This window comes from Collinsella sp. An2, assembly GCF_002160065.1.
Taxonomy (GTDB): Bacteria; Actinomycetota; Coriobacteriia; order Coriobacteriales; family Coriobacteriaceae; genus Limicola.
In genome coordinates, this window is the sequence record NZ_NFJW01000002.1 from 1 (window position 1) to 57,671 (window position 57,671).

General features: G+C 63.7%; 45 protein-coding genes (1 of these 45 running past the window's edge). 9 read left to right on the forward strand and 36 right to left on the reverse strand.

What is annotated here, in order from left to right:
• Positions 1-452 precede the first annotated feature (452 nt).
• Together B5F33_RS01960 and B5F33_RS01965 are read right to left on the reverse strand one after the other, a co-directional pair.
• The gene (locus B5F33_RS01960) at positions 453-1,529 is read right to left on the reverse strand and encodes a tyrosine-type recombinase/integrase (RefSeq protein WP_158095281.1); all 1,077 of its coding nucleotides are present in this window, start codon (positions 1,527-1,529) and stop codon (positions 453-455) included.
• A 234-nt stretch (positions 1,530-1,763) separates the two neighbouring features.
• A complete protein-coding gene (locus tag B5F33_RS01965; RefSeq protein ID WP_087410126.1) occupies positions 1,764-2,522 on the reverse strand; it encodes an NAD-dependent protein deacylase in 759 nt (252 codons plus the stop codon).
• A gap of 120 nt (positions 2,523-2,642) precedes the next feature.
• On the opposite strand from B5F33_RS01965, the gene B5F33_RS01970 reads away from it, so the two are divergent.
• The gene (locus B5F33_RS01970; protein ID WP_087410127.1) at positions 2,643-3,470 is read left to right on the forward strand and encodes an exodeoxyribonuclease III; all 828 of its coding nucleotides are present in this window, start codon (positions 2,643-2,645) and stop codon (positions 3,468-3,470) included.
• A 111-nt stretch (positions 3,471-3,581) separates the two neighbouring features.
• Here the strand turns inward: B5F33_RS01970 and B5F33_RS01975 are convergent, their stop codons facing one another.
• Together B5F33_RS01975 and B5F33_RS01980 are read right to left on the reverse strand one after the other, a co-directional pair.
• Positions 3,582-5,588, reverse strand: a complete 2,007-nt coding sequence (locus B5F33_RS01975) for a cation:proton antiporter (protein WP_087410128.1) — start codon at positions 5,586-5,588, stop codon at positions 3,582-3,584.
• Positions 5,589-5,880: 292 nt separating this feature from the next.
• Positions 5,881-8,052 (reverse strand): hypothetical protein, encoded by a 2,172-nt coding sequence (locus B5F33_RS01980; RefSeq protein ID WP_087410129.1) that lies wholly within the window; start codon positions 8,050-8,052, stop codon positions 5,881-5,883.
• 412 nt (positions 8,053-8,464) lie between these two features.
• On the opposite strand from B5F33_RS01980, the gene glmU reads away from it, so the two are divergent.
• Both glmU and B5F33_RS01990 read left to right on the forward strand, forming a co-directional pair.
• The gene (gene glmU, locus B5F33_RS01985; protein ID WP_087410130.1) at positions 8,465-9,862 is read left to right on the forward strand and encodes a bifunctional UDP-N-acetylglucosamine diphosphorylase/glucosamine-1-phosphate N-acetyltransferase GlmU; all 1,398 of its coding nucleotides are present in this window, start codon (positions 8,465-8,467) and stop codon (positions 9,860-9,862) included.
• A gap of 48 nt (positions 9,863-9,910) precedes the next feature.
• Positions 9,911-10,897, forward strand: coding sequence for a ribose-phosphate pyrophosphokinase (locus B5F33_RS01990; protein WP_087410131.1), 987 nt, complete (start codon positions 9,911-9,913; stop codon positions 10,895-10,897).
• Between the two features lie 381 nt (positions 10,898-11,278).
• On the opposite strand, the gene B5F33_RS01995 is transcribed toward B5F33_RS01990, so the two are convergent.
• Positions 11,279-12,382 (reverse strand): hypothetical protein, encoded by a 1,104-nt coding sequence (locus tag B5F33_RS01995; protein WP_143757920.1) that lies wholly within the window; start codon positions 12,380-12,382, stop codon positions 11,279-11,281.
• A 294-nt stretch (positions 12,383-12,676) separates the two neighbouring features.
• Here B5F33_RS01995 and pth point away from each other — a divergent pair, with 294 nt between their 5' ends.
• Complete coding sequence (pth, locus tag B5F33_RS02000; RefSeq protein WP_204214349.1) at positions 12,677-13,306, forward strand: aminoacyl-tRNA hydrolase; 630 nt, start codon at positions 12,677-12,679, stop codon at positions 13,304-13,306.
• Between the two features lie 645 nt (positions 13,307-13,951).
• On the opposite strand, the gene B5F33_RS02005 is transcribed toward pth, so the two are convergent.
• The gene (locus tag B5F33_RS02005; RefSeq protein ID WP_087410133.1) at positions 13,952-15,238 is read right to left on the reverse strand and encodes an IS30 family transposase; all 1,287 of its coding nucleotides are present in this window, start codon (positions 15,236-15,238) and stop codon (positions 13,952-13,954) included.
• A 375-nt stretch (positions 15,239-15,613) separates the two neighbouring features.
• Here B5F33_RS02005 and B5F33_RS02010 point away from each other — a divergent pair, with 375 nt between their 5' ends.
• Positions 15,614-16,453: a sulfide/dihydroorotate dehydrogenase-like FAD/NAD-binding protein gene (locus tag B5F33_RS02010; RefSeq protein ID WP_087410134.1), complete on the forward strand. Its 840-nt coding sequence runs from the start codon at positions 15,614-15,616 to the stop codon at positions 16,451-16,453.
• The gene (gltA, locus tag B5F33_RS02015) at positions 16,438-17,877 is read left to right on the forward strand and encodes an NADPH-dependent glutamate synthase (protein WP_087410135.1); all 1,440 of its coding nucleotides are present in this window, start codon (positions 16,438-16,440) and stop codon (positions 17,875-17,877) included. Before B5F33_RS02010 ends, gltA begins: the two co-directional genes overlap by 16 nt.
• 477 nt (positions 17,878-18,354) lie before the next feature.
• Here the strand turns inward: gltA and B5F33_RS02020 are convergent, their stop codons facing one another.
• The 19 genes from B5F33_RS02020 to B5F33_RS02110 form a co-directional block, all read right to left on the reverse strand.
• Positions 18,355-19,692: a lipase family protein gene (locus B5F33_RS02020; protein ID WP_087410136.1), complete on the reverse strand. Its 1,338-nt coding sequence runs from the start codon at positions 19,690-19,692 to the stop codon at positions 18,355-18,357.
• 284 nt (positions 19,693-19,976) lie between these two features.
• Positions 19,977-20,729 carry a cytidylate kinase-like family protein gene (locus B5F33_RS02025; RefSeq protein ID WP_087410137.1) on the reverse strand — a complete coding sequence of 251 codons (753 nt, stop codon included), beginning with the start codon at positions 20,727-20,729 and terminating at the stop codon, positions 19,977-19,979.
• Positions 20,730-20,741: 12 nt separating this feature from the next.
• Positions 20,742-21,389: an amino acid ABC transporter permease gene (locus B5F33_RS02030; protein ID WP_087410138.1), complete on the reverse strand. Its 648-nt coding sequence runs from the start codon at positions 21,387-21,389 to the stop codon at positions 20,742-20,744.
• 3 nt (positions 21,390-21,392) lie between these two features.
• Positions 21,393-22,139, reverse strand: coding sequence for an amino acid ABC transporter permease (locus B5F33_RS02035; RefSeq protein ID WP_087410139.1), 747 nt, complete (start codon positions 22,137-22,139; stop codon positions 21,393-21,395).
• A gap of 155 nt (positions 22,140-22,294) precedes the next feature.
• Entirely contained in the window at positions 22,295-23,164 is an 870-nt protein-coding gene (locus B5F33_RS02040; protein ID WP_087410140.1) for a transporter substrate-binding domain-containing protein, read from the reverse strand.
• Between the two features lie 117 nt (positions 23,165-23,281).
• The gene (locus B5F33_RS02045; RefSeq protein WP_204214365.1) at positions 23,282-24,004 is read right to left on the reverse strand and encodes an amino acid ABC transporter ATP-binding protein; all 723 of its coding nucleotides are present in this window, start codon (positions 24,002-24,004) and stop codon (positions 23,282-23,284) included.
• 357 nt (positions 24,005-24,361) lie between these two features.
• Positions 24,362-24,805, reverse strand: coding sequence for a GatB/YqeY domain-containing protein (locus B5F33_RS02050; RefSeq protein WP_087410142.1), 444 nt, complete (start codon positions 24,803-24,805; stop codon positions 24,362-24,364).
• A gap of 81 nt (positions 24,806-24,886) precedes the next feature.
• Positions 24,887-26,104, reverse strand: a complete 1,218-nt coding sequence (locus B5F33_RS02055) for a peptidylprolyl isomerase (protein ID WP_087410143.1) — start codon at positions 26,102-26,104, stop codon at positions 24,887-24,889.
• A gap of 287 nt (positions 26,105-26,391) precedes the next feature.
• On the reverse strand, positions 26,392-27,051 hold the full coding sequence (purN, locus tag B5F33_RS02060) for a phosphoribosylglycinamide formyltransferase (RefSeq protein WP_239284691.1): 660 nt from the start codon (positions 27,049-27,051) through the stop codon (positions 26,392-26,394).
• 211 nt (positions 27,052-27,262) lie between these two features.
• A complete protein-coding gene (gene purM / locus B5F33_RS02065) occupies positions 27,263-28,369 on the reverse strand; it encodes a phosphoribosylformylglycinamidine cyclo-ligase (protein ID WP_087410145.1) in 1,107 nt (368 codons plus the stop codon).
• A gap of 322 nt (positions 28,370-28,691) precedes the next feature.
• Entirely contained in the window at positions 28,692-30,404 is a 1,713-nt protein-coding gene (locus B5F33_RS02070) for an ATP-binding protein (protein ID WP_087410146.1), read from the reverse strand.
• A 220-nt stretch (positions 30,405-30,624) separates the two neighbouring features.
• The gene (gene purF / locus B5F33_RS02075; RefSeq protein WP_087410147.1) at positions 30,625-32,274 is read right to left on the reverse strand and encodes an amidophosphoribosyltransferase; all 1,650 of its coding nucleotides are present in this window, start codon (positions 32,272-32,274) and stop codon (positions 30,625-30,627) included.
• A 188-nt stretch (positions 32,275-32,462) separates the two neighbouring features.
• Positions 32,463-32,936 carry a PTS sugar transporter subunit IIA gene (locus tag B5F33_RS02080; RefSeq protein WP_087410148.1) on the reverse strand — a complete coding sequence of 158 codons (474 nt, stop codon included), beginning with the start codon at positions 32,934-32,936 and terminating at the stop codon, positions 32,463-32,465.
• 71 nt (positions 32,937-33,007) lie between these two features.
• Entirely contained in the window at positions 33,008-33,889 is an 882-nt protein-coding gene (locus tag B5F33_RS02085; protein WP_087410149.1) for a class II fructose-bisphosphate aldolase, read from the reverse strand.
• Between the two features lie 57 nt (positions 33,890-33,946).
• On the reverse strand, positions 33,947-34,582 hold the full coding sequence (locus tag B5F33_RS02090; RefSeq protein WP_143757921.1) for a hypothetical protein: 636 nt from the start codon (positions 34,580-34,582) through the stop codon (positions 33,947-33,949).
• Positions 34,583-34,731: 149 nt separating this feature from the next.
• Entirely contained in the window at positions 34,732-36,141 is a 1,410-nt protein-coding gene (locus tag B5F33_RS02095) for a PTS transporter subunit IIC (RefSeq protein ID WP_087410151.1), read from the reverse strand.
• A gap of 90 nt (positions 36,142-36,231) precedes the next feature.
• The gene (locus tag B5F33_RS02100) at positions 36,232-36,516 is read right to left on the reverse strand and encodes a PTS sugar transporter subunit IIB (protein ID WP_087410152.1); all 285 of its coding nucleotides are present in this window, start codon (positions 36,514-36,516) and stop codon (positions 36,232-36,234) included.
• 79 nt (positions 36,517-36,595) lie between these two features.
• Positions 36,596-37,117: a YjbQ family protein gene (locus B5F33_RS02105; protein ID WP_087410153.1), complete on the reverse strand. Its 522-nt coding sequence runs from the start codon at positions 37,115-37,117 to the stop codon at positions 36,596-36,598.
• A 3-nt stretch (positions 37,118-37,120) separates the two neighbouring features.
• Positions 37,121-37,825: a triose-phosphate isomerase gene (locus tag B5F33_RS02110; RefSeq protein ID WP_087410154.1), complete on the reverse strand. Its 705-nt coding sequence runs from the start codon at positions 37,823-37,825 to the stop codon at positions 37,121-37,123.
• Between the two features lie 356 nt (positions 37,826-38,181).
• Between B5F33_RS02110 and B5F33_RS02115 the strand changes: the two genes are divergently transcribed.
• Positions 38,182-38,589 (forward strand): molybdenum cofactor biosynthesis protein MoaE, encoded by a 408-nt coding sequence (locus tag B5F33_RS02115; protein ID WP_087410155.1) that lies wholly within the window; start codon positions 38,182-38,184, stop codon positions 38,587-38,589.
• 330 nt (positions 38,590-38,919) lie between these two features.
• On the opposite strand, the gene B5F33_RS02120 is transcribed toward B5F33_RS02115, so the two are convergent.
• Complete coding sequence (locus B5F33_RS02120) at positions 38,920-40,239, reverse strand: putative ABC transporter permease (protein WP_087410156.1); 1,320 nt, start codon at positions 40,237-40,239, stop codon at positions 38,920-38,922.
• 431 nt (positions 40,240-40,670) lie between these two features.
• Between B5F33_RS02120 and B5F33_RS02125 the strand changes: the two genes are divergently transcribed.
• Complete coding sequence (locus B5F33_RS02125; RefSeq protein ID WP_087410157.1) at positions 40,671-41,495, forward strand: GntR family transcriptional regulator; 825 nt, start codon at positions 40,671-40,673, stop codon at positions 41,493-41,495.
• 112 nt (positions 41,496-41,607) lie between these two features.
• On the opposite strand, the gene srtB is transcribed toward B5F33_RS02125, so the two are convergent.
• The 8 genes from srtB to B5F33_RS02165 all read right to left on the reverse strand — a co-directional run bounded on the left by srtB (position 41,608) and on the right by B5F33_RS02165 (position 53,808).
• The gene (gene srtB / locus B5F33_RS10900) at positions 41,608-42,414 is read right to left on the reverse strand and encodes a class B sortase (RefSeq protein WP_158095282.1); all 807 of its coding nucleotides are present in this window, start codon (positions 42,412-42,414) and stop codon (positions 41,608-41,610) included.
• Positions 42,415-42,961: 547 nt separating this feature from the next.
• Positions 42,962-43,435, reverse strand: a complete 474-nt coding sequence (gene purE / locus B5F33_RS02135) for a 5-(carboxyamino)imidazole ribonucleotide mutase (RefSeq protein WP_087410159.1) — start codon at positions 43,433-43,435, stop codon at positions 42,962-42,964.
• Between the two features lie 393 nt (positions 43,436-43,828).
• A complete protein-coding gene (locus tag B5F33_RS02140) occupies positions 43,829-44,812 on the reverse strand; it encodes a hypothetical protein (protein WP_158095283.1) in 984 nt (327 codons plus the stop codon).
• 272 nt (positions 44,813-45,084) lie between these two features.
• Positions 45,085-46,554: a YfcC family protein gene (locus tag B5F33_RS02145; RefSeq protein ID WP_087410161.1), complete on the reverse strand. Its 1,470-nt coding sequence runs from the start codon at positions 46,552-46,554 to the stop codon at positions 45,085-45,087.
• A 15-nt stretch (positions 46,555-46,569) separates the two neighbouring features.
• A complete protein-coding gene (locus B5F33_RS02150) occupies positions 46,570-47,763 on the reverse strand; it encodes a M20 family metallopeptidase (protein WP_087410296.1) in 1,194 nt (397 codons plus the stop codon).
• A gap of 130 nt (positions 47,764-47,893) precedes the next feature.
• Positions 47,894-51,187 carry a carbamoyl-phosphate synthase large subunit gene (gene carB, locus B5F33_RS02155; RefSeq protein WP_087410162.1) on the reverse strand — a complete coding sequence of 1,098 codons (3,294 nt, stop codon included), beginning with the start codon at positions 51,185-51,187 and terminating at the stop codon, positions 47,894-47,896.
• A 207-nt stretch (positions 51,188-51,394) separates the two neighbouring features.
• Entirely contained in the window at positions 51,395-52,777 is a 1,383-nt protein-coding gene (gene carA, locus B5F33_RS02160; RefSeq protein ID WP_204214373.1) for a glutamine-hydrolyzing carbamoyl-phosphate synthase small subunit, read from the reverse strand.
• 362 nt (positions 52,778-53,139) lie between these two features.
• Positions 53,140-53,808, reverse strand: a complete 669-nt coding sequence (locus B5F33_RS02165) for a GDSL-type esterase/lipase family protein (protein ID WP_087410164.1) — start codon at positions 53,806-53,808, stop codon at positions 53,140-53,142.
• Between the two features lie 257 nt (positions 53,809-54,065).
• Here B5F33_RS02165 and B5F33_RS02170 point away from each other — a divergent pair, with 257 nt between their 5' ends.
• Positions 54,066-54,965 carry a PfkB family carbohydrate kinase gene (locus B5F33_RS02170; RefSeq protein ID WP_087410165.1) on the forward strand — a complete coding sequence of 300 codons (900 nt, stop codon included), beginning with the start codon at positions 54,066-54,068 and terminating at the stop codon, positions 54,963-54,965.
• A gap of 410 nt (positions 54,966-55,375) precedes the next feature.
• Here B5F33_RS02170 and B5F33_RS02175 read toward each other — a convergent pair whose 3' ends face one another.
• Together B5F33_RS02175 and B5F33_RS02180 are read right to left on the reverse strand one after the other, a co-directional pair.
• The gene (locus B5F33_RS02175) at positions 55,376-56,377 is read right to left on the reverse strand and encodes a hypothetical protein (RefSeq protein ID WP_239284668.1); all 1,002 of its coding nucleotides are present in this window, start codon (positions 56,375-56,377) and stop codon (positions 55,376-55,378) included.
• Positions 56,378-56,401: 24 nt separating this feature from the next.
• A protein-coding gene (locus B5F33_RS02180; RefSeq protein ID WP_087410297.1) for an ABC transporter ATP-binding protein crosses the window boundary here: on the reverse strand, positions 56,402-57,671 show its 3' portion. It continues 536 nt past the right edge of the window; 1,270 of the gene's 1,806 nt are visible here — the last part of the coding sequence; its start codon lies off the right edge, out of view — the gene reads right to left on this strand; its stop codon occupies positions 56,402-56,404.

The window sequence follows — 57,671 nt, forward strand, 5'->3', positions numbered from 1 at the left end:
CTCAGGGCCCCCACGAGCGAGGCGGAGATGGCGAGCGCGACCCTCCTCGTGTGCTTCTTGTTGACGCAAGCTGTCATACGTCTTTCTCCTTCCATAAGGAACAGATAATCGCCAGTTATAGAGTTTAGTCCTTTTATCGCGGTTCTTCTAGCCATACGGCAAAAATGGCCACGACGGCAGACTAAGCTCCACCGGTGTAAGTTAGTCTAACACCGTTTTGCTCTTTGTCCACTTCTTTTTGATTTCATGGCCCAGTTTTATCGCCCCTCTTCACATATGTAGCTGCGATTTTGATGCTGAGAGGCCCGCTGGTACGCCCTTCGGCATACCTCTTTGCGCGGTTGGACCTTGTGCATAATAGCCCATTTTTCTCCCTGCAAACACAACATGTTGATTTATTTTTCGCTTTCTGACCATCATCTTTGTGTTTTGCACACTAACTGGCCCCGCGCCTAGCGCATTCCGACCTCTTCTTCCAACACATCGCGCGGATTGTGTTGTTCCATGATCTCGCGCAGCTTTGCCGATGAAACATATGTGTAACGTTCCGTCGTCTTCACCGAGCTGTGTCCCAGCAGCTTCTGTATGTATCGGATGTCCACGTCCTCCTCGAGCAGCGCCGTCGCAAACGAGTGGCGAAACATGTGCGGGGTGATATGCGTGGGCACGCCCGCCTCCTTGGTCCGCTTGAATATGATCCTGCGCACCGCCTGATCGGTTATCCGCCTTCTCGCCCTATTTAAAAAGAGTGCGTTCGTCTTTGGAACGCACCATGGGCTCAGCTCGTCCTGCCGGTCCTCCAGATAGCTCTCGAGCACCTCCCGCGTGGTCTTTGACCCCAGGATCATCACGCGCTCCTTTGAGCCTTTGCCGAAGATGCGCAGCTGCTGCGACGACATGTCCACGCTGTCCATATTGAGCGCGCAGAGCTCCGACACGCGAATGCCCGTCGCCACCAAGAGCTCTAGGATCGCCTGGTCCCGCAGGGCGAGGTCGGCCTCGTGCACGGTATGGTCCCCTTTGCGCTTCCTGCGCGCCAGCATGAGACGTCTCGAGTCCACGTCCAGGATGCGCTTGAGCTCTGCGGGCCGAATGATGCGCGGCAGCAGCAACGGCTGGCGAATGTTGACCTCGAGCTCCTCGAACGGGCTCATCTCTATATATTGCTCGCGCTTGAGCCAGCGGGTCCAAGCGCGAATCGACGCGAGCTTGCGCCTTACCGTGCTCGCGGCGTGGTTGGCATTCAGATGCGCCATGTATGCCCGCAGCCCTTCGCGGTCTATGGCCCCGCCCATGTCGGCAAGCCACTCGATGCATTGGCTAATGTCGCAGCTGTACGCCTTGATGGTTTTGTCGTCGAGCCTTCGCTCGTTACGGCATCGCGCTAGATAGGTGTCCAGGTAGGAGCCCTGCTCGACGCGCGAGAGCTCCGAAGAGGGCCTGGGTTTGCGCCGTGAGCCCTTCTGCCGCAGCCCCGACACCTCCGCGCCTGTCCGCCAATCGATACGCGGCTCTCGCTGTTGTGCCATGTTGCCTCCCATTCACGCAGGTGACCTGCGGCGCTATCGGGGCGCCGCGCCCGTCATGCAGAGCATGGGGCAACTATCGCGGCATTGGTCACGCTGCGGCGGCAGGAGGACAAAATTATCGCTCCTTGGTAGGAATATGCAGGATAGACGGCAAACCGCTATGGCATCGGGGCAGATATGGCCCCTGCCGAGAACGCGATGCGAACACGGCCCGGCGAGAACCTCGCTACCCCGCTAGAAGTCGAACGCCTGGGCGATGTCGCAGGAGATCACAACGTCCGCGAGCGCGCCTTGCGGCGTGGGGTCCCGGTTCACGATGACGAGGGCGTCGCCGCCGAAATAGCGGATGAGCCCCGCCGCCGGATACACAACGAGCGACGTTCCGCCCACGACCAGCAGATCCGCCGATGCAATGGCATCGACCGCACCCATCAGGACGTTCTCGCTCAGCGGCTCCTCATACAGCACCACGTCGGGCTTGATGTGCCCGCCGCACGCAGGGCACACCGGCACGCCGCCCGCGTCCTCGTGCTCTCGCGCCACGACCCACTCCGCGCCATAGACCGCCCCGCACGACTGGCATACGTTGCGATGCACCGAGCCGTGCAGCTCGTACACCCGCTTTGAGCCCGCCGCCTGGTGCAGGCCGTCGATGTTCTGGGTAACCACCGCGTCCAGCACGCCGTCGCTCTCAAGCTGCGCAAGCTTTCTGTGAGCCTGGTTGGGCTGCGCCCCAAGCGCGATCATGCGCTCGCGATAGAAGTCGAAGAACTCCGCTGGATGCGTCTCGTAAAACGAATGCGAGAGCATGGTCTCGGGAGGATACGCGAAGTGCTGGTGGTAGAGACCGTCCACGCTGCGGAAGTCCGGGATGCCGCTTGCCGTGGACACGCCCGCGCCGCCAAAGAACACGGCGTGCTTATGGTTCGCAAACAGGCGCCGAAGCGTCTCCTGGGCCTCATGGACATCGATGATTGCTGCTGGTTTCGACATAGAGCCGCCCCTTTCCCTGTGGGATGCCGGCAAACGCCCCGCTTCTCGTAGACGGATGCAGAGCGTCGGGGTACCATCCTTCCACAAGCACGATACACCCTCCCGACGAAGGAGTTATCCATGTCCGACGCATCCTCCCCCGCCCGCACCTACACGTTCGCCTCGTGGAACGTGAACGGCCTGCGCGCGGTCCTGAAAAAGGACCCCGGCTTTATCGAAATCGCGGAGTCGCTTGACGTCGACATCCTCGCGCTGCAGGAAACCAAGCTGCAGGAGGGCCAGGTCGAGGTCGACCTGCCTGGCTATCACCAGATCTGGAGCTATGCAGAGCGCAAAGGCTACTCCGGCACGGCCGTCTTCACGCGCGAAGAGCCGCTGTCGGTGCGCCGAGCCGACAGCCTGCTGCCGTATGCCGACGGAAGCGAGCTGGTGGCCACGGCCGCTACCGAAGGCCGCGTGTGCGCCCTCGAGTTTGACCGGTTCTGGTTTGTGGACGTCTACACGCCCAACGCCCAAAACGAGCTTGCGCGCATCGACACGCGCATGGCCTGGGACGACGCCTATCGCTCCTTCCTGCGCGGCCTTGAGGACGAGACCGACAAGCCCGTGGTCACCTGTGGCGACTTCAACGTTGCCCACGAAGAGATCGACCTCAAGAATCCCCAGAGCAACCGGGGCAACGCCGGCTTTTCGGACGAGGAGCGCGGGAAGTTCACCGAGCTGCTGGACGCCGGCTTCACCGACACGTTCCGCCTGCTGCACCCGGACGAGACCGGCGCCTACAGCTGGTGGAGTTACCGCTTCAACGCCCGCAAGAACAACGCGGGATGGCGCATCGACTACTTCCTGGTAAGCGACTCCGTGCGCGACCAGGTGCGCGAGGCTGCGATTCGCAACGACGTCTACGGCAGCGACCACTGCCCGGTCACGCTCACCATCGACCTCTAACGGCGCCGACGCGAAGCGGGCGCGGCGCCAACACGCAACAGGCCCGCACCAGACATGAGAAGCCCCAGGGGACTTGCCGCACGACGGCACCTCCTGGGGGCTTACTGCGTTCTAAGCGCTGAGCAGGGCTTCCGCTGCCTCAAGGGCCTCGGCTGTGCCGATCATACCCACGCGGTCACCGGCCTCAAGCACCGTCCCGGCATCCAGAAACAGCTCGATATCGGTTCCGCGCCGCAGCGCGACGGCGTTTGCGCCGGTGCGGGCACGCAGGTCAAGCTGTGCCAGCGTGCACCCCGCAAGCGGGCAACCCTCGCCCACCGATATCCAGTGCAGGTCGACCTCGGCCAGCGACGCCACCAGGCGCTCAAACGCGTGCATGCGCTTGCCCTGGGCCCCATCGCCCAGCGCCTCGTATCCGCTTGCACGTAGATCGTTCGCATAGTCCTGAATCTGCTTGGGTCGATACCCCAGATCAAGCATCGTATGCCGCATAAGCTCGATGCCGCCTTCCAGCTCGGGGCGCACGACGTCGTCGGCCCCGGCGGCCACGAGTGCTGCCACGCCGTCCTCGGTCTCGGCGCGCGTCACGATGCGCAGGTTCGGGGCAAGCTCACGCGCCTCGCGGGCGATCTGCTCGGCCGCTCCGTCACCATTGCCGGCTATCACCAGCACGCGCGCCGTGTCCAGATGCGCATGCGAAAGAATCTCGGAGTTCGCGGCGTCGCCCACCAGCACGGAGAGGCCATCGGTCTCCGCCTCCTCGGCAACCTGCAGCTCGCGCTCGACCACCAGACAGGGGATGTCCAGGTTCTTCACGACCTCGGTCACGCAGCGTCCGGCGTGCCCATAGCCCACAACCACCACGTGGCCGCCCAGGTTGTCCGCAGGCGGCTCGAAGTGATGCACATGCCGCTCGTAGAGGCCCGACAAGCGCTTATGGCCACGCATCCAGTCCTCGATGGGTCCGATTCCCTTAAACACAAACGAGTTGAGCGCGATCGATACCACCGCGCCCCCCAGAATGAGGCTGTACTGGTCGGCCGAGAGAATGCCCAGCGACATACCCGTCTGGCCAATGATGAACGAGAACTCGCCGATCTGCGCAAGGCCTGCGGCGACGGTAAGCGAGGTGTGCAAGCCCGCCGAGAGCACCGTGCCCAGCACCATGTTGATGAGCCACTTGCCCACAATGATGAGGGCCACAAGCGCCACGAGCTCGGGCAGGTGCGCCGCCAGCGTGGCGGGATTCACCATCATGCCCACTGACGCGAAGAAGATGATGGAGAACAGGTCCTTGAAGGGGATGGCCTCGGCTGCCACGCGATGCGAAAGCTTGGAGCCACCCACCACGACGCCGGCGAGAAACGCGCCAAGGGCCACGGATAGGTCGAAGAACAGCGAGGCGGCCATGGCGGTGCCGAGGGCAATGACTACCACGGCAAGCTGGAAGAGCTCGCCGGGGCAGAAGCGCGCGATGCGCGTGAGCAACCAGGGCAGCACGCGCGAGCCCACGACCAGCATGAGGGCCACGAAGATGACCGTCTTCGCCAACGCCTCGGCAAGACCGGCCGCAAGCGCAGGGCCCGAAACCTCGCCGGGGCCAAAGAGCACCGGCAGCACCACGAGAATCACGACGGTCGCGAGATCCTCCACGATGAGCCATCCCGTGGCGACGCGGCCGCCATGGCTCTGGTAGAGCCCGGCGTCGGTAAGGTTTTTGATGAGCACCACGGTCGAGGCGATGCTCACCGACAGGCCGAGCATGATGCCCGCCTCGGCCGACCAGCCAAACGCCATGGCCAGCGCATAGCCGGCAAGCGTTCCCGCCACGATCTGCAGAATGGCGCCCGGTATGGCGATGCCTTTGACTTCGAACAGGTCTTTGAGCGAGAAGTGCAAGCCCGTGCTGAACATCATGAACATGACGCCAACCTCGGAAAGCTGGTTCATGGCGTCGGAATCTCCGATGAAGCCGGGCGTAAAGGGGCTGACCACCATGCCGCCGACCAGATAGCCGACGATGGGTGGGAGCCGCAGGGCTCGTGCCACGATTCCGCCGACAAACGCGGCGACAAGCGCGAACACGAACGTCATGAGAAGGATGGTATCTCCGTGCATAGGACCTCCGATGGGGTCGGGGGTGGACGGCGGTTGCCGCAGGACAAGAAGCATTGCATCGTCTGAGGTACCGCCCCGAAGATATGCGAACGAAAACGCCGCAGACACCCTGGGTGCACCATTTCGACAAGGCGCGGGTCCTGTCATAAAGGCAGAGCCCGCGCCAGACGCAACAAAACGCTAATTGACATTATGTTTACCCACGTTTTGGACAGGATATTCCAAGAATCCGCAGGTATTTGGGTATACCGTGCATCTAGGTGGGCAGCAGCGACCTCAAACCATGAAAAGGCTACCGGCTTCGACCCGAGCGAGAGCGCGACGTCTTCGAGCGACCGGTCGCTTCTTCGCCCTGTCGCCAGGCGACGACCCCCTCATCGATCTTGGCACGATTGCCTCGGTTTCGAATGGCGTAGTAGGCACCAAATCCTGCAGCGAGCACCAGCACGCCGACACCGAGGCCTGCGCCGTTGGGCAGCATAAGCCCCGAACCCATAACCGTGTCGAGCCCCTCCGAGCCGCCCACCGGGGTGGCCACAGCCCGGTGGGCATCGGGCGAAAGCGCGACGATGGCGCCGCCTGCCGCACAGAACATCGAACCATCGCGATTCGCCACCGGAGCCGGGCTCGCAACAGACGACGCCTCAGAGGCGCCCTCCCCTGCAGCTGCCTGCGGGGCAAGATCGGCCCGTCGCTCGACCGTCGCTGCTGCAAGGCCCTGGTCTGCAGCAAACGTTGCGATGTAGAGGCCGCCGTCGCTGCCCACATATTGCAGCTCGATGGTCGCCTCGCGCCCGTTCTCGCCATAGACACCGGCAAACAGGCCGCCCGTCGCACAGGGCGCCGCGACCGAAGCCGTTACCTGCGGCGCCGCCGGCGCGGCAAAGCAGGCGTCCGAGCCTGTCGACGTTCCTTGCCCGACCTCGGACGCGTTGGCGTCCGCCGCCTGCGTCTCGCGCACACGCTCAACATCTTCGACGGCCTGCGAGAGGTCGAGCTCGACGAGCTTGGTCTCGGCGACGGCTGCCCCTCCGGCGGCGGTCTCTTCGGTAGCGCTCGCTGTACCGTCGCCGCCCGCAGCTTCACTGCCGCGCGCCTCGCCGGCGGCGCTCGTCGCGCCACTGTCGCCCGCGGCTTCACTGCCGCCCGTCGCATCGCCATCGCCCGACGCCTCGACGACCAGATAGGCGTCTCCGCCCACGACAACAGGCCGAATGTTGCGCGCGTCCCCATCGATGCGGCACGGCTCGCTGAAGCCCAATCCCCCGTCGGTCACGTCCACAACGCGCGCCTCCGACACCGGCGTCGAAGACGCCCCGTCCTCCGCCGACGCTCCCTCAACAGATGCGACGACCACGAAAATCGAAGGGTCGCCCGCACCCGTAGAAACGGCTCCGATGCGACCGGCCACAGGGCCCGCCTGCTCCAGTTTGGCCAGGGTCTCCCCTGCTTCGTATCCAAGCAGGTATAGCGTTGCATCTCCCCGGCAGAACAGCAGGCCGTCATCGGTCGCATAGAGCGAGAGGTCGGTAGCGCCAGACGCCGACGAGCCCGCAGTGGGAGTCGCAGAACCCTCGCCCGCAGCATTGCCCGCCGCCGATCCTGCGCCGCCTGGCGTCACCGTCCAAAGCAGGCTGCCGTCCAGAGAGGAATAGGCGGCCATCACGACATCGCCGCCCTCGCTCGACTCGGACGCGTCGGCACCCTCGGCGGCAAACGCGACGTACACGCAGCCGTCGTGCTCGGCGATATCCGAGCTTACGGCCCACGACGACCCGGCGGGCGCCGGCAGCGCCTGCGTCTCCCACGCCTTCATCAGATCCTCGTCGTATGCCACCAGCTGGCCCGACTCCGTGGGCACCACGAGCACGCCATCGACGAACGCGGCGCCAGACTCCTGCGGCATCCGGGAAGGGAGCTCGGTACGAGCGAGTTCGGAGCCGCTTGCCGCATCCAGCTTGAGAATCGTCGTGCCGTACGCCACATACATATAGGTGCTCTGACCCGCCTGCCGCAGCGCCAACATGGAGACGGCCGCCTCAGACACGGCCTGTACGGCGCCCGCGTTCTCCGACGCCGACGCATCCACGCCACCGACCTCGCCTTTCGCCGATTCCGCAGCCGAGCCTTCGATCAAAGCCGACAGCGTGACGCGCCACGCCTCGTCGCCCGAAACAGGAGCGCTTACCGGCACGGCACCCGGAGCTATGGACTCCGCCGCCGTGGTCGCATAGCCCGGCCACGCGGTATAGGAATCGGTAAAGGTCGAAGCCGCAGCGTCTCCGTCGGCCGCCGCGCTGTCGGCAAACGCGTTCGGTGTCGCAGCGGGTCCCGTCGCAAGAACCCCGGCCACAAGAGCGGCCGAAAGGGCGAAGGCGCTCGCAAGGCCCGCGGCCCTCGCCCGCGAACTGCGGGCAGTATCCGCACGCCCGGCACGACGCTTCGTCCTGTTGTCTCGGAACATCGGCTCCTCCTGTCTGCCACATCTGCGCCAACAACAAGCGCCCTGGTGACGAACTGTTTCTCCCAGTGTACCCGCGGTGTCCTGCAGTGCACGTTAAAGCGACGCTCACCATGCTTTTCGCGTGCTTATTCGCTGGACGTTTCTCAAGAGCCGCCGCATTCCCGCAGCGACAGCCGCTCGCTGCGGTATCATCTGTGGCAAAACCGGGGAGGGCAACGGTTAGGCTGGCGGTTCGCGCGCCTACGGGGACAGTCGGCCACGCATGTGGACTGGCAGCCTTTGGCTGTTGGAAGAAGCTTGCTGCCGCACGGCAGCACTGGTCAACGAGACATGACGCGCCATGCGCCAATTTCCAGCTCGACCACAAGCACGCTGACCCCCGGCGACGACAACGACATCGACTGGGGGATACATGGAGGCAACCGCCATCATCCTTGCTGCGGGCGAAGGCACCCGCATGAAGTCCAACCACGCCAAGGTCTCGCACGAGATTCTTGGCAAGCCCATGATCTGCTGGGTCGTCGACGCCGCGCTCGCCGCTGGCGTGACCCGCGTGGTCGTCGTTATCGGCAGCCACGCAGACGAGGTGCGCACGCTGCTGGAAGCCTCCTACGGCACGCGCGAAGACGCCCACATCGAGTGCGTTGAGCAGACCGAGCGCCTGGGCACCGGTCACGCCGTGCGCGTGGCGCTGGATGCCACGGGTATCGACGCCGGCCCCGTTGTGGTGCTCAATGGCGACCTCCCGCTGATTCAGCCTCAAACCGTCGAGCAGTTTGCCCAGTCGGTCGCCGACGGCTCCTGCGCGGCTTCCATCCTCACCTGCACCCCGCCCGACCCCTTTGGCTACGGGCGCCTGGAGCTCGACGAGCACGGCGACGTCGTGCGCAACATCGAGCAGAAAGATTGCACGCCCGAACAGGCCGCGACCCTGCTTGAGTGCAACATGGGCTGCTATGCGTTTGACGGGGCCCAGCTGGCGGCGCATATCGGCGAGGTCGGATGCGACAACGCCCAGGGTGAGTACTACCTGCCCGACATGATTGAGATCCTGAGGTCCGCCGGCCAGACCGTGCGCATCTGCCACCTCGATGACTATCGCGAGGCGCTTGGCGTCAACAGCCGTGCGCAGCTCGCCCAGATCACCGCCATCGCGCGCGACCGCGAGAACGAGCGCCATATGGCCGAAGGCGTCACCATCATCGACCCCACCAGCACCTGGATCGCGCCGGGGGTCACCATCGGCCGCGATACGGTTGTCTGGCCGCTTACATTCCTGCTCGGCGACACCCATGTGGGCGAGGGCTGCGTCGTCGGCCCCAACACCCGCCTCACCGACTGCCGCGTGGGCGATGGCTCATCCGTCGAGGAGACCGTGGGCATCCAGGCCGTCATCGAGCGCGAGGTCTCCGTGGGCCCGCGCGCCTACCTGCGCCCCGGCGCCCACATACTCGACCACGCCCATGTGGGCACGCACGTCGAGATCAAGAACTCCACCATCGGCGAGGGCTCCAAGGTCCCGCACCTCTCGTACATCGGCGACACGCAGATGGGTGCCGGCGTGAACATCGGCGCCGGATCCATCACCTGCAACTACGACGGCAAGCACAAAAATGCAACCGTAATCGGAGACCGTACGTTCATCGGTTCCGATACCATGATGGTTGCTCCTGTTCACATTGGCTCCGACGTCATCACGGGCGCCGGCGGCACCATCACCAAGGATGTTCCTGACGGCGCGCTCGCCCTCGAGCGTACCGAGCAGCACATCGTAGAGGGTTACACCGAGCGCAGGCGCGCTCGTCTGTAGCGAACAACGCTAGGGCAAGGCAGTCCACAACAAAAGGAGAACGGGCAGATGCCAACACAGGACCACAAATTGACCCATCAGATGTATAAGACGCTGCGTCTGTATTCGGGGTCGTGTAACCGGCCGCTTGCGCAGAAAATCGCTGACATCCTGGGTGTCGAGCTCTCGGGTCTTGCCCTTGAGAAGTTTGCGAACGGCGAGATCTACGCCCGCTTTGACGAGTCCGTTCGTGGCGCGGACGTCTTCCTGGTGCAGTCCATTGCAGGAGCCAGCGTCAACGACATGCTGATGGAGCTGCTGGTGGCCACCGACGCCGCCAAGCGCGCCTCGGCCCGCACCATCACCGCGGTCATCACCCACTATGCGTATGCGCGCCAGGACCGCAAGGCCGCCCCGCGCGAGCCCATCACCGCTCGCCTGGTGGCCAACCTGCTTGAGCGCGCCGGTGTCGACCGCATCATCACCCTCGACCTGCACCAGGGCCAGATCCAGGGCTTCTTCGATATTCCGGTGAACCAGCTGTCTGCGCTGCCGCTGTTTGGCGACTACTACAACGCCATGGGCTTCGACACCGACAACCTCGTGGTCGTCTCCCCCGACGTGGGCCGCGCCAAAGCCGCCAAGATGCTCTCCGACATGCTGGGCTGCGACCTGGCCATTGCTCACAAGGGCCGCCCGCGCCACAACGCCGCCGAGGTCATGGGCATCATCGGTGACATCGAGGGCAAGACCTGCATCATCAACGACGACATGATCGACACCGCGGGCACCCTGTGCGCCGGCGTCAAGGAGCTCAAGAAGATGGGCGCTGGCGACATCTACGTGTGCGCCACGCATGGCATTTTCTCGGGTCCGGCCATCGAGCGCCTGAACAACGCGCCCATCGTCGAGTGCCTGGTAACCGACTCCATCCCCGTTGAGGTGGGCGGCAAGATCAAGACCATCTCCGTGGCCCAGGAGTTTGCCGACGCCATCAACGCCGTGTACGAGGAGCACTCGGTTTCCAAGCTCGTCGGCGGCGATTTCGCTCTGTAGCGGAGGTTGTCGCGGGGCCTGTACGGGGCTGTCGCAGGGCTGGCGCGGGGCCGTCTCGGCACCGGCGTCTCGCGTTGCCTACGCGCCACCGTCGCGCCGCATTCCCGCCACCTTCGCGGACTTGGCCCGCCACGATGAAGGCCCTCAGGCTTGGACCGCCACGATGAGGCAATCTGTTGCTAACGAGCCTCCCGTCATTGCTTCCACGCAGCGCCGGGAGGCTTTTTCTATCGTTCTGACAGCGACGGGCATCGCGCCTACCCCACGGGCCGAGGCACGGCAACCGACGGGAAATGCGCTCTCTCCTCCAATCCAAGCGCGGCAATCAGCAGAGATTCCGCACGCAACCCTTCGCGCGAGACTGACCCTCTGCCCCCTCGATCAAGCCGGAGGCAGGCCGACGCTGCGGCGCAGGCCGTCCAGCAGCTTCGCCTGACGGGCACCCTGCTCCTGCGTTTGACGCTGAAAACGACGTCCCGCCGACCGATAGATAGACCGGACCATCGCCTCAAGCGCACCCAGATCCCTCATCTGACCTTTGTTGATAACGATCACTCGCACGCCCATGCCGCGCAGACCGTTGCTGCGTCCCTCGTCATGAATGTGCGCGTTCTCCGCCTCACGCCCAACGCCGCTGTATTCGACGTCGGTCTTGGCAGCCGGTATATAGGCGTCGCACACAGCATACGGGACGCCGGACGCCATGTTTGTCGCCTGCGTATCGAAATCGATGCGGTGGTTCAACTTCATGCCGCCCTTTGGCAGCAGGCGGCATCCAAACCCGCCGTGGCGCTGCGGCAGCCCCAGCTGACCAGCCATAATCGCCTCGGCCGGAGACGCCGCCCCGGGCATAGCGAAATTCACTACCATCTGAAACGTGACGTCCTTGCTGCCTCTGCTCAGCCGGGAAACGCGACGAAGCTCCTGAATCGTTGTCGCAGGCATGCAGACAGAGTGCTCTTGCTCGACCGGACGCACCGGCCGCGCGTGGTCGGCTTCGCGGAGCTCTCGCCGAAGGCGCTCTGGCCAGACTTCTCCCCACTCGATATCCCATGTCGCCTCGGCTGGAAGGGTATAGGTCCCTAAGAACTCCGTCACCAGCATGAACACCTCGGCAAAGCTCTTGCCTCGCGCGTATTGCATGGCCGCCAAGGCGGGAGACGCACAGTACAGGCCCGGCAAGACGCGCATGAGCATGCCCCGCTCCAGCTCGCGGCTTTGAACGCGACAGCGAATGCCCTCCCGCTTGCGTCGCGCCAAATCGTTTCCAACCAACACCTGCAGCTCTTCGCCAAGCTCATGGCCGAAGAACCCCTGGCGTTCCAGCTCGGCCCAATCGATTCGCGCCTTGTTGGGAACACAACTCTCGAGCGCGCGCTTAATCTCGATGCGCCCGACCGACGTCCACGGCAGGCTGCGGTACCGCTGCCGCGCCCATCGAATGGCTCGAATGGTAGAAATGCCTGATAAAACCAACGCCCCCACTGCCAAACGCCCCCAATCTCCCACCTGTGCCCGACTATAGACGCATCGGCTGAAACCGACGTCCGAGCGGGCTGAGCGGTCGCTCAGCGCTTGTGGGCGTACGCCGATTCTCTGTCGAGGTTTTCAACAACACCCCACGTCAGAGGGCTTGTTTTTTCGATCTTGCCGCCTGAGGACGCCTGAAATTGCCTTCGCTTGCTGCCCTCCATAGCTCATTCAAAACGGGTGAAACCGTTTGACTTTGACTGTTCCCGCCATCAGTATGAATAGGTCAAACAACGAAAGGAGGCCCGCATGGCAGCTGCGCAGCCGGGCAAGATCCGCATGGTGGCCGGCCTGGGCAACCCGGGGTCCGAATACGCCGAAACCAGACATAACGCCGGGTTTAAGACCGTTGACGAGCTGGGTCGCCGTGCCGGTGTGGGCTATTGGAAAAACCAGCTGGGCGCCGAGGTCGCCGTCGTGAAGGTAAACGACCCCGAGGAGCCCGGATGCCAGCGCGATGTGGTGCTCGTCAAGCCCCAGAGCTTCATGAATACGAGTGGTGGTCCCATCTCTAAGCTCTGCAAAGAATACGGTGTAAGCGCCACCGAGCTGCTTGTTGTACACGACGAGCTGGACATTCCCGAGGGCGATGTCCGCGTGAAGGTCGGAGGCGGACACGCTGGCCACAACGGCCTGCGCTCGATTATCGACAAACTGGGGAGCCGAGACTTCAGCCGCATTCGCGTGGGAATCGGCGATCCTCCGGGACGCATGCCCGTAGCCGATTTCGTACTCAAGCAGCTGCGCGGCAAAGAGGCCGAAGCCTTTACCGACACCACCATGCGCGCGGCCGATGCCTGCGAGCTCGCGCTGACCCGCGGCGTGGTGTTCGCGCGTGACCATGTTAACGGATCCGCAGCGAGCAACGGCAAGCACTAGCCAAGCAGCGAACGGCGAGCCTGCAGCGTTGGCGTGGTGTCGAACCGGTTGTTCTCGTCCGACGTCCCGCCAGGCTCCGCCGCCCGATGCGTCCTCGCGACCCGTTACCCCGGCGCCCGCAGCGTCCCCGCGGCCCGTTCGCCTTACACCGTTTTAGACCAGCAACTAGATTTGACTATCTTTACGCCTGTTTTGACGCGTTTTCTTTGTCAATTCTAGTTGCTGGTCTAACTTTGTATGAAGCGAGACGGCGGGGCGGCGCGTCGGCGAGACAGCGGGTCGGCGGGACGATGTGCCGGCGGCCCAACGAGTTGGCGAGACGGCGCATCAACGAGTCGACGACCACGCGCCGCCGCCTCCGCAGCACCTTGCCGTCACGTCGCCTCGTCACCGCGCCCCATCGCCGCCGCACGACCATTGGTTGATTCCCAACCTCAGCGCAACACCCCCTTGCAATAGGGTCTTTCCCGAGGCCAGCGCTACGCCCTCGGTCTCCGCGATCCGGCGGAACCGCAGGTCGCAAGGGGCCCGCGGCCGTCCCCAGCCCGTTGCGCTGGGTCCTGGAGGCATGCTCCGCCCGCCCGCCGGCCGTGGGTCCCGGACCCAGCGCAACGGGCTCGCGCTCGCCGTATCCGGCGCCCCGCCCTACCCCCTCAGGGGGCGCTCGCCCCTCTCCGCGCGGGCGCGCTCGATGCATGCCGGGGTCAGGTCGAGCTCGGACGGGTCGAGGAGCTCTATGCCGTAGGCGTCCATGATCGCCCTCGCGTCGTCGCCGAAGGCGGCCAGCAGCATCCGGGCCGGGGGCATGAACGCCAGGACGCCGCGCGGCTCGGAGTTCAGCTGGCTCATCAGCAGGGAGCAGTCGGCCGGCGCGAGCCGGTCGAACGATATGCCGCGGCCCTTGGGCAGCAGCTTCCTCACCTCGACGTGGTTCCTCTCGCACGCGCCCTTCTGGTCCGAGCGCATCGGGTCGCAGTAGAACAGCCTGGTCTCCCCGGGCCCCTCGCCGAACGCCGCGGCTATCGCGGCCTCGTCGGCGAACTCGCTGCCGTTGTCGGTGAGCACGCACCGGAAGACGCGGCGCACGCCGTCCCTCCCGAGCACCCTCCCGATCCCGAGCAGCACCCGCTTCGTCTCCTCGGACGTCTTCGCCGCCATCGGCAGCGCCAGCTGGAACCTGGCCGCCCTGTTGTGCAGCGTCAGGAGGCAGGCCGAGTCGGACTGCCTGCCCTCGACGGTGTCCATCTCCCAGCAGCCGTCCCGGGCGTCCTGCGGCAGCGCGAGGAAGGCGGCGTACGACCTGCGGTCGGAGTGGCGGGTCCCGCCGCCCCCGGGCTTCCTCTTGCGGGGCTTGTAGCCGACCTTCCTCCGCAGCTCCATGTTGCTCATGCCGCCGTAGCCCTCGTCCACCCAGCGGTAGATGGTCGACCGCGAGGCGCCGAGGGACGGGCGCGTCGCGGCGATCTGGGCGGGCGACAGCCCGCGCGCCAGGTCCGACCGTATCGTCTCGAGCTTCATGGCCATGCCCGACTCGGTCTCGTCGACCCCCTTGCGCGCCTCCCGGAGCTCCTCGTCGGCCAGCGCCTGCGCCCTCACGGCCCGGTACGCGGCCTTGGGCCTCCTGGAGCAGCCGCAGCGCCTCTTGTTGCACCCGTTGCACACGCCCGGCGGCGCCGCCAGCAGCCCGCACAGCCCGGGCTGGTCCCCCTCGGGGAACCGCTGCCCCTCCATGTCCCTGGGGCTCAGGTACACCCTGTTCCTCTTGACCTCGCGCGTGACGGTCGACGGCGCCCTGCCGAGCCTGCGCGCGATCTCGCGCATGCTCTCGCCCCTGTCGAGGCCGCGCTCTATCCCGCGGCGGTCGTCGAGGGTGAGCCTCGGGTAGGACCTCTGCTCGGCCAGCGGCCCCGCCTTACCCTTTCTCCTGGGCATATCGCCCCTCCTCTCCGGGACCGGCCGCTCCGGTCCCTCGGGGGAGAGGCTACGCGTTCCAGGACCCAGCGCAACGCGTTGCGCTGGGTCCTGGAACGCGTAGCCCTCGTTGCGCTGAGGTTGGAAATCAAACCCGCACGACCATTCAGCCATGACATCCAAGCATGCGCCGACCTCGGAAGGGGGTTTACCCCGGCGCAGGGTATACTGGAGCTTGTATGTGTACCTGGTTTGTCACACGCGACAGAGCTTGTGGGCAGGTCGCCTTCCACAAACAGCACCGTGCCGCGCGCCATGTATAAGCAGGGTACAAGTCGAGCCGTGGGCGCAGGGCATCCCCTGTGCGAACGGCTCCTCGTATCAGAGAGGGGTTTTATGTACAAGATCCTGAAGAAGACGCAGTTCTCGGAGAAGGTCTTCGAGTTCCGCGTCCATGCGCCCAGGATGGCCAAGCATGCGCACGCCGGCCAGTTCCTTATGGTGCGCATCAACGAAACGGGCGAGCGCGTGCCGTTCACCTTTGCCAACTGGAACTCTGAAGAGGGCTGGATCGAGTTCATCTTCATGGTCGTGGGCAAGACCACGGAGTGCCTCTCCAAGCTCAACGAGGGCGACGAGATCCAGGACATCACCGGGCCTTTGGGCTGCCCCACCGAGATCGATGGCGACCGCGTGGTCATTCTCGGCGGCGGCGTGGGCCTGGCCATCGCCTACCCCGTCGCGCGCACCATGTGCGAGGCCGGCAAGAAAGTCTCCGTCATCATGGGCGCCCGCACCAAGGACCTCCTTATCCTGACCGAGCAGTTCGAGGCCCTGCCGCTCGAGAACCTCTTCATTACCACCGACGATGGCTCCATGGGCGAGAAGGGCGTGGTCACCGCCCCGCTCGAGCGTCTGTGCCAGGCTGGCGAGGTCGACTCCGCCTTCGCTGTGGGCCCCGTGCCGATGATGAAGTTCTCGGCCCTTACCTGCCAGAAATATAACGTGCCCATCGTAGCGTCGCTCAACCCCATCATGGTCGACGGCACCGGCATGTGCGGCTGCTGCCGCGTCGAGGTGGGCGGCAAGACCAAGTTCGCCTGCGTCGACGGACCCGATTTTGACGCGACCCAGGTCGACTGGGACGACCTCGCCAAGCGCCAGGCCACCTACCGCACCGAAGAGGCCGCATCCATGAAGCATTACGAGGAGGAGTGCGCATGCCAGCAGAAGTAACCGGCGCCGCCGCGAACGCAGGCACCGAGCCCAAGAAGTATCGTCCGAGCCGCGGCCCGCGCGTCGCCCCCAACGAGGAGCCTGCCGCCGAACGTGCCCGCGACTTCCGCCCCGTCGACACAGGCTTTACCAAGGCCGACGCCATCGCCGAGGCCAACCGCTGCCTCGACTGCAAGAAACCGCTGTGCATGGAGGGCTGCCCGGTGGGCGTCCACATCCCGCAGTTCATCGAGAAGATTCGCGAGGAAGACTGGGCCGGCGCGCTCGAGACCATCAAGCAAGACAATCTGCTGCCTTCTGTGTGCGGCCGCGTGTGCCCACAGGAAGATCAGTGCGAGGGCAAGTGCATCCTGGGCCGCAAGGGCGAACCCGTGGCGATTGGCCAGCTTGAGCGCATGTTGGGCGACATGGCCGACGAGGTGGGCAAGGCCCCCGAGGTCAAGCCCAAGAACGGCAAGAAGGTCGCCATCGTGGGCTCCGGCCCCAGCGGCATCGCCTGCGCCGGCGAGCTCGCACGCGAAGGCTTTGACGTCACCGTGTTCGAGGCGTTCTTCACGGGCGGCGGCGTGCTGACCTACGGCATCCCCGAGTTCCGCCTGCCCAAGACCATCGTCAAGCGCGAGATCGACAGCCTGGAGCAGCTCGGCGTGCACTTTGAGTACAACTCGGTGGCCGGCCGCCTGTTCACCGCCGAGGAGCTCTTCGACGAGGACGGCTTCGATGCGCTCTACCTGGCCGTGGGCGCGGGCCTGCCACGCTTCCTCAACGTGCCCGGCGAGAACCTCCCCGGCGTGTACTGCGCCAACGAGTTCCTTACGCGCACCAACCTTATGAAGGCGTACGACTTCCCCGAGTACGACACCCCCATCAAGCACGGCAAGCAGGTCGTGGTGTTCGGCGGCGGCAACGTGGCCATGGACGCCGCGCGCACCGCGCTGCGCCTGGGTGCCGACAAGGTGACGCTCGCCTACCGCCGCACCGAGGCCGAGATGCCCGCCCGTAAGGCCGAGATTCACCACGCCAAGGAGGAAGGTATCGAGTTCCTGGAGCTCGTCGCACCCATTGAGTTCACCGCGGGCGAGGACGGCTTCGTAAACGCGATCCACCTGCAGAAGATGGAGCTCGGTGAGCCCGACGACTCCGGTCGTCGTCGCCCCGTGCCGATCGAGGGCGAGACGATCGAGATCCCATGCGACATCGCTATCACCGCTATTGGCACGAACGCCAACCCGTTTGCCGGACCGGCCTCGGGCGTCGAGCCCAACAAGTGGGGCTACATCGACACCGACGACAACGGCCGCACGTCTAACCCGCGCGTGTGGGCCGGTGGCGACATTGTGACCGGCGCTGCAACCGTTATTCTGGCCATGGGCGCCGGCAAGAAGGCCGCCGCGTCTATCAAGGAGACGCTGCTCGCCGAATAGGCATGACGAAGGGTATGACGTTCGCGATAAGCCGACCGCCAGACCCCCGCAGAAGTCGCGCGGACGTCATGTTCTGTCCGCCATATAAGCGAAGGGGCTGCCGTTGAACAACCAACGGCGGCCCCTTCTGCGTTCCACATGCCTCAACTGGACAAATTTTCGAGAAGTCTGTAATGCTTCCTGGGAAATGCTTGTGCGGTTTTCCCAACGCGCAGGTAGATGGCGGTGTGCACCCCAGTTTACCTGGGCGGAGAGCAAACCGCACCATCAAAACGTAGGAAACATTACAGACTTCTCGATTTTTTGTCCACCTAAGCGCCGTCTGTGATTCGGTTGGGCCCATCATTTGTGATCCGGTTGGGTCCATCAGGCGCCGCGAGCCTTGTCACGACATCCGCGAAAGGCCTTGTTGCCCTACGCTCGCGATGCCGCCCGCCCCATCGCATGCCCTTCTGGACGCGGCAACGTGATCTTGCCTTAATTCAAATCCTCTGCGTCGATAACCTGCATCCAAGCGATATATACATTGGGATAGTGCGCGTACAGCACCTGCATAGGGTCAAGATCGAGCGCTAAATCGGACACGAGCGAAGCAATGCCACCAGCCGACACCAAATCTTGCTGCGTGGGAATCTGCTCTCCTAGCTTCTCCACGAAAGCGTCGACGCGCTCGCGGTCTTCAGGAACGTAAGGGCAATCGACCCCAACGTTCTTCTTAAACGCCGCCTTCATTGCGTCGTAGCGTTCGTCAAACCCGTCATCGCCGTATCCGGGCAGCCACAGGTCGTGACCATAGCGTGCATAGCCCCACGATGCCAGCGGCAACCGCGGCACCAGGTCACTTGGGTTCATGATGTTGAAGATGTTGTCGTACAGCGCTTCCCCCGTGTTGCCCAGCTGCGTGACTTCTGGCGTAGCGAATGTGTAGCAGTAGATGTTCGACAGCGGGGCGAGCGGGCGCAGGCTGGTGGTCATGTCGTCCGCGTACGATGCGGCGAGGTTTGCCGTTGCAGCTCCTCGGGAATGTCCGGTAAAGAGCAGGGCTACCTCCGCGTTGGGGTTGGCGGCGTACTCATCGGTAAGCATTGTGGACAGGCTTTCCACAATCTCGTCGGCAGCGCGCATGAAGCCCTCGTGGTCGATGGCCTCCATGTCGTAATCCGACGCGTTGCCCATGTTGAAATCGCTCAGCCACTCCGCACCATAGCTGCCGCGGATCGAAACGAGATACAGGACCTTTGTGTCGCCTGACGAGCTCGTGAGATGCTTGGTCGCCACCGAGTAGGCCACCACGTCGTCAGTACCCGCAAAGAAGTCGATCACCTCGTCGAAGATCTCGCTGCGGTACTGGTAGGACGCCGTTGAAATGGTTTCGAACCCAAGCGAGGCCAGTGCGTTTTCCATGTATGCCGGTGCGTTGGACCCCTGCTGGTAGTACGCAGATTCCGAGTTAGCCGCCGCAGAGAGCACCGAGCACGTGGTAGCCAGCTCGTGGTTGTAGACCGTAGGGTCCTGGAAGAACCAGTCGTCGTCCCAGGCCACCTCGGTGGCCACACGTTGACCGTCGGTGGCCGCCATGCTTGTGAATTCGACCTCGGTGGTAAAGGCGCCCGCATGTTGGGACGCGTCCTCGAGCGGTGTCGCCGCAGTTGGCGCGGCAATCGTGGCAAGTCCCAAGCGCTCCTCTTCCAAGCGGTTGTGCACGGCAACGCCCACATAGACGCCCGCGCCCACCAGAAGCACAAGCACCACCAAGGCCACGTGCACAAACCACGGATGCCGCACGCGAAATGGCGTTCGTTTTGTTGTCCCCATAGTTCCCCCGACAGCCGGCAATAGTGCTTCGAATATAGCCTCCGCCCGACCTCCCCCGCCCAGAAGCGCCGCACTGAGGTCTTCGTTGAAGGTCTGGTGATACTCGCAGGCCTGGACCTTACAAATGGGCAACGCCGGCCGCTGCACACGCACCAGGGCAGCAGACTGACCCTACGACACACAGCGCACGTCACAAGCCGCAGACCACCAACAAGAAAAGGCGGCTTCGAGCGCTTGCCCGAAACCGCCTCATATGCCCCTATCGCACCGTGTATAACGCCGGTTTAGTCCACCTTGGCATTCACGTGCAGGGTGTCGTCGTCCTCGATGACCGTGTGCGGAACCGAGGTCTCCTTCTCGTCCAGCCCCAGCTCGTGCAGCTTGGAGCGATAGGCGGCGGCGATCACGTCCACACAGCCCTGACGTCCCAGCTTGGCGCGGTTGACCACGATGTCCTTACCCATGTCCATGCGCCACTTGCCAGCCGAGTACCGCTTGTAGAAGCTCTCACGGGCACGTTGCATCTTGCGAACAAGCTTCACGCCCTTTGCGTGGGTAAGTCCGCGCTTCTTGCTCACGATCTCGACGCGGTCCTCAAACGGCGCCGTCACAAGCACGGCGATGTGGTTCGGGTTCGAACGCAGCAGATAGTCCGACAGACGCCCCTCGATGATGCAGCTCTCGGTGGCGCCCAGGTCCACGATCACGCGCGCCATGGCCTCCCAAAGCTTGTCCGCTACGGTTCGAGCGTCAACGCGGTCGGGCATGAACGCCATGAACTCGGCGGCGAGCCGCTCGTCGTAGGCGGCCATCTTGTCCACCGACTCGCCGGCGCGCAGCGACGAACGCACCAGGATCTCGTTGTCGTACAGCGGGATGCCCAGCTCGCTCGAGAGCATCTTGCCAACCTCGTGCCCCTCGGCGCCGAAGTCGCGCGCGATGGTGATGACGACCGGCTGGCCGGCGCGATCGGCGTCCTCGCCGGTAGCCCGGGCCTCGAGCCTGCTCTTGATGGACGGTCGGGTGATGATCCTCATGGCAACTCCCTCTTACGCGGCGACCACGCGGCGCTGGTAGGCACGCACGATCAGCGAGATACCGAAGTTCAAGACGAAGTATAGCAAGAAGACGAATCCGTACAGCAGCAGCACCTGGTCGAGGTTGGACGTGTAGCCCATGACCACCTTCGCCGAGAACATGAACTCGGCGACGTTGATGCCCGCGAGGTACGAGGAGTCCTTGATGACCGTCGTGCACTGGCTGAAGAGTGCCGGGATGATCGTCTTGAACGTCTGCGGCAGGATGATAAGACGCATGCTCTGGAAGAATCCGAAGCCCTGGCTCTGCGCGGCCTCGAACTGGCTCTTGGGGATGGAGTTGAAGCCGCCGCGCACGATCTCGGCGATGACTGCCGACGTGAAGATCGTGAACGCCAGCACCGAGATGAACACGTCGTTGCCCTTCACCGTGAAGTAGATGAAGAGGATCCACAGCAGGTTCGGCGTGCAACGGAAGAGCTCGATGTAGGCCGAGACGATCCACTTGAAAATCGAGAGCTTGCCGGTGCAGTACTGCTTCACCATGGCGAGTACCGTGCCCAGGATAATCGAGAACACAATCGCCAAGGCCGAGATCTCGAGGGTCTTGAGGAAGCCGGTAAGAATGAAGGTGACGTTTGCCTGAGTAAAGATCTCCATGCTCTACGCCTCCTTCGCAGCGTCGGTGGTGATGCCCGGAATGACCTTGGCGCGCGGCTTGCGCTTGGAGCGCTTCTCCAGGTACTGCACGAGCAGCGCCAGCGGGAAGCAGATGATGAAGTACAGCACGCAGGCCATGATGTAGCCCTGCAGGTAGCCGTAGGTCGACACGAAGTTGTCCGCGTTGTACATGAGGTCGCCACCGGCGATGAGCGCAAGCACCGAGGTGTTCTTGACCAGGTTGAGCGCCTGGTTGCAGAGCGGCGGCAGGATGACCTTGAACGTCTGCGGCAGAATGATGTAGCCGTACGCCTGCACGCGGCTGAAGCCTTGCGACAGCGCAGCCTCCATCTGGCCGCGCGGCACCGCCTCGATGCCCGTGCGGATGACCTCGGAGATGTAGGCGGCGTGATACAGGCCGACGCCCACCGCGCCGATCACGAACGAAGAAATGCGCACCGGGCTCGGCGTGTTCAGAATGGCCTGCAGCACACGCGGGCCGGCCATATAGTAGAAGAACACCTGCACCGGCAACGGGGTATTCTGGAAGAACTCGACATAGACGCGGCTGATGGCGCGGAGGATCCGCGAGCGCGTGGTCGAGAAGATGCCCAGGATGGTGCCAAGCACCAGCGAGATCGCCAGGCCGGCAACGACCACCTGCAGCGTGAAGAAGAACCCGTCCCAGAACGGCTCCATGCTGCTAAGGGTGATCTCCCAGCGCCTGGGGTCTAGCAGCCCATCGAGCATAGCCTCTCCTTTCCCAATCTGTCCCAACAAGGGACCGGTGCATGTCACCGGCACAGCGTATTCCGGCCGAGCACCCGCCTCTTCTTGAGACAAGGAGATGCCGAGGGCGGGCACGACGCGCGTCGCCCGCCCTCGGCACCATCAATAACGTACGTTTACGCGCTGGCGCCGAGCCAGGTCTGGATCTCCTCGTCCATCCAGCCGTTGTCGAGCAGCTCCTGCACGGTGTCGTCGACCACCTTGGACAGGTCGGAGCCCTTCTTGGTGGCAACGCCGTAGTCCTGCGTGCCAAACTCGATGTCGGGCTCGACAAGCTCCTTGTTGTCGTTCATATAGGTGTTGAGCGTGGAGCGGTCCATGGCGAACGCGTCGACGTTGCCGGACTCGAGCGCGGAGTTAATGGACGGGTAGTCCGGATACTCCTGGAAGGTCGGGGTGGCGTCGATGCCCTGGTCGGAGAGCATCTGGGTCACGGCGTCCTTGGTGGTGGAGCCCTGCGACACGCCGATGATCTTGCCGTCGAGGTCGGCCATCTTGGTGATGCCGGAGCTCTTCATGACCATGATGCCCACCGAGTCGGTGCGGTACGGCGTAGAGAAGTCCCAGTCCTCCTCGCGCTCGGGAGTGATGGTATAGGTAGCCACGATGACATCGAGCGTATCGTTGTCGATAAGCGGGCCGCGGGTCTTAGGAGTCACGGCGGTGAACTCGCAGAGCTCCTTCTCCTTGGCCTCGTCATAGGTCACGCCGAGCACGGCGGCCGCCAGCTGATAGCAGAGGTCGATCTCGAGGCCCTCGTACTGATTGGTCTCGGTGTTGAGATAGCCGTAGCCAAGCACGTCCTGCTTGACGCCGCAGGCCAGCTTGCCGCGGTCCTTGATGGCCTGAATCTTCGAGCTGCCGTCTCCGCTGCTGGAGCCGGAGCCGGCCGTGTCGGAGCTGCAGCCAGCCAGGAAGCCAGAGCCGGCGACTGCAAAGGTTCCCAGGCCAAGCGCCTGAATGAACTGACGACGGGAGATGGACATGGTGTTCCCCTTTCTCTTGGACGTCCGCACGTGGGACGTATCTTAAGGCGCATCGGGTAGCGCCAGAAGACCATGGGTGCGCGCCGTGGGGACTCTCCCCCACGAGCGGCAACGCGCTTAGTGCAGGATCTTGTTGAGGAAGTCCTGGCAGCGCGGATTCTGCGGGTTGGTGAAGAAGTGCTCGGGCGTGCCCTCCTCCAGGATCTGACCGTCATCCATGAACAGCACGCGGTCGGCGACCTGCTTGGCGAAGTTCATCTCGTGGGTGACGCAGATCATGGTGATGTTGTCGTGAGCGAGCTCGATCATGACGTCGAGCACCTCCTGGATCATCTCGGGGTCGAGCGCCGAGGTGGGCTCGTCAAAGAGGATGATCGGCTGCTTGGTGCACATGGCGCGAGCGATGGCGACGCGCTGCTGCTGGCCGCCCGAGAGGTTCTGCGGATACTCGCCGGCCTTCTGCGCCAGGCCGACGCGCTCGAGCGCGGCCATGGCAATCTTGTTTGCCTCGTCCTTGCTCTTCTTCTGGAGCTTGATGGGCGCAAGCGTCAGGTTGCCGAGCACCGTCATGTTGGGATAGAGATTGAACTGCTGGAACACCATGGAGGAGTACTTGCGGGCCATCTCCAGGTGGTTCTTCTTGGTAAGCGGTGTGCCGTCGATGATGACCTGGCCGGAGGTGGGCTCCTCGAGGAAGTCGACGCAGCGGATGAGCGTGGACTTGCCCGAGCCGGACGGACCGATCACGACGACCTTCTCGCCCGCCTTCACCGTGAGGTTGATGTCCTTCAGCACGTGGAGGTCGCCAAAGTACTTATTCAACCCCTTAATCTCAATCATGTTCTCGGCCATGGGCACGATTCCTTCCTGTCAGACACGCATACAACCGGACATAGTGCCCGGAGCGGGCCAGATGGCATGACGTATACGATTCGGTCTCCCATTGTACGGTGGGCCGGCCACTCCGACAGAGCGTGTCGCGAGCTGCAACGCGCAGGAAACTGAGACGTTACAAACCCCCAGGTGCCAGACCTTGCATACAAATGAGTAAATCGCCGTACAATGTGCAAAAGTATACCCAATTGGATAATTACTATACACTTTAGCAGAGTGGAGTGCACAGGCGCCCCGCGTTTTTCGCGGCCGCGCGATCCGAGGGCCTGCGGCGCGGAAGAGCAGGGGCGCCGCGCGACACCGCTATGCCAGGCGGCTCTGGACCTCCTTGGCGGCTGCGGCCTTATCGAAGTTGCCGCCCGTCGCCTTGTTGAGCGCGCCCATGACGCGACCCATGTCCTTGCGGGTGGTCGCGCCGACCTCGCCGATGGTCTTCTCGATGAGCGCAACCAGCTCATCGCCGGAAAGCTGCGCCGGCAGCAGGCTCTCCAGAATCTTCACCTGCTCGGTCAGGGTGTCCGTGCGCTCCTGGTTGTTGGCCGCCTTGATGGACATCTCCAGCGTCTCGTTCGTCTGCTTGATGAGGCGCTTCACCATGTTGTTGACGTCTTCCTCGGTGGCGTCGCGGCGCTCGTTCACCTCGACGTTTTTCACCTCGGCCATCACCTGGCGGATGATGGACAGGCGCGTCTTGTCCTTCGCCTTCATAGCGGCGACCATCTCGTCGTGCAGCTCTTGGTTGGTCATAATGCTTCCTTTCTAGCAAACGGGCGCCCCGCAAGGCGCCCGATCAATCACATCTGGTCACAGGGCTCGTCCGGGCCGTGGCTACTGGGCGCTGCCCTCGTCGGTCGAGGAGCTCACGCCGCTCATGTCCACGTTGTAGGGAACGTTCTCGGGCATGGGGTTGATCTCGATGTCCGCTGCGTCCACGTAATCGTTGAGCCAGTTGTTGTAGTCGGTCTGGGCGTTGTTGGACGTAATGGTGTCGGAGAGCTTGTCGCGCAGGTTCTCGGGGATCTGGTCAATCGAGGTGACCTCGCCGTCCACATGGAAGTAGTCGGTGCACTTGATGATGTGGAAGCCGTAAGAGCTCTCAACGACGCCGCTGATCTGGTCCTTCGAAAGCGCCGACAGCGCGTCCTGGTACTCGGTCACAAACGAGGTGAGCTTATCCCAACCCACGTCGCCGCCGTCGTCGGCCGAACTGTCCTCGGAGTACTCCTTGGCAGCGTCCTCAAACGAGATCTCGCCGTTGTTGATCTTGTCCAGGATGTCCTGTGCCTTCTGACGCGCCTCCTCCTTGGTGGCGTCGTCGGCGTCGGAGTCGACCTTGATGAGGATGTGCGAGGAGCGGCGAGCGTCGTTATAGGTGTCGATGTTGTCGTTCACGTACTCGATGATCTCGTCGTCCGTGGGATCCTTCTCGGGCGCGACCTTGTCGCGGAGCTTCTGCTGGGCCAGGCTCGACTCCATGCTCTGCAGGTAAGTGTCCTTGGTATAGCCCACGTTGGTGAGGGTCTCCAGAGCCTTGTCCTCGGAGTCGTAGTTGGCAACGAAGTCATCCCAGGCCTTGTCGAGGTCGTCCTGGGTGACGGTGATGTCGTACTCCTTCTCGGCCTGCGTGATGAGGTACTGGCGCGCGTACTGGTTAATGACGTTCTCGCGGTAGCTCTCGGGCGTCATACCGCTGTTGGCCAGGTACTGGGCCCAACCCTCGTCGCTGCCGTAGCCCATGGAGCTGCGTGTGCTCATGATCTGGCGGGTGACGGTGTCCTCGGTGATGTTCACGCCGTTGACCGTCGCGGCGACGCCGCCGGTAAGCGTGTAGTCGTCGTCGGAAGACTGGAACTGGCTGAGCACGCCCGAGCACGCCATGGCGGTCACCGACAGCAGCATGGCCGCGACGCCAATGGCCACCAAGATGTACTTGGCACCCTTGCTGAGCGCCTTCTTGCCCTCGCGCTTGAAGTCGGCCTTGGTGGCGGGCTTCTTCTCGCCCTCGGCACCCTCGCGCTTCTTGTTGTGGTTCTTCTTCATTGCCATGGTCGATCCTTTGATGTGGCCGCGGCCCCGCCGTCGCACGCCCCAGAAGAACGCCTCGACAACTAAGCCGCAGGATGATGCCCTCGTTGTACAAACGCGCCTATTGTCGCACATTGCACGGGCCCGCTGCCACCACAGCAAAGCGTGTCCCAGCAAGCACCATATTCGTGAAGAAAGGCTGAAGGGGACAGTCAAATAGCAGCATCCCCAGGGAGCCTGCCTGCCGGCGGCGCCCCCTGGGGATGGACGTGATCTATGGCGATGGTCGCCTTTCGAATAACGGCCTGCTATGCCGTGGCGATCGACACGGTAAGGTCGGGCCGCACGGTTACGCGACCTTCGGCGAGCAGCTGAACCACCTGAGGATACAGGCGATGCTCGACGGCGTGGATGGCGGCCTCGAGGTCATCGACCGTCATGCCCTCCTCCACGCGCACAGGCTCCTGCGCAATGATAGGGCCCTGGTCGTAGACCTCGTTGGCGAAGTGCACCGTCACGCCGGTCACCTTCACGCCGCGCGCGTAGGCGTCGGCAATACCGTGGGCACCCTGGAAGCTGGGAAGCAGCGCCGGATGCAGGTTGACGACACGGTTGGGCCACAGCGCCAGCAGCGGCTCGTGCACCTTGCGCATGTAGCCGGCCATGATGATGTACTCGGCCCCTGCGTGCTTGAGCTCCGTGGCAATAACCTCGTCGGCCACCCACGGGTCCTGGGCGTAGAGTTCCTTCGACAGCGCGAGCGTTTGGATGCCGGCGTCCGCGGCGCGCTTGAGCCCGGCTGCGGAGGGACGGCTCGAGATGACCATGACAACCTGCGCGTTGAGCGAACCGTCGGCAATGCGGTCGATGAGCGCCTGCAGATTGGTACCCGAACCCGAGATGAGCACGCCGATCTTGAGCGGCTCGGCCGTACCGGCAGCGACCTCCGCGGCGCGGCGGGCCTGAATGTCGTTGCCCGTCTCGCCATCGAGCCCCGCGGCGCGCAGGCGCTCCACGGCGTGGGCGACGGCTGCGGCATAGGCGGCGTCGTCCCCCTCGGCTGCGGCGACCAGCGCGCGGTTCACCTCGTGCTCGGCTCCCTTGCCAAAGAACTGCTCGCTCGGCTGTGCCTCGGGCGGCAGCCCCGCCTCCTCGACCAGTCGGCGATACTCCTCGTCGTTAGCGCTCATCGGAGTACACCACCTTGCCGCTGCCGGGTACGCAGGCGCCCACGTGGAAGGGACGCTCGCCCATGGCCTCAAGGGCGGCCATGACGCCGGCCTCCTCCTCGGCCGGGCAGATGATCATGAGGCCAACGCCCATGTTGAAAGTCTTGCAGGCCTCGTTGGGGGTAAGACCGGCCTGGCGCGCAATGTAGGAGATGACGGGCGGCATGTCCCAGCCCATCTCCTTGCCGTCGCGCTCGACCACGGCGTCGACGTCGGAGGCAAGCGCACGGTTGAGGTTCTCGGTGATGCCTCCGCCCGTAATGTGGGCGATGGCGTGCACGGTGACGCCACCGCGCAGAAGCTCCAGGATAGGCTTCACGTAGATGCGCGTGGGCTCCAACAGGGCATCGGCGAGCGAACGGCCGCCGAGCTCCTCAAGCGGCTGCTCGAGCTCGGCCCGCTTGGCCTCGGCCTCGGGGGTGCCAGGCACGATACCGTCGACGCCGATCATGCGGCGCACCAGCGAGTATCCGTTTGAATGCACGCCCGAGCTCGGCAGGCCGATGATGGCGTCGCCGGGACGGACGTTTGCCGGGTCGAGCATCTTGGGCCGATCGACCACGCCCACGGTGAAGCCGGCCATGTCATAGTCGTCGGGACGCATGACGCCGGGATGCTCGGCCATCTCGCCGCCCACGAGCGCGCAGCCCGCGAGCTTGCAGCCGTCGGCCACGCCCTTCACGATCTTGGCCATGTGCTCGGCCTGAATATGCCCGATGGCAACGTAGTCCAGAAAGAACAGCGGCTCGGCGCCGGAGGCCAGAATGTCGTTCACGCACATGGCGACGAGGTCCTGGCCCACGGTCTCGTGGCGGTCGAGAATCTGAGCGAGCACGAGCTTGGTGCCCACGCCATCGGTGCCGGAGATGAGAACGGGGTCCTCCATGTCCTTGAGCGCGGCGGCGGAGAAGAGCCCGCCAAAACCGCCGATGCCGCCGATGACCTCGGGACGGTTGGTCTCGGCGACCATCTGCTTGATGGCGTCGACGGCGCGGCCGCCCTCGGCGGTATCGACGCCGGCATCCTCGTAGGTCACATGCTTGGGTGTGTCGCTCATGCGCATCCTTTCCCAGGTGGGTCACGTATGCACACATCATAGCAGGTAGCGATGCGCGACGGCTCGCCTTCGAGCCGAAGCGTCCATCGAACATCTCTTAACTCGCAATCAGCTCTCAGACGAGCTCTCCGATTGTCTCTTTAACTGAGAGATAATCGGAGAGATAGTAGAGAGATATCTGAGAGATGAGCCATATCGGAGAGTTCCGAGACGTCTGGCCAGGTAAAACAACTCTTCGAGAGCCGCGCCCTATCGAAGAGGTAACGGAGAGGTGCTCCAGGTCGAAGAGGTCCGGCTCCAACTCTCCGCGTCTCGCATCCACCTACTTCAACATATATCTCCTGTTCCTGCTGTGTGCTCCAGCCGTTGGGCTCACCAGCCCTGCATCAATCAGCGCGGGCAATGCGTAGCGCACCTTTGACACCGAAGTTCCCAGCGCGCCTGCAAGTTCCTTCGCCCCATACGCTTTGCCAGGCTCCATGAGGGCAAGTATCGCTTGACGCAACTCTTCCGCAGAAGCTCGTCCCGATGTTTTGCGGGCCTTGTCTTGAACAACGCTATAACCATGATCAGCATCGCCACACAGCAGACCTTGATCGATCAACCGAGAGCACGCATCGCGAATGTCATCGGAATCCCAGCCCAAAGCAGTCCGTATGCTCGGAACGGTCATCGAAGCTCCGCGATTGCGCAGAAGCGCAAGCAAGGTCTCTTCCTTGACGTCCAGCTCGCGTCCTGCGTGCTGTGCAATCCACTCTCGATTGCGCATGAGCTCGGCGCCATGACGAGCAAATATCACGGTAAAGGAGTCATACTTTGCGACAAAATGTGGACGGCTCAGCGATCGAGACTCCATCTCTCGAATCATCGAGCTGACTCCCGAGCCCTGGCTTTCAGCCACATAGCCCCCGTCGTGCTCAAGCGGCACCGCCCCCATCAAGCTCATGAGCTTGGCATTTCGACAGCGAGACTCTCCATCCTCAAGATTGTCGAGCGTCTTTCCTCCCCAAAGCCCGCCAGGATTTGTAACCTCGATACGATCGGGATAGATGTCCACGCTTACCGCCTGCCCTAAAAACATGGGCGAATACTCGCGATGAATCACCGCATTCGCCAACGCCTCGCGCAGCGCCTCTTTAGGAACCTCCCACTCATCGTGCCGGCCCGCACCGACGACATATGAAATCGTGCGAACATTTCGTCCGATTGCCGCGAGCGCATCCTCGATACATGCCGAGAGCGGACCATCACATATCTGACGGTCGAGGAATCGCGGAGCGCCTGGCTCTGACTTCTGTGTGCCAGGGTGTACGGCAACGTCGATTACAAGCTTTGGGAAGTATTGTTGCGGATACACGCCGGTCGCTAGCAGGCCAGCAAGCCGCACCGCGCCTGCCTTATTTGTTATGTTCAAGCGGTTAAGCTGCTGTTCGCGCGTCTCTGCACCGCGCAGCACGCGAGGGCTTTGCTGCCTTCGCCCCTCTATTACTGCGGTGACCAAATCTCCGTCGAGGTCTTCAATCGTCGCTTCGGGCACTACCTCGCCATCTGCATCGCTGGGAACAAGTACGCTTTGCATCTCATATAGCTCGGATGCCGAAAGGCGTATGTCCTTATCATCAACTCGCTTATAGCTTCCGCCTTGGATGCCGCGAGCAAGAATGAAGCAGGGTCGCTCCTGAATCGGGAGCCGCTCGATTTCTATGAGAAGCACCTGTTGGTCATCGACCATGCCGCGCGAAAGCTCGTAACGCGGAGGATGAACCACCAAAGATGCGCTTTCTCCGTCCCCAATACCCTCGACAAACTGGTCGCGGACACGATCGATATCGAACTGCTCTGTTGGAGCAAACCCCTCCTGCTCATCTATGCCGCATATGATGAGGCCACCAGACGTGTTGGCGAAGGCGCTCACCGTCTCCCAAATGTCGTGACTGAGACCACGACCGCATTTCTTCGCCTCGACCGTTGCGTCGTCAGTACCTTGCTTACGGAGGCGAGCGACAATGTTTTCGAGCTGATCAGCGGGCACCATGGGACTTCTCTCCGTTCATCTCTACGATATCTCTCAGAATACCATGTATCTCTCCGATTATCTCTTTAACTGAGAGATAATCGGAGAGATAGTAGAGAGCTATCTGAGAGATAAGCCATATCGGAGAGCTCCAAGGCGTCTGACCAGGCAAAACACCTCTTCGAGAGATGCTCCCTATCGAAGAGCTAACGGAGAGCTGCGCCCCAAGTCAAACCGGCGGCTAGGCTCCAAGATGCAGCTCTTCCCACGTGCGGTCGCGCTCTTTCTGCTCGACCACGTCGCGCGGCAGCACCGTAGGCTGCGTGAGGTTGCAGGGGTCGTAACCGGGCATAAACTTGTCGCGGCCAAAGCTTTCGGGAATGGCAACCGGGTACACGCCCGTGAAGCACGCCGTGCAATAGCCGTGTGCAGGATGGTCGTCACCGGTCTTTGCCGCAGCGCAAGGCGGTACGCAGGCGAGCAGCCCCTGAACCGACAAAAACGCAAGGGAGTCGGCGCCAATGAACTCGCAGATCTCGTCGACCGACTTGTTCGCGCTGATAAGCTGCGCCTGCACGTCGGTGTCGATGCCATAGAAGCACGGCCACACGACCTCCGGCGAGTTGATGCGCACGTGGACCTCGGCCGCGCCCGCCTGGCGCAGCATCTTCACGAGCTGCACCATGGTGGTGCCGCGCACAATGGAGTCGTCGATCACCACAAGGCGCTTGCCAGCGATGTTGTCGCGCAGCGGGTTGAGCTTCATGCGCACGCCCATCGCACGAAGCTCCTGCGTGGGCTGGATGAACGTACGGGCCACATAGCGGTTCTTGATAAGCCCCTCGCCAAAGGGAATGCCACTCTCCAGCGCGTAGCCCTCCGCCGGCGGCAGGCCGCTGTCGGGCACGCCGATGACCATGTCGGCGTCCACCGGCGCCTCGCGCGCAAGCTGCCGCCCCATGTCGTAGCGACAGGCATAGACCGACTTGCCGGCCATGATGGAGTCGGGACGCGCAAAGTAGACCTGCTCGAAGATGCACTCGGCCGTCTCCTTTGCCGCGGGCACACCCTGCTCAAAGACAAGGCCTTCGGCGTTCACGCGCAAGATCTCGCCGGGACGAATGTCGCGCACATAGACCGCGCCCACGATGTCGAGCGCGCAGGTCTCGGACGCCACGACCCAGCCGGCGGCATCGATCTCGCCGGCCTCGGTGCCGGGGCGCGCAATGATGTCGCGCCCTTCGTCGTCCTGTTTGGGCAGGTAGCCCAGCACCAGTGGGCGAATGCCATACGGATCGCGAAACGCATACAGGGCCTGCTCGTTGATGAGCGCCATGGCATAGCCACCACGCACGAGCTCCATGGTCTTGCGAATGCCCTCGCGCAGATGCTTGGTGCGCTGCGTGAAGTAGCCGATGAGCTTGGCCGCGACCTCAGAGTCGGAGTTGGAGAGGAAGCTCACGCCTAGGTCAATGAGCTGGCGGCGCAGCTCATCGGTATTCACCAGCGTGCCGTTATGGGCCAGGGCGATGATGACGTCGTTGATAGTGGAGAGATGCGGCTGGGCGGCCTCCCAGCTCTTCGCGCCGGCGGTGCCATAGCGCACGTGTCCCACGGCGAGCTGGCCTGTGAGCGTCGAGAGGTCGGCGTCGGAGAACACCTGGTCACACAGGCCCAGGTCCTTGCGCACCAGAACGGTACCGCCGTCGCCCACGGCAATGCCCGCAGACTCCTGCCCGCGGTGCTGGAGCGCCTTCAAGCCAAAATAGGTGAGGCGCGCAACATCGCGTCCCGGCGCCCAGATGCCGAAGACGCCGCACTCCTCGTGAAGCTGGTCCGCCTCGGCCGGATCAGCCTGCCAGCTCGCCCCGCGCCGCTCCTCTACACTCATGCCGTCTCCCCTTTCGGAATGGTTGTAACGGGCACATTATGGCAAATCAGCGGACCTTCGACCATGGCGAGCTCGATTTCACATGGCACGCAACAGCGTTTGTCCGTCCTCGCAAGCAAACGGCCCGCCCTGCAGCCTGGCAGGACGGGCCTCGCATGTTCAACAATCTGTCGAAAAGCACAGAAGCGCTATGCGCAGTACTTCTTCATGGTCTCGGCCATGCCCTCGGGCGTGGTCTGTGCGCGAATATCCGCCACGGTCTCCTCCTCCATGAAGACACCCATGAGCGCCTGGAGTACCGCGACCTGGCCCTCGGCGTGCGCGAGCAGGCCCAGGTTCACAATAAGCTCGGCGGGAATGTCGCCGCCGATGCCCGCCATGCCCTCAAAGATCACCGGCTCCTTGGGCTTGATGACGGCGATGTAGGGCTTGATGAGATGCTCGGGGTCCACATGCGGCAGCGCGACCGAGATGTGCTCGAACGCAAGGCCGGTGGGATAGTTCTTCTCGCGCGTCTCGATGGCGTCGAGCCAGCTCTCCTTCACATAGCCCTTCTCCATGAGGATCTTGGACATCTTGGAGAAGAAGTCAAAGCGATCGGTCGCCTCGAAGTCAAAGAAGACGAGCTCGGGGGTGAACAGGCTGGTATCAACGGTAGACATGGGTGGTTCCTTCCTGTGTGTTGGAAATCGTCGCGAATGCAGCGCGCCCAGGGCACGCAAGGCCGCCCTGGTTAGGCAACCGGCTCGGCGCCGTTGGCGAAGACCTTGATGACCTGCGTGAAGTCCTCAAGCAGGCGACCGTAGGCGGCAACGGAGAGCTTGCTCCAGTACACCACATCGCCTGCGCCGCGCGCAGCGTCGACGGCCGCGGATGCAGCCTCGCCGGCGAACTTGTCGCCATAGGTGAAGTAGTTGATCTTGCGGATGCCCGCGTCGATCGCCTTATGGTAGTCCTCATCCGAGACGCCCGAGCCGCCGTGCATGACGAGCGGCACCTTCACGCGGTCGCGAATCTGGGTCAAGACATCGAAGGACAGGTGGGGCTCGCCCTTGTAGATGCCGTGCACGGTGCCGAAGGAGCACGCCAGCGCGTCAAGGCAGGTGGCCTCGACAAACTCGCGGGCCTGGTCGGGGTCGGTGTAGATGGCGCCGGCTTCCTCGGCCGTGCCGCCCTGGGCCGTGGCGCCGCCCTCGCGCGAGCCCATGGAGCCAAGCTCGCACTCCAGGCCACAGTCGAAGTCGTGGCACATGGCGGCAGCACGCGCAGAATTCTCGACGTTCACCTCATAGGGCTCCATGGAGCCGTCGTACATGACGCCGGTGAAGCCCAGCTCAAGGGCGCGGCGCATGTAGGAGAGATGCTCGCAGTGGTCCAGGTGCACGCACACCGGAACGCTTGCGCGCTCGGCGAGCGCCACCATGGCGGGGCCCACGACATCGAGCGGGGCCACGTCCTCGTGGACCTCGGCATGGCCGAGCATCACAGGGTAGCCCGTGGCCTCGGCGGCGTCGATGACGGCACGCATGGCCTCGAGCGTAGGAGCGTTGAACTGGCCGATAGCCATGTTGTTCTGTTCGGCGATGGCGCAGATATCGCGCAGGTTGACAAGCATGGTGGTCCTTTCTGAGACGATGGGGGTTCGGTGGCACGCCTAAAAGCGGCGCCACCGCTAATGGCGCTTCTTGCGACGGTGACGCCTTCCGGTGGGAGCGGCCGTGGGCTTCTCGGCGTCCTCGAGCTTGCGAGCCTCGGCCCGGCGCGCTCGGACACGGATGTTGTCGGGGTCAAGGCGCGCCTCGGTATCGAGGAAAAACTGGTAGAGCGCCTCGCCGCGCTCGCCGTCGGGCGTATACATGTCGCCGCAGCCCACGAAGTAGCGTCCGCGCAGGATGCCGCCGCCGTTCACGCGTATGTAGGCGCTGCGAACCTGGCCGTTCTCGCGCACCGGCATACGGATGATCTCGGCTATGGGATACACATCCCGGCGACCAAACGACTCGAGCGTAAGAGCTTCGTCGGAAAGCGTCACCACACGCGGATAGCACTTGGCCACAAAGGTGTTGAACACCGTGTAGACGCCTACGACAAGCACCAGCAGTGCGATGGGCACCAATACGCGTGAAGCGATCATGACGAGGGCAACCGGAATGGCGATGGCACCCACTACGCCCGGCACCATCACATCAAAGCGGTAGCGATGCGGGTCGTAGGTAAAGGTCACAGGACCGCTTGCAGCAGATGCCGCCTGGCCTTCTGCCGGCGCCATCTGCCCGTCCTTTCCGGCTCGTCGACGGTCGTCGCTCACGATGCTCCCTTCTTTCAGCCGTACCCGGCCGATACGTCTGGCCCGATACGTCGCGGGGCCCGCGCCCGGATGCGAGCGCGGGCCCCGCGGAACTTGGCGGTCACGCCAGGGTTATACCCCAAACAGATGCAGCGTCGCTGTAGCGCGCGCTACTGCTCCTGGGCGTGCAGCTCTGCGGCCTCCTTGAGGATGCGCGAACGGTTCCAGATGGCGAAGATGATCGCCAGGACACCGGTGACGCCCACGCACAGGTAGCCGTTCAGGTTGCTCAGGAACACGAAGATGAACGTGAGCGGGTTGGCGCCGTCGCAAAGCGAAGAGATCATGGCGTTGGCGCTGCCGGCAGCGCTCGCGATGTCAAAGCCGGACTGCAGGGCAGCCTGAGTCTGGAACGGAGCCATGTAGGTGGAGATGAGCAGGCCGACGGCCAGCACGATGATGCCGACGATGAGGCCACGGAAGCCGTTCTGGTTCACGATCGGGGTGATGAGAACGAGCATGTAGGTAGCGGTGGACAGGTCGCCGAACGGGATGACCTGGTTGCCGAGCGGCTGCAGCAGCACGGCGAGCAGCAGCATGACAGGGATCAGGATGAGAGCGAGCGACAGGGTCACGGGGTGGCCGACGCCCACGGCGGAGTCGAGGCCGATGTACATCTTGCCACGGCTCTTGAAGTGCTTCTGGATGAACTCAGAGGCAGCGTCGGAGATGGGGAGCAGGCCCTCCATGAGCAGCGCAGCCATGCGCGGAATGAGCACCAGCACGGCGCCCAGCGACACGCCGAGCGTAAGGATGGTGGTCACAGAACCGGCGATGTCGGCGGTGTCGAAGTAGGCGATGCAGCCGATGACGATACCGATGATGGTGCCCACGAACAGCGGCTCGCCGAAGACGCCGAACTTCTTCTGCATGGACTCGACGTCGATGTTGATGTCACGCACGCCGGGGATCTTGTCGATGACCCAGTTCACGAACATGGCGATCGGCGCGAAAGCTGCGGTGAAGCCGTGGGGCAGCGAAACGCCCGGCATGCCAAGCGACTTCTCCACCTGGGGCGCGGTGATGTCGCCCAGGATGAGGATGACGACCATGTTTATGATAGCCGCGGCAAAGCCCAGCATGATGTTGTCGGTGATGATGGCGACGATGGAGCCGGTGAAGGCGAAGTGCCAGTAGTTCCAGATGTCGACGTCAACCGTCTGGGTGGTGTTGGTGATGAGCATGAGGATATTCACCACGAGGCCCAGCGGGATGATGAACAGGCCCACGGTGGAGCCCATTGCGATGGCCGAAGAAGCAGGCCAGCCGACGTCGATGATGTTCAGCGCAAGGCCGAAGCGGTCGGTCATGGCCTCAACCGCAGGCGCCAGGTTGGTGCCCAGCACGTTGTTGATGACCAGGTTCAGGCCGATGAAGCCCACGCCGACGGTAAGGCCGGCCTTCAGGCTCTTGCCGAAGCCCGCACCAAGCGCGGTGCCGATGATGGTGATGATGATGGGCATCATGACCGAGACGCCAAGGCCCTGAATAAAGGTAAAGAAAGCTAGGATCGCGTCCATTGTCCCTCTTTTCTATTAACGCATGTGATCGGAAGGCGGGTTGCGCCCCCTGCTCCGAATGCCTTCGGAGCGCCGCCGCAAGGCGACCGATTACTTCTTGAGGATCTCAAGAATCTGCTGCTCAGCAGCAGGACGACCCATTCCGGTGAGGAACGGCACGCCGTTCACGTACGGACAAGGCAGTCCGTCGGGGACCACCGTGGTCGAGATGAGCAGATCGGCAGACTCGGCACGGTTGACCGCCTCGGCGATCGCGCACTGCGTGATGCTGTACTGCCCGGCAAGCCCGTTGGCGTCCAGGAAGTCCGACACCTTCTTTGCCACGGCCGTAGACGTCGCAATGCCCGAGCCGCACGCCAGGATAATGTTCTTCACGATACCCTCCTTTCTCGCAATTTGTTGGGCCGGGCGGCAGAACCCGACTCCCACTACCATATAGGACAAATGCCTTCGGCTACTCGCCAATGACGATTACTTTGACCTTGCGCGTACGCTCGCGCGTGCGGTCGAAGTCAACGAAGTAGATGCTGGCAAGGCCGTTCATCTGCAGCTTGCCGTCCTCGACCTCGAAGGTCTGGTTGCTGCCGACGATGGTGGAACGCAGATGGGCGTCACCGTTCCACAGCATCGTGCGGTCGCCGCCGGGAAGCCAGGAATCCAGGTTGGGCCAGGACTCGACCTCCTCGAAGTGCTGGATGCCCGGATAGCGATACGTCTTCCAGTCGTGCTGCTCGGGGAAGATCTTGTCCAGACCATCCGAGAGGTCGGCCTGCAGGAAGGTGTCGCCCGCCGGCGTGTGGTCGTGGTCATACTCCTCGGAGAACACGGCGCAGGTCGTGTGGCACGAAATGACGACGACGATGCCCTCTTTCACGCCCGACTCGGCAATGACGCCCTCGACGCCCTCGGTAATGTCCACATACGTGGGCTTTCCCGCCAGCGTCTGCATCTCGAGCTTGCCCTTATAGACGGTCATGGCCTATGCCTCCTTGCAGAAATCGGTGCGGGCCTGGTCGAGGGCTGCGAACATCTCCTCGAGCGTCGCCATGGGGTCGGGCGCCGCAACGATACCGGAGGTGCCACCCGTGCCGTCAGCGCCGTACTTGATGGCGTCGTACACGTTCTGGCCGCTCGAGATGCCGGCGGCCTGAAGCACCAGGGTCTCCGGCGAGACGGCCTTCACGGCCTCGGTCGATCCACGCATGTAGTCCTCGCCGGCAACCTGGCCGGTGCCGATGAGGCTCGTGAGCTCGCAGACCATGACGTCGGGGTGGAGCTGCGCGATCGCTGCGCCCTCCTCCACCGAGTCGGCGCACACCACGGTGAGGATTCCGACCTCGTTAGCGCGCGCGATGGTCGCGGCGAGCTCATGCACGGTCAGGGGATTCTCGGCGTGGTTCAAAAACGTCGCCTTGATGCCGGCGGCGGCCAACGCCTCGGGCAGGATGTGGCCCATGCCGCGGCCCGGCTTGAGGCTCTCCATGGCCTGGGCGCAGGGAATGAGGTGGGGGCATTCAGCCACGATATGAGGCAGGTCGACCAGCTGGGCCGTGAACAGGCAATCCAGGTCGTAGCGCGCGGCCAGCTCGTCCGCCTTGCGGGCAAGCGCGTAGGTCTGTTCGCCGTAAAGATACGATTTGGGGTTCACGACGAAGAACGGCTTCCGAAGCTTGGTCTTCTGCATAGGCACCACTGCTCCTTTCCTCTGCCCGCGCCGCCGTGGCGCGAGACGTGGCCCTGGTTCGCGCGCCGCGAGGGCGCGGAAACCCCTCCCCCGTTGGCCCAGAGGGCCTGCCGCGGCCAGACACGGCGATCGGAGACATGCCATCGCGTAGGGTGGGAGACTGGACGTTGGCTCGGGGGCGGGGATGAATTGTGTACGCAACTTGTATATGAAGTTGTGTACAAGTTCTTTATACTTGCAATCGTCTCGCACCCCGGTCGTGCGGGCCGCTTTTCCCGCAAACGGTCGATTTTATGGGGTGGGCGGCGGCTGATACAATGCCGTCGTTCCCATGAATATCGACAAGGGAGGCACCCATGTCTCAATCCGCACCCTCGATCGACGCCTGGCTCGCCGAGGCCAAGCAGGACCCCGACTTTCAACAGTGCGGCATGTACCTGGTACATAACGGTGTGGTGCGCGCCACGCCGAAGGCCCGCGTGCGCGAGGGCGTCTCGGGCGGCGTCGAGGCCGATAGCTCGGTTGCGCGCCTCACGTTTTCCTACGACGCCGACAAGGTCAAGCGCGCCATCGACGACGCTCGCGCCCTGCCCGGCATCTTCTACGTGCGCGTCTGGCTGAACGAAGGAGAGCTCGCCGTGGGCGACGACATCATGTACGTGCTCGTCGGCGGCGACATTCGTCCACACGTGATCGACGCGCTGCAGACCCTGGTCGGCACGATCAAGAACACGTGCGTCAACGAGGTCGAGCACGAGGCGTAAGACGGAGCTACGAAACCCCGGGCGAGATGTGGTGGCTGTGGCAGATGTGGCGTGCTGCAACTCGTCCGGAACTGCCGACACCTCGTTCTGCGGCAATCCACACGCTTGCACGCTCAATTGTGGCAATCCACACGGTCGAAAACTATTCTTCGGCAATCCACACGCTCAAGGGGCCAAAATAGGGCCCTGAGCGTGTGGATTGCCGCAGAACGAGGCCTCACAGAACCTTAAGCGTGTACATTGCCGCACTACAGCAGACATGAAGCAAGAAGGCGGGCGCCCAAGCTGTTTGGACGCCCGCCTTTGTTGGTTGCGATTGTCTACGCCGAGCTACACCGACGGCTGCGCGACTGCCTCGGCCATCTTGGACGCGTCCACACGGCCGGAGTCCTCAGGCGTGATCGTCATGCTCTGGAACCGGTGCTCCATATAGGAGTTGTCGAAGTTTTTGGCATAGAACTCCTCGACCGGCGAGCTCGGCGAAATGCCCGAGACGCGCTCGAACCAGCAGTCGAGCGACTGAAGCGTCATGACGGCGTTCACCATCATAAGCACGGCGCAAATCGTGGTAAGCGAGTAGCGCATCTTCCAGGGAATCATGTTGATGACCTTAAGCAGGTGCGGCAGGCACAGCTTGATCCACACAAAGCCCAGCACGCCCCACATGCACATGAACGGCGTGCTCGTGCGCCCGCCAAAGAGGGCCGCCACCGGGTCGGGGAAACCGAAGAGCGTCGTGCCGGTATAGTCCCAGGCGACGGCGCCGAACGCCGCCTGCATGAACCAGCTCACGAACGCCTCGAACAGGCCGCCGATCACAGCGGAGACCACAAAGATGAGCACCGGGTTCGACCGATAGAACCGGTTGAGCGCCACCGTCATCAGCACGGCGCCGATGCCGTAGATGGGCGAGAAGGGCCCGAAGAGCATGCCGGCGCGGTCCTGGTATACGCCGGGGTCGACCACAACCATGTGCCAGATGACCTCGATGATGAGGCCGAGCACGCTGCAGACCACGAACACCCAGAAGATGTTGAAGAAGTTGAGCTGGATGTAGCCGCGTCCTTCAAGGTCGCGACCAAGCATGCCCGCCTCGGCCGCCTCGCGGTCGACGAGGTCGCGCAGCTGACGCTGAAGGCGGCGCTCCTGGCGCAGGGACGGGTCGACCGTGACCGAGAGCGCCAGCAGAATGACCAGCTGAATGAACGGGGCGATGAGGTGCTCGCCGATGCCCTGGAGCATGATGTCAAACAGGAACTGCACCAGGTTCAGCGCAAGCAGGGCGTGGGACCAACGGGCGGCGTTGCGCCTGTGGTTGCGCAGGATCGAGACGCCAAAGAAGATGAGGGCGCCCGCCGTCACCACGGCGACGATAAAGCTCATCACCGACAGAATGGTGGTCAGCGTGGGGTCGGAGCCTACGGTGATGAGGTCGGGGCGGCTGTTGAGCGCCCACACCAACATGCCGATGAAGATGGCCGCCATCGGCAGGGTGACGATGCCGTCGATCAAGCACAGCAGACCATACACCTTGGCTACCAGCGGAATCTTCTTACGCTGCTCGGGCGTCGTGATGTTGGGGTCCAGGTCGTTGCCGGGCAGGTCGTAGTCTTTGAGGGCGGCATGTTTGCCGATGGGCTGCTCGCTCATAGTTCTCCTTGGTGAGGAATTCGCTCTGTTTAGGCAGAAAACCAACGTAACTGATGGGGCCATCATACCGCGCCGACGCCTGATAGACGCCCCAGAGCAGAGAAGAGCTGCGATTGGACCGTCCGTTGTAGCCGGCGGATGCCCCGATGGGCGAACGGGGAGTCTGCCCCCGCCGACGTGCTGTCGCTGCCCCTCCTCGCGCGCCCTCACTCGCTTCACCCTTCGCGCGCTCGCCCGCTCTCGCTCGTCAACTCGCTCACCTGTCCCCGCTGGCGCGCTCTCGCTTGCCCACGCTCTCGCCCGCCTCTCCCCGCTCCCGCTTGCCCCTCCCTCACTCGCCCCATTTTCTAGGGTGGCCATCGAAAGCAGCCTTACGCCATGCGCCGTTTTGGGTATCGTGTCTCCCAGAGGGGAAAGGAAAGGGAGCGTCCATGACAGCTCGGGTACTCAAATCAGAAGGGTCTTTTATAGACGATGCGTCATCAGCCCTTATGGGCGACGAGACCATCGATCGTTCCCGCCACGCGGGCGACTCCAAACCGTCGCCTGCGCTTCACGTTCAGCTGGCGGACATCATCCGCGAGAAGATCTATGGGCACGAATGGGGATCGAACAGCAAGATTCCCTCCGAGCACGAGCTCATGGTCCGCTTTGACCTCGCGCGCGGCACCGTGCGACGGGCGATCAGCCTGCTGGTCGACGAAGGCTTGCTGGCGCGTCGCCACGGCAAGGGCACCTTCGTGGCAGAGCCGGGTATCTCGCACGCCGCCGGTGCACGGCCATTCTCCTTTGCCGCCACCCTCCACGAACAGGGCAAAGACTTCGTGACGCGCGTCGCTGACGCCTGGGTCACGCCCGCCTCGCCGGATGTGGCACGCGAGCTTGAGGTCGCGCCCGGCACCGACGTCATGTTCCTTCGGCGCGTGCGCTCGGTGGACGGCGAGCCCATCATGTGCCAGGAAAGCTGGCTCAACCTGAGCGAATGCCCCGGACTGCCCGATACCGACTTTACGCAGGAGCCGCTCTTTGACGCCGTGCAGCGCTGCTCAGGACGCAAGATCAAGTATTCGCACATGCACTACTGCGCGCGCATTGCGGGCAAAGAGCATGGCGAGCTGCTGGGATGCGACGAGGCGGCGGCGGTTCTACTGCTCGAGCAGACCATTCGCTTGGTGGACAAGAAGGTCATTGAATGGAGCACCACCTGGTTCAAACCGGGCCAGTCGGTGGTGACCGACGCCGTACAACCCGACTAGGAACGCGTCGAGCGCGCATGCAGACGCGGGGCGGCACCCGCGCCGGTGAATCAGGACGAGCGTGCGAAGGCATGCGGCCGTGCACGCGGCGCTCCTGGCGGGTCTCGATGCGCTAAGCCAGCGTCTCCTCCAGCGTACAAACCATGACGGCGCGGCTCGGCGAAGGAATGATGTTGTCGCTGCAGGTGATGAGCGTGAGCACCCGTGTTGCCGCCTGAGCGCGCTCCGAGGCGTCGTCTGCCTGAGCAGCCGCCCGGTCGAGCAGCCCGGTCAGATAGTCCGCAAGCGTCGGGTCGTCACCGAAGTTGGTTGTGCGCGCCTCGAGGTACGAGTCCTCCACAAGCGCCGTCATGAGCGGGCGGAAACGGTAGGTCGCGTCGCGAGTGATGTAGTAGACATCCTGCCAGGTATCGAACACTTGCTGGTCCTGCGTTTGATTCACCTGGTTGAACATGGCGCCGTCGAGCATCTGATGCCCATAGAGCACCGTCTGCTGGTCCACGACGCCGGGCGCCGTGTTGGCACAGTCCATAAAAATCGAACCCGACGCGTTCGCCGTTCCGTTAAACAGGTGGTCCAGATACGTCGTGTTGTCGGAAGTCTGCACCACCGGATAGTTGATGTTGGTGCCCGGAATGTAAATCCACCCCACCACATCGGGGTTGATAGCTGCAAGCTCGTCGAAATTCGGCTGCGGAATAGAGCTGCCCTCCGCTTCCGTGTCGTCTATCGGGGCAAGCGTCGCCAGGTCGTCATAGACCCCCTGCGCCTCGCGGTACCCCAACTGCGCGGAGATGAAGATGCCGGCCGCGGCGAGCAGAAGCGCGACGCCCGCCACCGCCAAGCAGATGGACAGCACCTGAGCAGGTGTGCGGCGGCGTTTTGCGCCGGCGGGGCGGTTGCTTGCAGAAGCGCCCACTGAGGCGTCGCGGGCGTGAGAGGCAGATACGCGCCGGCCGCGCTGGGGTGCCAAGGCCCGCTGAGCGACCGCCTTGCCCCGTGGGGTTGCTGAGGGCCGCTGAGCAGCAGCCCTGCCGCTCGGGGATGCGCCGCGAGCACGGGCGCCGCTCCTCGCACCGGGAACCACCGGCCGCACGCCGGCCGCGCCCGACATGGGCGTAGAGACAGGTCGCACGCCCTTACGTGGCGCAGCATGCGCTCCAGCCGGCCGCGCCGCCGAGGCGGGGCGCGCAACAGGCCGGTCCGTCGACCCGGGACGTGTAGCAGGCCGAGCACCCGTGGCCGCATGGGCCCTGGGCGCGGACGCGTGCGCCACCGGACCATTCTGACGAGGCTTCGGCTGCTCATACTCCCCAGCTGGGGCCGCATGCTTAAAGCGTTTTCCCTGATACTCGGTCATCGCTTGCCCCTTTTCAGCGCGTTTGCCCAAGCCCTCGCCCCTCGAACGCTCGAGCACCCCGTCCGCACCACGCAGAGCGCGGACGGGGTGCTGCGGCAGCGGGATGTTAGGCCTCGGCCATCTCCTGCTTCATCTTGGTAATCGTCTCGCGATACTCGGGCATGGTGGCGCCCAGAATCTGCGTGGCGTAAATGGCGGCGTTCTTGGCGCCGTTGATGGCGACGCACGCCACCGGCACGCCGGAAGGCATCTGAACCATGGACAGCAGCGAGTCCAGGCCGCCCAGGTCGCTCGTCTTCATGGGAACGCCGATCACCGGCAGCGGCGTGAAGGCAGCCACGACGCCGCCCAGATGCGCCGCCTTGCCAGCGGCCGCGATGATCACCTTGATGCCGCGGTCGGCAGCGGAGCCGGCCCATTCATGCACCTTGTCGGGATTGCGGTGCGCGCTCGCAATGACCAGCTCGTACGGCACGCCCAGCGCCTCGAGCTCGGCCGTGCAGCCCTCCATGGTGGGAAGATCCGACTTCGATCCCATGATGATGCCAACGAGCGGGGCCTTCTCCTGCGTATCGGCCATGACGTCCTCCTTTGTCGATGTTTCGATGCGCCTCGATGCGCTGCCAATAAGTATAGCCCGTGGTGGGTTGTATCCCCTCAAGCGCAGCAGAGCTTCGACGCGCTCCGGCGAGACATCGAGCGACGCCCGCGCCGTCCGAGAGCCCCACCGAATGGCAAACTTAGTCCAGCAACTGGATTTGACTAACAAAAGGCTCGATTTTGGGGCTAAATCTAGTCAATTGTAGTTGCCAGACTATCTTTCACCTCACGCTAGTCAAATCCAGTTGCTGGACTAACACCCCGTCGGGCAAACGATTATGCGAAAGGCTGGGCGAGCGATTGGACGGACAGGCGGCTAGATGAGCGATTGGACGAGCAGGCACGTCCTGGAACATGAAGCGCCCCAGCCCCCCTATCGACGACGATTCACGCGCGGAACGCCGTAGGCATCCAGAAGCTGAATGATCTGCTCGGGTTGGTTGAGCATCCAGCTTGCAATGCGCAACACGCTTCGGCCGCCAACGGTCAGCCGAGACTCACGGTCGCGCTCCGCCCGGGCCACGGCCGCAATCGATCTGCCGCCACGCATGCGCTCGTCGGTGTACTTGGACAGGCCGTCGAGCTCTCCAATCACGACCGACCCGTCGGCAAGCTCCCAGTAGTAGTCGACGCGCAGCGGACGGCCCGGCATCACGGGGTCCTCAATCTCGACCTGCAAGCGCGGTTCGACAAACCCCGCCTCAATCATGATGCCACGGGCGATGGATTCCCCTCCCGACTCGCTCAACGGATTCGCATACTTTGCCGCAAGCCGTGCGACCGGCGCTCCGTCGCGGCGAAACACCAGTCGATCGACCTGCCGAGCGAACTCGTCGTGGTCCAGCCGGTACAGCCGCAGCACCGAGTCGGCAATGGCGAGCGCCTCGGGAAACGGCGATGCGAGCATGCAATCCACCGCCGCATCGACCAGCCCCACCACGCGAACGCCGCGCTGCATGTACCGGCCGCCTCCCAAGCCACCGGGAGGACATGCATGCTGGTAGACCCGTGCGCCGCGCCGATACGTGAGCCCGTTGCGACCCACCACGTGATAGATTCCCAGCTGACGATACGACACCCACAGCCCATAGGCCGCGGCAGCCGAGAAGCTGCAAAACACCCAATCCCGGTCGGCCTGGGAGAGCGTCCGCATCACAGCGACCGCTCTCTCCGGTTCCGTCAGGTCAAGCCACCATGTTCGGCGGGCAAATTGCCGGGGAAACGGGGAGACCAGGCTCCCGCCGACACGGTTGAGCATCGCCTGGTAATCGTTTCGATTCCCTGGCACGGCGCAAACGCCGCCGCTCTCCGCCACATCCAGCAGCACGCCTATCCGCGCTTCCACTTTCTGAGACATAGGCTCGCCCCCGCAACACTCGACCGACCGTCACGCCGAGCATACGCGGCACCTCTTACCAAATTCGACGGCCCGTCTTACAGGAACCTCCCCCGTATCTGACCCATTTCTTGCCGGAACATCGTTTCATAAGCTTACGGGGGCGGCGCCTCCAACCGGTTTCGGCGCACGCCCCCGCTTCTCGGGCAAAAATCTTTTGTAAAGAGTCGCGTCGAGGCCCCTGGACTCCACAGATCCACCACGAAGGGGACCACAGAGTCAACAGCGAGTCGCTACAGCACAAGCATCAGCACGGTGAGTACAGCGGCGGTCACTACGGTTAGCACCACGAAGAACTTCGCCGTGAGCTTCAGGAAGCTCGTATAGCTGGTGCGCGCGAGCTCCAGACCAGACACAATGACGCCGTTCGTAGGCGCGATCATCGCTACGACGCCATGCGCCGCCACGTAGATCATGATCATAATCTCGGACGAGAAATGCAGGCTGTCCGCAAGCGGCCCCATGATGGGCATAGAGACGGTCGCCATGCCGGAGCTCGACGGAATAAGGAACGACAGCACGAAGTACAGAGCATAGCTCGCCGGGGCAAAGACCACCGCCGAGACGCCACTCAGCGCAGACGCGGCGGCCTCAAGCACGAAGACGTCAAGCCCCGTTTGCGTCATAAGCACCGAGATGGCGCGGGCGACAGCGATCACGAGCGCCGTCGAGATCATGGTGGAGGCACCGTCAACGAAGGTGTTCACCAGCTCCTTCTCGGAAAGGCCGCCCACGAGCCCGATCACGATAGAGACCACGAAGAACCAGATGCCGCACTCGGTGAAGTACCACTCGCCCAGCGGCAGACCGGTCAGGATCGCGCTCCACGCCGTGCCGGGGTTATCGGGCGTGGCGCCCAGCGTAAACACGTCGATGCCAAAGCTCTCCCATGGAATGAAGGCCACAATCATCACCACGAACGACAGCGCAAAGAGCGCCAGTACGAGCTTCTGCTTGCCGGTAAGGCGCGCACCTGCGAGGTCGGTCGCGTCATCCGTCTCGCCGCTATAGGCGCGCTCCATGGCCGCCAGCTCGTCTGTTGTCATAGCCGACGCCGAACGGTCGGCCTTGACGCGCTTCGCGTAGCGCATAACAAAGACGATGCCCATAACCTCGGAGATAACAAACAGCAGGAACCCCACGGGAATCACGATACCCTGGTTGACCGCGATGCCCTTGTCGGTGAGCGCGGCGGAGGCGATGGCGACCGAGAACGGATTCACCGTAGAGCCCAGCGTGCCCAGGCCGGCGCCCAAAAGCACAATGAGCGCGCCCACCATGGAGTCAAACCCCATGGCAAAGGTCACCGAGGCAAGCAGGATGTAGAAGGGAATGGTTTCCTCCATCATGCCGTAGGTGGACCCGCAGACGCCGAACAGAATCATAAGCACGGGGATGAGCAACACGTCGCGGTCTCCCAGCTTGCGCACGAGCGCGGCCACGCCGGCGTCAAGCGCACCCGTCTTGTTGACGATGGCCAAAAAGCCGCCCAGCACGATCACGAACAGGCACACGTCGATGGCGTTCTTGAAGCCCTCGAACGGCGCCTGCATGACCTGGGCGAGCGTGGCGCCCGTGACGTCGGGTGTAAAGGCCGCCACGATCCAGGTGCACAGGGCAACCAGCACGAGGCAGGCGAACAGAATGGTGAACGAGGTCGGCATGCCCCGTTTCTTCTTGGCTTTCTTGGCAGACTCAGCCATAACTTCCTCTCTTAACTACGCGCGGTGCGCCACATACTCGAACGCGCTGTTGGCCAGCAGCGCCGATCCCTTCCAGAACACCGACTCGTCGAAGTCGACGTTGGGATGGTGCATGCCGCACCCCTCGTGGCCAGGCAACGTGCCCGTGCCCAGAATGAAATAGGTCGTCGGCACCTCCTGTGAAAGAATCGCCAGGTCATCGGTACCAGAGAACGGCTTCTCAATCTGACGAACCTCATCGTCAAACAGCTCGGCCGCATAGCCGCAGAGCTCCTCGGTGAGGGCCGGGTCGTTATAGGTATTGGGCACGCCGCGCAGGAAGCGCACGCTCGCCTCTCCGCCAAACGCCTGCGCGACGCCCTCGACCATGCGCTCGGCGCGGCGCTTGAAGTCGGCGCGCACCTGGGCGTCCTGCGTACGGAGCGTCCCCAGCATGCTTGCGGTCTCGGGAATCACGTTTGCGGCGCGACCCGCCTCGATCTTGCCAAAGGTCGCCACGCAGACCTGCGTGGGATCGACCTCGCGGGCGATGCCGTTTTGGAACCCCTGGTAAATATGGCAGGCGATGTTGATGGGGTCGATGCCCTGGTGCGGCGTGGAGCCATGCGCACCGCGGCCCTTGATCGTGACCTCGATATCGTCGATGGACGAGAAGATGGTGCCGGACCTGGTATAGACCGCCCCTGCCTCGAAGTCGAGCGCCTGCACGTGCAACGCGCACACGGCATCGACGTGCGGGTTCTCGAGCACGCCGCCCGCAAGCACTGCGTCGCCGCCACAGATGTCGACCGGTGCCACGCCCTCTTCGTCGGGCTGGAAGAGCAGTTTCACGCAGCCGGCGAGCTCGGCCTCGTGCGCCTTGAGAATGCGCGCGGCGCCCAGCAGCATGGCCGCGTGGGTGTCGTGGCCGCAAGCGTGCATGTTGTCGTTCGTGGCGGCAAAGGGCAGACCCGTCTCCTCCTCGACCGGCAGGGCATCGTAGTCGGCGCGCAGCAAGATGCAAGGGCCGGCAGCCGGGTCGCCCAGCTGGGTCAGCAGGCCGCCCTCGCACGGCACGCTCACCTCGTAGCCCATCTCCTCAAGCCGACGGCGCACGTAGGCCTGGGTCTCGGGCAGATCAAACCCCAGCTCGGGATGCTGATGGAGCCAGCGGCGGTCGGCCACGATCTGCTCTTGGATCGCACGGGCCTCGTCGATGACGCTCTTCACGAAAACCTCCTGTCCCCTCGCCGCGTCGTCGCGGCAGAAAAAGGGCCGCTTGACGCGACCCTTCACGTAACAACGTATGCATGATAGACGAAGAACGGGACCGGAGGGGGTCCATTGTGCGTATCGCTCGCTAGACCGTGTACTGCGGCAGGTCCTGCAGGGCAATGACGTCCATGCCGCTGCCCTCGCCGGCTGCGTTCGCCTGCTGCACGGCCTCGACCGCGGCAATGAAGGCGTTTGCAGCCGAGAGCGCCGTGAGGCACGTGACGCCGCGGCGCACCGCCTCGGTACGCATGATGTAGCCATCGCCGCGCGAACCGGGTCCGTAGGGCGTGTTGATGAGGAAGGCGATCTCGCCGTCCGCGATCATGTCACCCACGTTGGGATGCGGACCGCTGATCTTCTCGACCACCTCGCACGGCACGTTGCCGCCGGCAAGGACGCGCGCGGTGCCCGCAGTGGAGCAAATCTCAAAGCCCAGGTGACGCAGGATGCGCGCGAGCGACAGAATGTGTCGCTTGTCGCGATCGTTCACCGAGATGAACACCTTGCCGCTCTTAGGAGTCGGCAGCTTGTAGTCGATGGCGAGCTGGGTCTTGGCGTACGCCTCGGGATAGCTCTTGGCAATGCCCATGACCTCGCCCGTGGACTTCATCTCGGGGCCCAGCACCACGTCGGCGCCCGGGAAGCGGCCCCACGGCATGACGGCTTCCTTCATGCAGAACCAGTCGAGCTCGCGGTCGTCGGCCGGCAGGTTGAGCTCGGCGATGGTCTCGCCCGCCATGATGCAGGCGGCGCACTTGGCAAGCGGCACGCCCGTCGCCTTGGAGATAAACGGCACCGTGCGGCTCGCGCGCGGGTTGGCCTCGATCACGTAGACGGTCTCGCCCCGGATGGCGTACTGCACGTTCACCAGGCCGTGCACGCCCAGCTCAAGGGCGATGCGGCGGGTCGTGTCGCGCAACTTCTCGACCAGGCTCTGCGAGAACGAGAACGGCGGGATGCACGTCGCGGAGTCGCCGGAGTGGATGCCGGCCTCCTCGATGTGCTCCAGCACGCCGCCGATGTAGACCTCTTCGCCGTCGCACAGGGCGTCGACGTCGCACTCGATGGCTCCCTCCAGGAAGCGGTCCAGGTAGACCGGGTAGTCGGGAGACACACGCGTGGCCTCGGCCATGTAGGCGCGCAGATGCTCGGCATCGTAGGCGATCATCATGCCGCGGCCACCCAGCACGTAGGAGGGACGCACCAGCAGCGGGTAGCCGATGCGCGCGGCCACGGCCTCGGCCTCCTCGAAGCTGCGGGCCTCGCCCGCCGGCGGATACATGATGTTCAGACGGTCGAGCACCGCGCTGAAGCGCTCGCGGTCCTCGGCAAGGTCGATGGACTCGGGCTGGGTGCCCATGATGGTCACACCGGACTCCTGCAGCAGCCGCGCAAGCTTGAGCGGGGTCTGGCCGCCAAGGGTCACCACCACGCCGTCCGGGCGCTCAACGTCGATGATGTCCATGACGTCCTCGTAGGTGAGCGGCTCGAAGTACAGGCGGTCCGAGGTGTCGTAGTCGGTGGAGACGGTCTCGGGGTTGCAGTTGACCATGATGGTCTCGTAACCGCGGCTCGCCAGCGCATAGCAGGCATGCACGCAGCAGTAGTCAAACTCAATGCCCTGGCCAATGCGGTTGGGGCCGGCGCCCAGGATCATGGCCTTGGGCTTGCGCGCCGGCGTGACCTCGTCCGGGGCGACGGTCTTGCCGGCCTCGGGCTCGGGGCGCATGAGGCCCTCGTAGGTCTTGTAGTGGTACTCCGTCGCGCTGGGGAACTCGGCGGCGCAGGTGTCGACCGTCTTCATGCAGGGACGGACGCCCAGGCCCTTGCGGTAGGCGCGCACAAAGCGCTCGGACGAACCGGTGAGCGCCGCGATCTCGGCATCGGAGGTGCCGTACTGCTTGAGCAGACGCATGGCGTCGGCGTCGATGTCCTCGACGCGCATACCGCGCACCGACTCCTGCACGGCCACCATATCGCCGATGCGGTCCAAGAACCACGGGTCGATGCCCGTGAGCTCGCGCACGCGAGGCGTTTCCCAGCCGCGGCGCAGAGCCTCGGCCACATAGAAGATGCGATGCTCGGAGGGCTCGGCCACCTCGGCGGCAAGCTCCTCGTCGGACAGCTTTTCGGCGTGCTCGTTGCCGCCCGAGAGCAGGCCGGTATGTCCGTCCTCAAGCGAACGCATGGCCTTGCCGAACGCTTCTTCGAAAGTGCGGCCGATGGCCATGATCTCGCCCACGGCCTTCATGCGCGTGGTGAGGGTGGTGTCGGTGCCCTTGAACTTCTCGAACGCAAAACGCGGCACCTTGACCACGCAGTAGTCGATCGAGGGCTCGAAGCAGGCGGGCGTCGCCTTGGTGATGTCGTTCACGATCTCGTCGAGCGTGTAGCCCACGGCCAGGCGCGCGGCGGCCTTGGCGATGGGAAAGCCCGTGGCCTTGGACGCGAGCGCCGAGGAACGGCTTACGCGCGGGTTCATCTCGATGACGATGAGGCGGCCGTTCTTGGGGTTGACGGCAAACTGCACGTTGGAGCCGCCGGTCTCAACACCCACCTTCTCCAGAATGGCGAGCGAGGCCACACGCATGCGCTGATACTCCAGGTCGGAGAGCGTCTGCGCGGGCGCGACGGTAATGGAATCACCGGTGTGCACGCCCATGGGGTCGAGGTTCTCGATGGAGCACACGATGATGCCGTTGCCGGCGTGGTCACGCATGACCTCCATCTCGTACTCTTTCCAGCCCTCGATGGACTCCTCGACGAGCACCTCGCCGGCCGGGCTGAGCTCCAGGCCCTGGCGCACGATCTGACGCAGCTCGTCCTCGTTGTGGGCGATGCCGCCGCCCGCGCCGCCAAGGGTGTAGCTCGGACGCAGCACGCACGGATAGCCCACGCGCCCCGCGATCTCGACGGCCTCGTCGATGGAATAGGCGTAGCCGGAGCGCGCGACCTCCAGGCCGATCTCGGCCATGGCCTCGTTGAAGAGCTTGCGGTCCTCGCCGCGCTCGATAGCCGCCAGGTCGCAGCCGATCATCTCGACGCCGTACTTCTCGAGCACGCCGTTCTTGGCAAGCTCGACGGCGGTGTTGAGGCCCGTCTGGCCGCCGAGGGTGGGCAGCAGCGCGTCGGGGCGCTCGCGGGCGATGACCTTCTCCACAAACTCGGGCGTCACGGGCTCCACGTAGGTGCGGTCCGCCAGACCCGGATCGGTCATGATGGTCGCCGGGTTGGAGTTGACGAGCACGACCTCGTAGCCGTCCTCCTTGAGCACCTTGCAGGCCTGGGCACCGGAGTAGTCGAACTCGCAGGCCTGTCCAATTACGATCGGCCCCGACCCGATGACGAGAATTCGCTTGATATCTGTACGTTTGGGCATGGTCGCCTCCGTTTTAGTCTTCTCGATCCCTTCGTCTTTTCCAGCCACCGCATATCGGGCTTCACTCGTCAGTCGCCGCACGCTAGGCGTGCTCCCTCCTCGTTCAACCCGATCTGCGGCACCTGGAAAAGCCGCTTACATAGCTGGATTTCATCCCTTAGTTCGGGATTGCGCTGGCACCGCGTATGGGTGCCGACGCGTCTCAAGCTACGCCGCAGGCTCCTCTTCGGCGAATCGCCAACCGGCCAAGCGGTCCTTAGAGATGTCGATGTTCAGATAGTCGGGGTCGCCGTCCATGAGGCGGGCGAACGCCGTAAACAGGTAATGGGCATCGGTGGGGCCAGGCGAGGCCTCGGGATGGTACTGCACGGAGAACGCGGGGACGTCAAGCAGCTGGATTCCCTCAGCGGTGCCGTCATTCAGGTTCACATGGGTAAGGCGGATGCGGCCGAAGCGCTCGTTTTGCACGACCGGGGCGACGCCGCGCTCAACCCAGAAGCGCAGATCGCCGTCGGCGGGATGCTCGGTAACGCCGTCGGAAAGCTCGGGCACCAGGGTGCCGAGACTGGGGAACACCAGACCGAAGCCGTGGTTTTGCGCTGTGATCTCGACGCGACGGCTGACAAGGTTCATGACCGGCTGGTTACCGCCGCGGTGGCCGTACTTGAGCTTCTCCATCTGGGCGCCGGCAGCCAGGCTGATCATCTGATGTCCCAGGCAGATGCCGAAGATCGGCACCTTGCCCAGCAGCTTTTGGACCTGGGTGTAGGTCGCCTCGACGGCATCGGGGTCGCCGGGGCCGTTGGAGAGGAACACGCCGTCCGGGCAGGCACCGTCCGGGCCCAGAACCAAGACGTCCTCGGCGGGGGTATCCCACGGCACGACGGTCAGGTCGCAGCCAGCGCGCACGAGCCCCTCGAGGATGCCCCGCTTGATGCCGCAGTCGTACACGACCACGTTGTGACGTGCCGCCTCAGCCGGAAGCTGTGCGAAGCTGCGGCCCTCCGGCAGGTCGGCGGCGGTATAGGAGCGGCGGGACGTAGCGCTTACCGTCTGCACCAGGTTCGTGCCCACCAGCGCGGGCGCGGCGGCCAGACGCGCGGCAAGCTCGTCGATCTCGAACACCTCGGTCGAGACAATACCCTGCATGGCGCCATGCTCACGCAAATGCTGCACAAGCGCGCGCGTGTCCAGGCCCTCGATGGCCACAACGCCCTGCTGCGCCAGGTAGTCCGGCAGGCTTACCTCAGAGCGCCAGTTGGACGGCGTGCGGCACATATCGTGCACCACCAGGCCGCGCAGCGCGGGCCGAGGCGCGTCGGAGCTGTCGGAACCGGTGGGTCCCAGCGCCCCCTGAGCGTCGGCGACGTCCACGCCGTAGTTGCCGATCTGCGGATAGGTCATGGTCACGATCTGACCGGCATACGAGGGGTCGGTGAGCACCTCGAAATAGCCTTCGAGCGAGGTGTTGAAGCACACCTCGCCGGTCGCCGTGCCGGCGGCGCCGCAAGCGCGACCATAGAAAACGGTGCCATCGGCCAGGTAGAGGATCGCCGGCTCCTGCGGGCCCTTGCTTGTTGCGGCAAGCATACGAGCCGCAAGCGGGCTGGGCGCGGCAGAGCGCCAAGCATGGCCGGTGTGGCGCGTGGCAGAATCCGGCGCGGCCGGTTTCCCCGACGGTACCTGGGCATCCGTCGTCGGTATAGCATTGTGCTGGGATGGTGCGGTAAAAGCCATGTTCTCTCCTTTTCGGTCTCTCCGTACCGCTTTAAAGGGCTTTTAGTTGTAGGTATTGTAGAACGACTTGCGCATGTGGTGGAAGTCGTTGGGCAATTCATTCAAGTATTCTTATCTTGACGCCACTTTATGCATGGCCGTGCAGATTCACACGGCCGTTTCCCGCTCCCACGGCCGAACGGTCGTATAGCGGCCGCCACAGGAGGCTGCGCGCACTACGCCATGTCAAGCAGGTGATGGATCGTCGGCGCCAGCACGCCCGTCAGGCGGTCAAAGCCCTCGTCGTTAAGGTGCAGGCCGTCGCGGTAAAACTCCGCCCGCGTACGACCCCGCTCGTCGATGAACTCTGGAAACGCATCCACAAACGTCACGGCGTCGTCGCAAATCAGCTCGCGCTCCTGCGCAAAGATCATCCGCAGCAAATCGTTGCTGCGGATGCCAGATCCTTGCCGGTATCCATTGATCTCTTCGATGCAGGGCAGCGGCGACCACAGCAGCACCTTGGCGTCGGGGCAGTTCCCGCGTATAAGGTCCACGAGGTCGCGCACGTGAAGGGCAATCTCACGCGGGCTTGCCATGACGGTGTTGCCCAGGTCGTTGGTGCCCACCATCAGCACGACGAGGCGCGGGCGATACTTGATGACGCCTTCATCGGCCATCCAAAGCAGCTCTTCCGACACCGAGCCGGCGATGCCGCAGTTGTATTTGAGCGCAAGCTCCGGATAGCACCGCTCGATGGGATAGATCTCGGTGAGGGAGTCGCCGAAGAAGACCACGCCGCCCGGCCGGGCATCGCGCGTCTGGTGCACAATCGCAAGCATGCGCTCAAGCTGCTGCTCGCGCAGCTGAAAAAACCGGGGGTTGTAGGTCATCTGTTCACGCATCGCGGGTTCCCTTCGAGGCGGCGGCAAGCGCCTTCCGTAGCTGCACGGCTCTGCTCGTAGCTGCAAGGCTCTGCTCGTGGCGGCAAAGCCCCGTTCATCATAGACGTGTTGCGCCGGCCGCGTTGCCGCGGAGTCGCTTCACCCAAATTGTTTCAAGCATGTGTTGTTCTCGCGCATGCCCGCAGGCCCGCGAACGGCGTACTATGCTGGTCACGCACGCTGGTCCATAAGTCCGCGGAAGAAAGAAGGAAATCCGTATGTCCAACGAAATCTCTGGCGCCGCGCCAACCCAGACCCTCTACCAGCGCGAGGGGGCCTACATTCCCCGTGTCGCCGCCGTCCACGACCTGTGCGGCTACGGCAAATGCTCGCTCGGCGTAGCGATCCCGGTGCTCTCGGCCGCCGGCTGCGACGTCTGCCCCGTTCCGACGGGGCTGTTCTCCAGCCACACCGCGTTCCCCGGCTGGTACATGCACGACACCACCAACATCCTGACCGACTACCTGGATGCCTGGAAGAACATCGGCGTCCAGATCGACGCCATCTACTCTGGATTCCTGGGTGCGCCTGAGCAGGTCGACCGCATTCGCGACCTGTACAGCATGTATCCCAAGGCCCTGCGCGTCGTCGACCCCGTCATGGCCGACCACGGCAAGGTCTACCCCACGTACTCCCCCGAGCTCTGCGCTGCCATGGCTGAGCTCGCAGAGGGCGCCGACATCCTGACGCCCAACCTCACCGAGGCCGCCATCATCCTGGACCGCCCCATCGGCGATGCCTGGGCGGGCGAGAACATCTCGGACGACGACGCGCACGAACTTGTTGAGGCCCTGCTGGGCAAGGGCACGAAGACCGTGGTCCTCAAGGGCATCCAGCGCGGCGACGGGCTCATCCGCAACTTCGTGGGCTCGCAGGACGGTGCGTTCTTTGAGGTGAACAACGAACTGCTGCCCTATATGCTTCACGGCACCGGCGACCTGTATTGCTCGTGCCTGCTCGCCGCCGTCATGGCTGGCCAGCCGCTCGACGAGGCCGTGCGCTTCGCGGGCGACTTCGTGCACGACGCCATGATCGTGTCTTCGAAGCAGCCGCAGTTCCAGGACCGCGGCGTGTCGTTTGAGCCGCTGCTGGGCAAGGTCTGCAACCTGCTGAAATAACTGTTGCGGCGCCAACAAAACCGCTAGGCGGGCCCGTCCACCCTAGGTGACGGGCCCGCCTTCGTGTAAACAGGCTACAAACGGGCCATGGAAATGCGCGTCTGGTCGCGCGGCAACCCCAATCTCCGCCGTCGGGAAAACTCGTTTCGTTTTTATGCAGTTGTTTCCAGAATTCCCGAGTAGACCGCCTTTTGAGGCCTCTGAATCCAGGGGTTTCGTCGTCGAAATTGGCCGTCTACTCGGGGATTCCCGAACTAACTGCATAAAAACGAAACGAGTTTCTGACGAGAATTTAATGACCCACTGTTACTGATGTCGGAAGCCGTCTCGAGCTGGCCGCGCAGGCGCGTCCAAGGAAAGGCCCAGCCCCAGACGGCATGAATACAGTCGATTCGAAGCGTTTGCGCGGCTTACTCCGCCGGATCGGACTCCTCGGCCTCGGCAGCTGCGACGGAGCCCTGCACCTCTTCGGGCGTGCGGGTGGTCGGCCCGCCCAGGAAGATCTCGCTGCCGCGCAGCTTGCGCTCAAGCATCTGCTCGTACTGCTGCTCCTCGTAGGCGTCCTGTGTGAGCCTCGGGTCCTCGATGAGGGACGACACAGAGTTCACCTGCTCCTGGATGCGGCTTGTCACCTGCTCGTCCATGCCGATGATGCGCAGCTCCCAGTCGATGCTCGACGTCGAAGAGCGGCTCGGCTTGCTCCACACGAACGTAAGGATCGCGCGGCGCGTGCCTGTGGCCGGCAGAAGGCCAAACAGACGGTCGCGCTGGATGTTGCCATCGTCGTCCACATAGGCGTACACGTTGTACGTCACCGTATCGATGCGGTCGTTGAGCAGCGCGTTGGTGGCCAGTGCCGCTGCCTGGATCTGACCGTTGGAAAGCAGCTCGAGCTCGTTGGCGGAATCGGTGTCAACCACGCTCACCTCAAGATCGCCGTTGCGCTGATCGGCATGGTCCACCGTGAAGTTGCGGGGGAACTGCGTAAAGCCGTTGCCCCACTCAAGGCCGCCTTCCAGGGCGTTGGTAACCGTCTCGCGCGTGACGGACTCCGAGAGGTTCGAGGTGTTCAGACGGCGGCTCACGCCATAGAAGATCTGCATGCCCACAATGAGCACCATGACCACCAGCACAAAGCCCACGGCCGTGCGGGTGATGGTGTCGCCCACCTTGGAGCCGGAGGGGTCCTCTGCCGAGAGCGGGTCGACCTTCGAGCTGCCGCGGCGCTCGCGGTCGGACTCCACCATGCGCTTCATGGCGCCCTTGTCGCCGGCCTTCTTTGCGGCGACGCGGAACTTCAGGCGACGCTCGCGGTCGCGTTCGCGGTCGGGGTCGAGCACGCCGGACTCATCGAGCTCGGAAAAGAGCTCGCTTACCTCATCGGGTGTGAGTTGCCGCTTCTTCGCCATCATGCGCCCATCAACGTGCCGTCAGACCTAGCGACGCGCGATATCCCCCGCGGGCTCGTCGAGCTCGCGGGCGCGCACGCCTTCAAACTGCATTCGATAGTAACGGGCGTAGGTGCCCCCGCGGGCGAGAAGCTCCTCATGCGTGCCACGTTCCACGACCTGACCATGTTCGACCGTCGCGATTTCGTCGGCGCCCTTAATGGTGGACAGGCGGTGGGCGATGATGATCGTCGTGCGGTCGGCCGCCAGACGCTCAAGCGACTCCTGCACCGCCTCTTCGCTCTCGTTGTCGAGCGCCGAGGTTGCCTCGTCCAAAATAAGGATCTTCGGGTCCTTCAGGAAGACGCGGGCGATGGCGATGCGCTGCTTCTGTCCGCCCGACAGCCTGCCGCCGCGCTCGCCCACCACGGTGTCGTAGCCGTCCTCAAGCGACTCGATGAACTCATGGATGTTCGCACGGCGCGCGGCCTCGGCGATCTCGGCGTCTGTAGCTCCGGGACGCCCGTAGGCGATGTTCTCGCGGATGGTTCCGTCAAACAGGTACACATCCTGCTGCACAAGGCCGATCGCGCGGCGCAGGCTCTCCTGCGTGACGTCGCGCACGTCCTGGCCGTCGATGCTGATCGAGCCGCCCTGAACGTCATAAAAGCGCGGCAGCAGCGAGCACGTGGTGGACTTGCCGCCGCCCGACGGTCCCACCAGCGCGATGGTCTCGCCCGGACGAATCGACAGGTTCAGGTGATCGATGACTGGACGCTCTCCGCGGCCATACGCGCCGTCGCCCAGCTCGCGGTCCTCGTAGGTAAAGCACACGTCGCGGTACTCGATGGCGCCGCTCGTGACCTTGAGGTCCGTCGCCCCCGGCTTGTCCTGGATGTCGGGCGTGCTCATGAGCACCTCGTCCATGCGCTTGAAGCCGGCGATGGCCTTCTGGAAGGTCTCGGTGGAGTTCACGAGCGTCTCGATGGGGGTTGTGAACAGGCTGATGTACAGCGCGAAGGTGCCCATGTCGATGGCGCTCATGCGGCCGTCCGCCACCAGGCAGCCGCCCACCACCACGACGAGCGTAAAGAGCGCGCCGGTCATGAGGGCGCTCGTGGCCTGGTAGGTTCCCATGACGCGGTACATGGCCTCCTTGGAGTCCAGGTAGCGGTCGTTGGAGGCGCGGAACTTCGCGCGCTCGGTCTCTTCGTTTGCAAAGGACTTCACCACGCGCATGCCGGCGAGCGAATCCTGCAGCTGCGAATTCACGCCCGAGATCTTCACGCGGTTGTCGCTGTAGACGGCGCGCATGCGC

Coding starts and splice junctions, on each gene's coding strand:
- B5F33_RS02085 (WP_087410149.1), bottom strand. CDS start 33,889: ATGCTTGTCAACCTGCGCGATATCTGCGCCATCGCCGAACAGAACAAC.
- B5F33_RS01990 (WP_087410131.1), top strand. CDS start 9,911: ATGCCAACACAGGACCACAAATTGACCCATCAGATGTATAAGACGCTG.
- purF (WP_087410147.1), bottom strand. CDS start 32,274: ATGAGTGTAGAGGAGCGGCGCGGGGCGAGCTGGCAGGCTGATCCGGCC.
- B5F33_RS02035 (WP_087410139.1), bottom strand. CDS start 22,139: ATGCTCGATGGGCTGCTAGACCCCAGGCGCTGGGAGATCACCCTTAGC.
- B5F33_RS02030 (WP_087410138.1), bottom strand. CDS start 21,389: ATGGAGATCTTTACTCAGGCAAACGTCACCTTCATTCTTACCGGCTTC.
- B5F33_RS01960 (WP_158095281.1), bottom strand. CDS start 1,529: ATGGCACAACAGCGAGAGCCGCGTATCGATTGGCGGACAGGCGCGGAG.
- B5F33_RS02165 (WP_087410164.1), bottom strand. CDS start 53,808: ATGCGTGAACAGATGACCTACAACCCCCGGTTTTTTCAGCTGCGCGAG.
- carA (WP_204214373.1), bottom strand. CDS start 52,777: ATGCTTGCCGCAACAAGCAAGGGCCCGCAGGAGCCGGCGATCCTCTAC.
- B5F33_RS02080 (WP_087410148.1), bottom strand. CDS start 32,936: ATGTCTACCGTTGATACCAGCCTGTTCACCCCCGAGCTCGTCTTCTTT.
- B5F33_RS02175 (WP_239284668.1), bottom strand. CDS start 56,377: ATGATGGCGAAGAAGCGGCAACTCACACCCGATGAGGTAAGCGAGCTC.
- B5F33_RS01970 (WP_087410127.1), top strand. CDS start 2,643: ATGTCCGACGCATCCTCCCCCGCCCGCACCTACACGTTCGCCTCGTGG.
- B5F33_RS02110 (WP_087410154.1), bottom strand. CDS start 37,825: ATGCAGAAGACCAAGCTTCGGAAGCCGTTCTTCGTCGTGAACCCCAAA.
- B5F33_RS01975 (WP_087410128.1), bottom strand. CDS start 5,588: ATGCACGGAGATACCATCCTTCTCATGACGTTCGTGTTCGCGCTTGTC.
- B5F33_RS02120 (WP_087410156.1), bottom strand. CDS start 40,239: ATGAGCGAGCAGCCCATCGGCAAACATGCCGCCCTCAAAGACTACGAC.
- B5F33_RS02005 (WP_087410133.1), bottom strand. CDS start 15,238: ATGCCCAGGAGAAAGGGTAAGGCGGGGCCGCTGGCCGAGCAGAGGTCC.
- B5F33_RS02115 (WP_087410155.1), top strand. CDS start 38,182: ATGTCTCAATCCGCACCCTCGATCGACGCCTGGCTCGCCGAGGCCAAG.
- glmU (WP_087410130.1), top strand. CDS start 8,465: ATGGAGGCAACCGCCATCATCCTTGCTGCGGGCGAAGGCACCCGCATG.
- B5F33_RS02040 (WP_087410140.1), bottom strand. CDS start 23,164: ATGTCCATCTCCCGTCGTCAGTTCATTCAGGCGCTTGGCCTGGGAACC.
- purM (WP_087410145.1), bottom strand. CDS start 28,369: ATGAGCGACACACCCAAGCATGTGACCTACGAGGATGCCGGCGTCGAT.
- B5F33_RS02050 (WP_087410142.1), bottom strand. CDS start 24,805: ATGACCAACCAAGAGCTGCACGACGAGATGGTCGCCGCTATGAAGGCG.
- B5F33_RS02145 (WP_087410161.1), bottom strand. CDS start 46,554: ATGGCTGAGTCTGCCAAGAAAGCCAAGAAGAAACGGGGCATGCCGACC.
- gltA (WP_087410135.1), top strand. CDS start 16,438: ATGCCAGCAGAAGTAACCGGCGCCGCCGCGAACGCAGGCACCGAGCCC.
- B5F33_RS02070 (WP_087410146.1), bottom strand. CDS start 30,404: ATGGTGCCCGCTGATCAGCTCGAAAACATTGTCGCTCGCCTCCGTAAG.
- B5F33_RS01980 (WP_087410129.1), bottom strand. CDS start 8,052: ATGTTCCGAGACAACAGGACGAAGCGTCGTGCCGGGCGTGCGGATACT.
- purE (WP_087410159.1), bottom strand. CDS start 43,435: ATGGCCGATACGCAGGAGAAGGCCCCGCTCGTTGGCATCATCATGGGA.
- B5F33_RS02025 (WP_087410137.1), bottom strand. CDS start 20,729: ATGAGGATCATCACCCGACCGTCCATCAAGAGCAGGCTCGAGGCCCGG.
- B5F33_RS02055 (WP_087410143.1), bottom strand. CDS start 26,104: ATGGCAATGAAGAAGAACCACAACAAGAAGCGCGAGGGTGCCGAGGGC.
- B5F33_RS02045 (WP_204214365.1), bottom strand. CDS start 24,004: ATGATTGAGATTAAGGGGTTGAATAAGTACTTTGGCGACCTCCACGTG.
- B5F33_RS02140 (WP_158095283.1), bottom strand. CDS start 44,812: ATGTCTCAGAAAGTGGAAGCGCGGATAGGCGTGCTGCTGGATGTGGCG.
- B5F33_RS02125 (WP_087410157.1), top strand. CDS start 40,671: ATGACAGCTCGGGTACTCAAATCAGAAGGGTCTTTTATAGACGATGCG.
- pth (WP_204214349.1), top strand. CDS start 12,677: ATGGCAGCTGCGCAGCCGGGCAAGATCCGCATGGTGGCCGGCCTGGGC.
- carB (WP_087410162.1), bottom strand. CDS start 51,187: ATGCCCAAACGTACAGATATCAAGCGAATTCTCGTCATCGGGTCGGGG.
- B5F33_RS02010 (WP_087410134.1), top strand. CDS start 15,614: ATGTACAAGATCCTGAAGAAGACGCAGTTCTCGGAGAAGGTCTTCGAG.
- B5F33_RS01965 (WP_087410126.1), bottom strand. CDS start 2,522: ATGTCGAAACCAGCAGCAATCATCGATGTCCATGAGGCCCAGGAGACG.
- B5F33_RS02170 (WP_087410165.1), top strand. CDS start 54,066: ATGTCCAACGAAATCTCTGGCGCCGCGCCAACCCAGACCCTCTACCAG.
- B5F33_RS02020 (WP_087410136.1), bottom strand. CDS start 19,692: ATGGGGACAACAAAACGAACGCCATTTCGCGTGCGGCATCCGTGGTTT.
- B5F33_RS02105 (WP_087410153.1), bottom strand. CDS start 37,117: ATGACCGTCTATAAGGGCAAGCTCGAGATGCAGACGCTGGCGGGAAAG.
- B5F33_RS02095 (WP_087410151.1), bottom strand. CDS start 36,141: ATGGACGCGATCCTAGCTTTCTTTACCTTTATTCAGGGCCTTGGCGTC.